This window comes from Kitasatospora sp. NPDC058492, assembly GCF_042720685.1.
Classification (GTDB): domain Bacteria; phylum Actinomycetota; class Actinomycetes; order Streptomycetales; family Streptomycetaceae; genus Kitasatospora.
The window spans coordinates 23,582-78,952 of the sequence record NZ_JBHXMU010000011.1 but is presented as its reverse complement, the minus strand read 5'-3'; the positions used below and the strand labels follow the sequence as shown (position 1 = coordinate 78,952).

Sequence of the window (55,371 nt, the reverse complement as noted above, 5' to 3'; positions counted from 1 at the left end):
CGGGGAAGGGCTCGTAGCCGCCCTCGCCCCCGCCTCCGTCCCCGCCGCTGTCGGCCTGGGGCCGGGCGCCGCCGTTCGGCTGGTCGTCGGCGGAGGCCTCCTGCCCGAAGTAGACCGCCCCCTGGCGGTCCCGCCACTGCGGGTCGGCGAGGATGACGCCGTCGGCGAAGTCCGGGACGCCGTACCCGTACACCCAACTCGACTTGCGGTCACGGGTCTTGAGGTAGACGCCGTCGCCCTCGGAGCTGCCGTCGTCGTTGGTGTTGCCCTCGACGGTGGTGATGGTGGAGCTGGTGTAGGCGACGCAGATGCCGGTGTGGCTGCCGCCGCCGGGGCCGTAGAACACCTGGCCGCCGATCACCGGGTAGTCGGTGAAGCGGTCGCGGTCCCTGAACCAGGCGACGCCCTCGGCGCAGGAGGCCGTCACCGGGAACAGCCCGGCGTTGCCGGACTGCCGGGCGCACCAGGCGACGAAGGTCGCGCACCAGGCCTCGCCCTGGGACCACTCCAGGCCGGGGACGGCCGGCGAGTACTTCTGGATGTTGTTCCAGTGCGAGCCGCTGCGGCCCTCCTGGTATCCGACCTCGTCTCGGGCGACGCGGATCAGGTCCGCCGCGTTCGAGGACATGAGGGTGGCTCCTTGCTTGCTGTGGCTGCTGTGGCTGCTGGGGGGACGGGGAGGTCAGGCCTGGGCGAAGGTCTGGACGTAGCGGCCCCAGTTGCCGCGCTGGCGGGGGGTGTAGCCGATGCCGATGGAGGTGAAGTCGCGGCCCAGGATGTTGTCGCGGTGGTGCGGGCTGTTCATCCACATCTGCATGGCCTCCGCCACGCTGTTGCCCGGGGTGACGTTCTCGGCGGCCGAGCGGAACTGGAAGCCGGCGGCGTGGATGCGGTCCCACGGGTTGCTGCCGTCGGTGCCGTCGTGCTGGGTGAGGTCGTGGGACGCCATGTCGTTGGCGTGCCGCTGGGCGGCGGCGCTCAGACGGTCGTCGAGCCGCAGCGGCTGGAGGCCGGCCCGGCCGCGCTCCGTGTTGACGGAGGCCAGCATCTCGGTGCGGAAGTCGCCGCCGGGCTGGGGCTGCGGCTGGGGCTGCGGCTGCTGCTGGCCGCCGGCGCCGCCGTTCTGGCCGCCGGCCGGGATGAGCTGCCAGCGCTGCGCCGGGTTGTTGTCGTCCTGCTTGGTGAGGGTGAGCGGGGCGCCGGGGGCGGCCGCGGTGAGGAACAGCTGGCCCTCGTCGCCGCGGGCGGTCCGGACCCGGAACCAGTCGTTGTCGATGACGTCCAGCACCCAGCGCTGGTTGGGCTGCCCGTGCTCGTTGAACAGCCAGGTCTGGCCGGTGGAGTAGTTGTAGTCGATGACGACGGCCTGGCCGGGGGCGTGCTTGCCGTTGGTGAGCTGGGTCTCCAGGAGCCAGCTGCCGCCGTCCTTGGCCCAGAAGACCCAGCCCTGGGCGGTGGTGCCGTTGGGGCCCCAGGACTGGACGGGGGTGCCCGGGCTGCTCTGGCTGGAGCGCACGTCGGCGACCGTTCCGTTCGCGGACTTGAGGGTCCAGGTCTGGCCGTTCTGCGGGAGCGTGGGCATGCGTGGCGCCTATCTTCGGTGGGAGTGGCCCCGGCTCCGCACTGGTGCGGTCCGCGACCTGACGAGAGAGAAGATCGCGGACCGCGGTAGACAAGTGATCAACAAGGGGTGGAGGTCCGTCGGGGACACGCTCAGGGCTGCGGCAGGCCGTCCAGTAGGGCCCTGGTCTGCTCGGCGTCCTTGGCGAGCCCGAGCCGCTCGTACACCTCCAGCGCGTCCGCCAGGCAGGCGCGGGCCTGGCGGGGGCGGCCGAGGCCGGTGAGCGCGGTGCCCAGGGTGCGCAGCAGCGCGGCCTCCAGGGCGGCGCTGGTGCGGCGGGCGAGCGGCAGCGCCGCCTCGGCGGCGTCGGCGGCGAGCAGCCAGCGTTCGGCCTCGGCGTGGATCCGGGCGGCGAGGTCGCCCGCCGCCGCTGCGAACACCGTCACTTGGAGGGCGGCGAACTCGTCGCGGGCGCCGACCGCGTGGGCGAGTGCCGCCTCCGGGTCGCCGCACAGCCGCAGGACCCGGGCCAGGTAGTAGCGGCCGGTGGCGGCGGACACCGGGCCGGAGCCGCTCATCAGGCGGGCGCCGCGCTCGGCGGCGTCCCGGGCCTCGGCCAGCCGGCCGGTCTGGGCGCAGCTGAACGCGAACTCGCCGAGGGCGCTGCCCTCGGAGCGTTCGGCGCCGAGGCGGCGGAACAGGTCGGCGGCGCGGCCGGCGTGTCGGGCGGCGTCGGCGTAGCGGCCGTGGACGCGGGCGTTGCCGCCGAGGGTGAGCAGGGCCTTGGCGAGGACGCGGACCTTCGGGCCGTCGCCGCTGCCCCCGTTGCCGCCGTCGTCGTCCTGGCAGAGTGCGACGGCCTGGTGGATGTCCTGTTCGGACTCGGCGTAGCGGTTGATGTGCCAGAGCATGCCGCCGCGCACGTAGCGGGCGAGGGCGAGCGGGCCGTGGTCGCCGCGGGCGGCGGCCTCGCGGGCGATGCGGTCGGAGAGGTCGGCGATGTCGCGGGTCTGGGTGCGTTCGGCGAGTACGGAGCCCATCCGGTCGGCGAGTTCGGCCGCCCGGTCGAGCGGCAGCGCCGGGTCGGCGCAGCTCAGGGCGATGGCGGCGGCGTGCACGCCGGCCTGTTCGCGCATCCAGCGGACGGCGGCGGGCCCGTCCGTGATCGTCTTCCCGGGGGAGCGGACGGGCGCGTCGAGCAGGCTGAGTTCGACCGGGTCGGCCTTGCGGGCGGCGCGGTCGGCGTTGCGGGCGGTGGCCAGGCAGTAGTCGACCAGCCGGTCGGCGGCGGCGGTGCGTTCGGTGGCGGGTTCCTCGGCGGCGAGCCGGCCGCGGGCGTAGTCGCGGACCAGGTCGTGGAAGCCGTAGCGGCCGAAGCGGGGGGAGTGCAGCAGGTTGAGGTCGACGAGTGCTTCGAGGAGTTCGTCGGTCTCGGTTTCGGTGCGGCCGAGCAGCGCGGCCGCGCAGGGCAGCGGGACGTCGGGGGCGTCGGGCAGGGACAGCAGGCGGAAGGCGCGGGCGAGTTCGACGTCGAGGCGGTGGTAGGAGAGGGCGAAGGTGGCTTCCACCGTCCGTTCGCCGTCGCTGAGTTCGGCCAGCCGGTGTTCCCGGCGCAGTCCGTCGGCGAGCGCGGCCAGGGTGAGCGCGGGGTCGGCGGCGAGTCGGGAGGCGACGATGCGCACGGCGAGCGGCAGCAGTCCGCAGGCCCGCACGATCTCGTCGGCGGCCCCGGGTTCGGCGTCGACGCGGTCGGCGCCGATGATCCGGGTCAGCAGTTCCAGTGCCTCGGCGGGCGGCAGGGTGTCCAGGCGCATCTGGTGCGCCCCGGCGAGGCCGGCCAGTCGGACGCGGCTGGTGACGAGGACGGCGCAGCCGGACGAGCCGGGCAGCAGTGGTTCGACCTGGCCGAGGGTGGCGGCGTTGTCGAGGACGACGAGGACCCGCCGCCCGGCCAGTGCCGAGCGGTAGAGGGCGGAGCGCTCGCCGGTGTCGAGCGGGATCTCGGCGGCGGCCACGCCGAGGGCGCGCAGGAAGCCGGCGAGCACCGCGCCCGGGTCCAGCGGGGTGTGGTCGGCGCCGCGCAGGTCGGCGAAGAGCCGCCCGTCGGGGAAGCGCCCGTGGGCCTGTCGGGCGACGTGCACGGCGAGCGTGGTCTTGCCGACCCCGCCCATGCCGTCGAGGGCGGAGACCACGACGGCTCGCCCGCCGGCCCCGGCGAGGCGGTCCACCAGGGTCTCGACCTCTGCCGTGCGGCCGGTGAAGTCGGCCAGGCCGTCGGGTAGTTGGTCGGGCGGCTGCCAGGCGGGGGCGGGTTCGGCGCGGGCGGAGGCGGAGGCGGCGGGGGCGGGCAGCAGGGCCGGGTCCTCGCGCAGGATCCGCAGGTGCAGTGCGGCGGGGCCGTCCTCGGCCGTCGGCGCGGCGGTTGTCGGCGGGCGGCGGCGGGCGTCCTCGTGCCGGGTGGGCCCGTCCCCGCCGGACGGCAGCCGGCGGCGGGCGTCCTCGTACACGGCGAGTGCCTCGGCCTTGCGGCCCGCCTGGTAGAGGGCGCGCATCAGGACGGCGGTCAGCCGGGGCCGTTCGGGGTGTTCCAGGGCGAGTGCGGCGGCCTCGGCCGTCAGGCCGGTGTGGTCGCCGATCTCCGCGTCCAGCTCCAGCCGCGTCTCCTTGGCGTGAAGTCGCTGTTCGGCGAGGCGGGAGCGGACGGCCTCGGCGTGCGGCCCGGGCAGTCCGGCGAGCGGTTCGCCGACCCACAGCCGTTGCGCGGCCAGCAGGACCTCCCGGACCTCCTGCGGCGGGGCCTGCTCGTCGCGCAGCCGTCCGGCCGTGGCCAGCAGTTCCTCCCAGCGGGCCGCGTCCACCTCCGCGTCGGGCACCCGCAGCGCGTAGCCGTCGCCGACGCGCACCAGCGGCATCCGCTGCGGATCCGGCCCGGTGTACGGCTTGAACGCCGACCGCAGCCGGGAGACGGCCAGCTGGACGGCCTTGCGGGGGTCGGCGGGCGCGGCCCCGCCCCACACCCCCTCCACCAGCACCGGCGTCGCGACCGTCCGTCCGGCGGCGCTCAGCAGCACCGCCAGGACGGCCCGCTGCTGCGGCCGGCCCAGTTCGATCTCCCGCTCCCCGTGCCAGGCGCGCAGTGGCCCCAGCAGCCCGAACCGCAGCCCGGACGCCCCGATGTCAACCATGTCCCGTCCCCGAATGTCGTCCGGTGCCCGGATCACGCCACTTCCGTACGGACGGCGGCGCCCCCTGATCCGGTCACCTATGCTCTGTCACGGATTGTGTACTTGAAACTCATGGCTTCGAGGGGTGGGGGCATGGGGCTCGAATTCCGTGTGCTGGGGCCGCTGCGGGCCCGGTGCGACGGCCACGAGATCGACCTCGGTCGGCCGCAGCAGCGGGCCGTGCTGGCCGCCCTGCTGCTGGCCCCGGGCCAGCTCGTGCCCACTGAACGGCTGGTCGAGGGCTTGTGGGGCGAGGATGACGCCCGTTGGCCCAAGGCTCCGGCCGGCCAGATCGGCACCCACGCGCACCGGCTTCGCCGCGCCCTCGCGGCCCCCGGCCTGCTGGTCGCCACGGCCGGTGGCTACCGGCTGGAGGTGGATCGGGCCGCCGTCGACCTGTTCCGCTACGAGGACGGAGTGAGCCAGGCCGTCACGCTGCGCTACGACGACCCCCTGCGGGCCCGGGAGTTGCTCGCCGGCGCGCTCGCGCTGTGGGAGGGGCGCGCGCTGGACGGCGTGCCCGGCGGTTTCGCCGAACGCGCCCGCGAACGGCTCGCCGCCGGCCACCACGCCGCCGTCAAGGTGCTGCACGACCTGGACCTGGCGCTCGGCCGGCACACCGAGGCGCTGCCCGCGCTGGACGCGCTCGCCGCCGCACACCCGCGCGACGAGGAGGTGCAGCGCCTCCACCTGCTGGCCCTGCACCGCTGCGGGCGGACGGCCGAGGCGCTGGCCGCCTTCGAGGCGCTGCGCGAACGGCTGGACCGCGAGCTGGGGCTCGAACCGGCACCGGCGGTCGCGGACCTGCACGCCCGCATCCGCGGAGGGGGCGCCGAGCTCGCGGCGCCGTCCGCCCCCGTACCGCCGCGCCGGCCCGCCCGGCCCTGCCAACTGCCGCCGGACATCCCCGACCTGGTCGGGCGGGCGGCCCAGGTGCGGGAGGCCGAGCGGATCCTGCGGTCCGGTGTCGGTGATGTCGACGGTGGTGGTGGCGGTGCCGGTGTCGGGGCCTCGCCGGTGCTCGGCCTGTCCGGGCCGGCCGGCAGCGGCACCTCCGCGCTCGCGGTGCACCTGGCGCACACCGTCCAGGACGCCTTCCCGGACGGGCAGCTGTACGCGGCCGGCGAGATGGCGGAGCCGGGCACGGTGCTGGCCGCCTTCCTGCGGGCCCTGGGGGAGCGGCCCGTCGAGGACGCCGGCGTCGGCGAACTGGGCGCGCGCTACCGGGCCGCGCTCGCCGGGCGGCGGGTGCTCGTCGTGCTCGACGGCGTCACCGACCCGGCGCCGCTGCTGCCCGCGGTGGCGGGCTGCGCGGCCGTCGTGGCCGGCGCCGAACCGGGCGCCCTGCCCGCCGACGCGGCCCGGCTGGCCGTGGGCCCGCTGGAGCCGCAGGACGCGTACGAGCTGCTGGCCCGGGTCGTCGGCGCCGAGCGGATCCGCCGGGAGCCGGGCCCGGCCGCCGAGGTCGCCGAGCTCTGCGGCTACCTGCCCGTACTCCTGCGGTCGGTGGCGGCGCGCCTCGCGGCCCGCCCGCAGTGGTCCGTCGCCGACCTGGTCCGCTGGCTCGCCGAACGGGGCGCCTGAGCGGCGCTCCGGCCCGGTGCGGGGGTCAGTAGAGGTCCGAGGACATCGCCCAGATGCGGACGTCGCTGGTGGGCGTGGTGACGAAGGGGAGCTCGCCGTCACCCCAGTAGATGGCGACGCCGCCGAGGTCCTTCACCACCAGCCGGGCGCCCGGGTGCCCGTACGTGCCGGAGGACCAGCAGACGCCCCCGGAGGCGGAGTAGACGACCAGGTTGCCGTCGGACTGCATGACCGCCTTGTACCCGCAGTGGTTCACGTTGGTGCGGGAGTCCCAGACGGCCACCGGGTTCGGGGTGTTGTAGTTGCGGTAGACGACCAGGTTGCCGTCGGGCTGCATGATCAGCCGGGACCGCGCGGAGTCGACGTGCCAGCCCGGGTAGAGCGGCTCGTCGTTCCAGAGCGTGTGGGTCGACGGGTCGTACGCCGCCTGCGCGGTGCCGGCCCCCAGCATCGTCCCCGTCAGCGCCAGCGCCGCGGCCGCCACCCCGACGGCCATGCGTCGCACAGCCTTCACTGCCTTCACTGCCTTCATCCCCGGGTACCTCTTTCGTCCATATCGCGCCCGTGAAAGTACGGGGCGCCCCGTGGAAACGACCATGGGGCAAGGCGGTAGACAAACGATGAACGATCCCGTTGATGGACGGGGGCGAGACGGCTCAGCCGCCGTGTTCCTCGTCCTCGTGGGCGGCGGTGTGGTCGGCGGCGTGGGCGGTTCGGCGGTCTGCGGCCGGGCCGGACAGCACCCGCCGGGCGTTGGCCTCGGCCTCGCGCTCGAAGCGGTCGGACGGGTCGCTGACGCTCAGCCCGGAGCCGTTGTCGGAGCCCGCCACGGGGCCCTGCCGCTGCTGGAGGACGTGGGTCAGCTCGTGGGCGAGGGTGTGCCGGTCGCCGCCGCCGTCGCCGATGACGACGTGGTTGCCGGAGGTGTAGGCGCGGGCGCCGATCTCGGCGGCGGAGCTCCGGGCGGCGCTGTCGTCGTGGATCCGGACGTCCGAGAAGTCGGCGCCCAGACGGGACTCCATGTCGGCGCGGGTGGCGCCGTCGAGCGAGCGGCCGCCGCTGCGCAGCACGTCGTGGACGGCGGCGCCGGAGCGCTGCACCTGGCCGGCCCGCTGGAGTCGCTGGACGACGGCGGCGTTGCCGACGGACGCCTGGAGGCCGAGCAGTGCGGGTGCTGGTGTCCGGGCGGAGGCGGGAGAGCTGGTCGAGGGGGCGTGCGCCTTGTCGTCACTGTCGCGGGTCCTCATCGGCGTCCCTTCGGGTCGATGGCCGGTGAGTCCTGGATACCCCGCCCACGCCCGGAGCGGTAGGGATGGCGGGGGCAGCAACGCTGCCCCCGGGGGCAGCAATGTGCTTACGAGGCAAGGGTTTTGCGTACTGCCGTCAGCCTCGGACCGGCACCGGGTTGCTCGGGCTGTCCAGCCACACCGTGTGGCGGCCGGCCGTGACCGTCAGGCCGAAGCGGTCGAAGCCGGGGCGGCCGTGGCCGTCCCACCACCGGTAGGCGGCCTCCACCTCGTCCCAGAGTCTGCGCGGGCCGGACTGGTACACCTCGTACGCGGTGCGGTCCCGCTCGTAGTCGGCGGAGGCCCAGGAGAGGGTGTCGCGGCTGTAGAGCCAGAGTGTGTACGCGCCGTTGTCGTAGCGCTCCGTCCGCCAGAACGCGGCGGGTACGCCGGACCCGATGACGAACTGCTCGAACCAGCCGCCCGTTTCCCGGGGGGACAGGCCGGTGGTGCTCCGCACCCCGTCGGCGGGCCACTCCCGGCCGTGCAGGTAGTCCTCGAAGGGCGGCCGGCCCGTGCGCTGCTGGCGCAGCCGCATGAACGCGGAGCCTCCGGTGAACCTGCCGCTCGCGCTCGTCCCGTCCTCGCTCATGGTCAGCCTGACGATCTGCTCGCCGCCGTACTCGGTGCCGAAGGGCGCCACGATGATTCCGCCGGGGGCGGTCTGTTCCCGCCACGCGGGAGGGATCTCCAGCAGGGAGCAGGTGGCGATGATCCGGTCGTAGGGTGCGCCGTCCGACCAGCCCTGTCGTCCGTCGCCCTCGACCACGGTGGGCGCGAGCCCGGCCCGGTGCAGGTTCTCCCGGGCGCCGCGAGCGACGTCCGGGTCGTACTCGACGGTCACCACGTTGTGGTTGCCCAGGCGGTGGGCGAGGAGGCCCGCGTTCCACCCGGTGCCGGCTCCGACCTCCAGGGCCCTGTTCCCTGGGCGCACGTCGAGGTCCTGGAGCATCGAGAACACCATGGTGGGCATGGAGCTGGACGAACTCGGCGTCGTGCCGAGCCCGTCGCCCCGGTGGTCTCCGTCGTCCCACTGCGTGGTCAGCGGGATGTCCGAGTAGACGGCCCTCCGCCATGCTTCGGGCTCCTGCGACCGGTACACGACGGGGTTCTGCCGGGTGCCGTCCGAGATCCCCGGCCAGATGCGGTCCGGAACGAACAGCTCGCGGGGCACCGCGTTGAAGGAGGGCAACCAGTCCGAGGAGAGCGCCCCGCCGGCCACCAGCGCGGAGGCGAGCCCCTGGGGGCCCGCCTCCTGGTGCGTTTCGCTGGTCACTTGCCGCCGCCGCCCGCCGGGCGCTGGCCGTCCGAGGTGTTGCCGCCCTCGTCGGACCCGCCGCCGCCGTGCCCGGCACCCTTGTTGGAGTCGTCCTGCTGCCCGCCGCCCTTGCCGTCGCCCGAGCCGCCACCGCGCTTGCCCATGGCTTTCCCCTTTCCGTCGGTCGGGTCGGTCGCTCCCTCGGAGCTGCTGGACCCGATGGCAACACGCTAGGAAAACAGGCTGGTTGGGCTCTACGACGTTGCACGACCTTGCACAGATTCACCCGAGAGAGTTGATCGCCGAGGTGATCAGCGTCCGGGCGTCCGGGCCGTAGACCGCCATGTCAGCCAGTTCGGCGAACGTGTCGGCATACGTCGCGACCTCGCTGGGCTGCGTGATCGTGAGATAGCCCGAGACCAGCTCGACATTGACCTGTGCAACGTCGAAGATCCAGAACCCCTCCACCGGCATCCGTGTCCGACCCGGCTGATCAGGCACGATGCCCAGGCTCACGCTTGGCAGCGAGCCGACCGTGAGCAGGTGACCGAGCTGCTCGATCAGCACGTCAGCGCCGCCGAGTCCGTTGCGCAACACCGACTCCTCCACGAGGAAGGCGAACCGTCGGCCCCCCTCGTGCAGGACGGCTTGACGCTCCATGCGGGCCGTCACCGCTTCGGCCACGTCGTCCACCTCGACCCTGCGGCGTTGCACAGCGCGCAACACCGACTCGGTGTAGCCGCGAGTTTGGATCAATCCGGGCACAAGCCATGACGAGTACGAGCGGAAGCGTCGCGTGCGCTGGTACAGCGGCAAGCGCGCTTCCTGCGCCCGCTTGAGCCCGGAGCGCTCCATGCGCCGCCAGCCGATCCACATGTCCTCGACGGTCCGCAGCGAGGCAATCAGGTCTTCGGCTTGATCTTCTGCCCCGCATGCCTGGCACCACGCCCGGATATCGTCGGCGGACGGGGGAGTCCGGGCGTTGATGATCCGGGACGACTTCGACGGATGCCAGCCGCAGAGGTGGGCGATGCCAAGCCCGGTGAGCCCAGCATCCCGGCACAGTTCGGCAAGCCGATTCGCCAGAACGTGACGGGCCTGCTGGGCACTTGAAGAGGGCGAGGCGGTCATGGTGGATCAGTGAAGCCGGTACTCCTCGTGCGGGACCGCCCGTTCCCAGACGGCCTCGAACGTGGAGTGGGAGAGCTTCACGGTTTGCGGGTCGGTGCTGATCTCGTCGTCGACGAAGTCGCCCTCGCCGCTGAAGTGGTGGACGACGAGCAGCCGACCGTCGATGAGCCAGAAGTCATTGCCGGGGAGCGCGAGGTCGGTCGTCTGCCGACGCGGAAGCCAGCGGACCTGCTCGCCGGAGGCGATGTTCCGGAACGTGATCTCGTGTTCGAACCGGATGTACTCGCTGACCGGTTCTGAGACCACGCGGGCACGCCGGACCTCGATGCCTCGGGCGGTGGTCTCGTGGATCAGCTGCAGCCATGGGTTCCACCACGACGAGTGGTCGGCCGGGTCGTCCCGGTGCCCGTCGAGCCAGCGGAGGAACAGTGGGTCGTCCCGCATGTAGCCGTCGCGCATCTCAAGGTGAAGCGCGGAGTGGGTGCAGGATCGCAGCAGGTCCTCAAGTGGGGGATCTGCGGGCATCGTTCACCTCCGGGAAGAACTGCGTCGTTCGCTTGGGAGATTCGACCACGACCGCGCGCCTCCGGGAGCCGATCTTCGCGGGACGGCCGGGGGTTCGTGTGCAGCGGAGATGCTTGGGGGGAGGTCACCGGCGTGGTCGTGCCGGAAGGCTGGAACTGGCCAACGGCGCTTCATGGCGGACTCTTTGAGGCCTGGGGGCCTGCCGAGGAACGAGATCGCCCGCTCGTCGGGATCGACGAGCGGGCGAGGGTGTGTAGCTGTGGAGTGGGCCTGCCTCAAGCGCCGAAGAGGCGGCGGCGGGGAGGGCGCGCGACGACCGAGGCGTGTTTGAGGGTGCCGGTGAGCTCGATCCGGAGCTGGGGCCTGGTGGCGTCGCCGCCGCTGTCGGAGCGCTGCTTGACCTTGGAGAAGACCAGGGTGAGACCGTCGGTGTCGAGGGTGACGAGGCCCGGCGGGCTGATGATGAGCAGCTTGCCGTGCCGCAGGGATACGTCGATCAGAAGGGTGTCGGCCGTGATGACCGCCTCGGTGAAGTCGAGGACGACCGTGCAGTGTTTCGGCCGCAACTCGATGTGCCGGGGGACCACCCAGCGCCCCGCCCGGGTGTACTTGCCGCCGCGCTGGTCGATGACCAGCACGTCCTTCGGCACGGCCACGGCCGACGCGAAGCTCGGCAGGTCGGTGGTCAGCTCGGCCAGCTCGGCCAGCGTCCGGGCCGAGAGCGCGGCTTCCAGCCGGGTTTCGAGTTCTTCGGGGGTGAGCCGGCCGTCTGCGGCGGCGACCTGCAGCGTTTCTACGATGCGGTCCCGGTCCTGATGGGATGCCCGTAGCGCGGGCAGGTCTCTCGACATGGGTCCACGCTAACCCAGTGCGGGCGGCCCGGAACAGGGAGCTGGGCGGAGGCGGTCAGCACCAAGTGTGCTGACCGCCGGGCGTGCGGCAGGGGTTCAGGCTCAGACGAGGTGGTCGAACTCGCCGGCCTTGGCGCCGAGGATGAGGGCGCGGAGTTTGGGGACGGTGGTGGTGACGATGGTGGAGGGGTCGTCGGACTCGCGGAGGTGACGGATAGCTTCGTTGCCAGCGGCAAGTTCCAGGCATGCGTTGCCGGCATCTCCACCACTGAACGACGATTTCTTCCAGGAGAGTTCGGGCATTTGTGACGCCTCTCATGCTTGTAGCGGGTAAAGGAGATACTGAAGAAGCCCCCATGAGTTACGTGAGCTGTGGCCGCGTGCCGCTGTTGCGTCGATGGCCGGCAGCGCAATCTCGCTCAACTGCTGGAACTTCCACAGGTACCCCGCAATGCTCTCAGGGTCACCGCTGTGCTCCGCGCCGCCGGGTACATCTAGAACGATCGTCGAGAGGTCGACGCAGCCGGGATCGCACAAGAGAAAGGGGCCAGACTGGGAGGGCTTCCTGGGCGCTGCGAACGGAAGGATTTGGATGGTCACATTGGGACGCTCTGCCACATCCAGTAGGTGGACCAGCTGAGCCCTCATAACGTCCGGACCAGGGAATAGCATTCGCAGAGCCGCTTCATGGATGACGAACCGGAACTCTCGTTGGCTATCGATAACGCACCGGCGGTCCATGCGGAACTGGACCGCGGCTGCCAGATCCCATGGACCGTTGCGATAGCCATCCTTGTAGAGAGCCTCGGCGTATTCGGGAAGCTGGAGTAGCCCGGGAATGTAGAGCGTTTCGTAGTTGTCGAAACGGGTCGTACGGTCTTCGAGCTCTGCCAGGTCGAGTGAGAGGTCGGGAACCTTGCCTTCGAAGCTGCTCCACCAGCCTTTGCCGGTGCTTCGGCCCATCTCGGCCAGGATCTTGCGATAGGCCGGATCGTTGCACCCGTAGGCGTCGAGCCAGATCTCAAGGCGCTCGGGGTTGAGGGTGATCCGGCCAGCCTCGGTGTGGCTCACCGCCGGACCCTTCATGCCCACCAGCGCGCCAGCTTCCGGTGCAGACAGCCCGGCGGCCGTACGCAGAAGCTGCAACTCCTCGCCGAATCGGCGCTGTCGCTGGCTGATTGGTCCCTTGTATCCCACGATCATCCTTCCCTGTCGGCGCAGTCTCGCGCACAACCCATCCGGGATGCCACCAACGAGTGACGGCCTTGCAATGTTGCCATAGATCCCCCTACTCTCAGTGTTGCACCGGTCACATGACGGATCGTCAGTGACTCCCCCCTCTCCCTCCCGGGGTCTCTCATGCGTGCTTCCAACCCTCCCGACTGGACCGCCGCCCGCACCGAACTGTGCGACCTCCTCACCACCGCCGGCTGGCCGCCCCCCACCATCTGCGACGCCGAACTCGCCCTCCACGAACTCTTCTTCAACGCGTGGAAGCACGCCGGGAGCCTCGCGCCCCTCGTCGTGCTGTCCCTCCTCAACCGCAGGCTCCGCGTCTCGGTCTGTGACGACAGCCAGACCCTCCCGCCCGAGCCGTGCGCCCCCGCCGACCCCTACGCGCTCTCCGGCCGAGGCCTGCACCTCGTCCGTTCCCTCGCCCACCGCTTCGGCGCCGACCTGCGCAAGCAGGGCAAATCCGTCTGGTTCGAGCTGCAGTTGGACGCCGCCTGATGCCCCTTCCCCGTCGCCGCCCGATGCTCCCGACCGACCCCCGGATCCGGTACTACACCGACGACCACATCCGCACGCTCCTCGCCGAAGTCGACGAGCGCGGCCGCAGGTTCGGCCTCATCTTCCCCTCCGCCACCATCGACCGCACCATCGACGGCCGCGTCCTCGTCCGCTTCAACACCGCCCCGGCCTCCACGCTCCTCAACCTCCTCTCCCTCCTCCTCGCCGCCGACCGAGACCGCGAAGACCCGTGCGCTTTCTGATCGCCGCTGCTTTCGCCGTCCTCCTCGCCCTGGCGATCGCCACCGTCGTCCTGGGCGTCATCACCGCACTCAACGTTGCAAAGCCCGACGAGGAGGACCCCTGACATGCCCGACCCGGACCCGGACCCCGACTTCGGCCCCAATCCCCTGGCCAACCTCCTGGCCAACGCCCTCGCCGCGACCCACTACGCCGTCGCCGCCGCCTTCAACACCCTCGCCCCCGGCGTCGCCCAGCCCGTCCCCGACGACTTCGACTGGCGCGAACTCGAAGCCTTCATCTTCCACTTGGGCTTCGCCGCCGACGACTCCGACGCCGCCCTCAACCTCTACCGCCTGGTCACCGCCGTCCAACGCATCGCCTACCGCGAGGCCGCCGGTCGCAACGCCGCCGGGCACCCCGCCCGCCTCAACCCCCACCTCAACCCCGGCCCCAGCCCTGCCCCCAACCCCCGCCCGTCCTCCGCCGGATTCACCCGTGGGGGTGGTGCCGGGTGAATGCCACCGACCGTGCCCCGCGCGGCCCCTAGCGTGGGCAGGGCCAAGCGCCAGCCGCCCCAGGGGAGGGGACCCGACGTGTCCGATGTGCCCGACGTCGCCGAATACCTGCTGCTCTACGTCGAGGGCGACGCAGTCGTGGCGCACGACGCCGACCTGCACCCGCACACGTTCCCCCTCCCGCCCGGCGAGCTGGGCGCCACCATCACCCGGGCCGATGCCGCCGGGGGCGCCCAACTCCTGCTGGCCGTCAGCTCGTCCGGCATCGTTTCCTGCCGCGAGGTCTGACGGACCGTCAATTCATGGGCGTGTTCCGCGCCGGCCACCGTCCGTGTCTGGTTGGCTACCTGGATGCGAGGCGACAGGCGCCTCCAAGTCAAAGGAACACCGGCATGACGACAGAGCGCACCAACCCGGCGGCCCGGCTCGGGTTCCAGCCCGGGCAGGTCGTCCAGGAGATCGGTTACGACGAGGACGTCGACCAGGACCTCCGCGAGGGCATCGAGTCGATCACCGGCCAGGACCTCGTCGACGAGGACTACGACGACGTGGCCGACACCGTCCTGCTCTGGTTCCGCGAGGACGACGGCGACCTCACCGACGCCCTGGTCGACGCCATCGGCCTCCTCGAAGAGGGCGGCACGACCTGGCTGCTCACCCCGAAGTCGGGCCGGGGCGGCTACATCGAGCCCAGCGACGTCAACGAGGCCGCCCAGACCGCCGGCCTCGCCTCGACCAAGGCCATCGGCGCCGCCCCGGACTGGGCCGGCACCCGCCTCGTCGCCCCCAAGCGCTGACCTGCCCGGAGCAGGAAGGCGGCGGTGCAGGAAGTCGGCCCCGCCGACTTCCTGCTCCGCGCCCCTCACCTCACCGCTGCGGCAGCTCGCACCCGTCCGGCCCGCACGCCTCGCCGCCACCGTCGCCGCCGCCGACCAGCAGGGGCACCGCCACCCGGCTCTCCCAGGCCTGCTCCAGCGCTGCCGTGAACGTCTCGGCCGGCTGGGCGCCCGAGACCCCGAGCCGCCGGTCGAACACGAAGAACGGCACCCCGGTGGCGCCCATCGCGCCCGCCGTCGCCTCGTCCTCGCGCACCGCCTCCGCGTAGGCGTCCGGATCGGCCAGCGCCGCCGCCGCGGCCTCGCCGTCCAGCCCCGCCTCGACGGCCAGTTCCACCAGCCGTCCTTCCGCGAACGCGGACCGCGCGTCGGCGAAGTTGGCCCGGTACAGCGCGTCCAGCAGCTGCCCCTGCCGCCCGTGGTCCTTGGCGAAGTGCAGCAGGCGGTGCATGTCGAAGGAGTTCGCCGCGTCGCGCCCCTCGCGGAGGTACGCCAGCCCCTCCCCGTGCGCGTTGTCCGCGATCCGCGCCTCCGCCGCCTCGGCCTGCTCCAGGCTGAGCCCGTACTTGGCGGCGATCAGCGGGACGACCGGCCGCGCCTCGGCCGGCGAGTGGGGGTCGAGCTCGAAGGAGCGGTGGACGACCTCCACGTCCCCACGGTGGGGGAACCGCTCCAGGGCCTGCTCGAACCGGGCCTTGCCGATGTAGCACCACGGGCAGTTGATGTCGGTCCAGATCTCCACGCGCACGGCGTCGCTCCCGTCTCCAGCCGTGCGGGGCCTTCCCGCACCCGGCTCCGTGGCCAACGCCGCAGACCACCTGAATATTTCTCGTGATGAAATATTCAGGTGCGCGGGGGGACCGGCCTCACCGCCGCGAGGTGGATCCTGAACCCGTACGGAAGGTGCCCGTCCGCCGGGCCCGACGCCGCCCGGGCCTCCGTGAGGAACGCCTCGTGCAGGGCGGCGCGGGCCTCCTCGTCGAGCGGGCCCACGTCGTAGACGCCGGACACGGCCTCCCACACCCGTTCCGCCGGGCCGCCGAGGTCGATGAGGACCGTCTCCCACCCCACCGGCCCGAACCCGGCCGGCCCGAGCAGCCCGGCGAGGCCGTCGCGGCTCCGCGCCCGCCGGTCGCCCAGCGCCGGGATGCGGCGGTCCGCGGGGAGCGCGGCGAGGGCGGCGGACAGCCGCTCGCCGAACCGCTCATGGACCTCGCCGCCGACCATTCCGCCGCCGAGTACGCACGCGAGCAGCCCCCCAGGGGCGAGCACCCGGGCGATCTCGGCGGTGACCAGTTCCAGGTCGCCCATCAGCATCAGCGCGAGGTGGGAGACGCAGGCGTCGAACGCGCCGTCCGCGAAAGGGAGTTCCTGTGCCCGTCCGACGGCCAGCCGGGCGCCCGCCAGGGCCGGTCGGCGGCGGGCCAGCGCGAGCGCCTCGGGGGACAGGTCGATCCCGGCCAACTCGCGACCGCTGGTCCCGGCGAGCAGTTCGAGCAACAGCCCGTCGCCGCAACCGAGGTCGAGCACCCGGCGGCTCCCGGCGGCGCGGTCACGCAGGACCTGGTAGCTGGTCCTGCCGTCCGAAGCCCTGGCGCGGCCGAGCACGTCCGAGGTCAGCGCCGGGCGCTCGGCGTGGAAGGCCTTCAGGAACGCTTCCTGCGATGCGGTCGTCGTCATGTCCCCGAACGTAGGTACTCGGCGCCCCGCCCGCCGGTCGTTCGGCGGATCGGCGATGACGAAGGGGAATACGCCATCGCCGCCCCGCCGCACGGCAGTTACCGTGTCGGTGACAGCCCGAACGGAAGGCGGACAAGGATGGGAACCTCCGCGCACGTCATGGCGCCGCCACTCGTCGCGGTCGCGGTGCTCCTGCTCGCCGTCAAGTGGGTCAGGCGGCGGCGGGACGGCAGGCCCGTGCCCCTGCTGCCGCGATCAGGTCCGGCCTGGGCGGGCGCGTTGGCCGCCGTCGCGTTCGTGCTGGTCACGGGCGGTCTGGCCGGCCGTGCCGGGGACGCGGTCGTGCCGGCCGTCGCGCTCGGGGGACTGGTCGGGGCCTTCGTGGACCTTCGCTTCGACGCCCGGCGATGACGCCCGGCGATGACGTCCGGCGCTGACGCCGTCCCCGGCCGCGCCCGCCAACCGACCCGTGCGCGGGAAGTCGGACTGGCCGACTTCCCGCGCAAGCCGCCGCCCGTCAGCAGGAGATGTTGCCGCCGCCGACGTCGGTGCCGAGGACGCCGACGAACTTCTTGTAGAGGTTGATGCGGTCGTTGCGCTCGTCCGGGTTCTTGCCGTTGCACTCCAGGTCGCCGTTGATGCTGCGGATGGTCTCGCCGAAGCCCTTGCCGTTGACGATGGCGTCGTGCGCGGTCATCGTCCCGGCGCCCTTCTGGGAGTTCCAGAACCAGAGGCCGGTCTTCCAGGAGACGGCCGGGTCCTTCTCGGCCAGGTAGGGGTTGTTCAGCAGGTCGATGTGCAGGGCGTCGCCCGCCGCCTTGTAGTTGAAGTTCCAGCTGATCTGGAGCGGGCCGCGCCCGTAGTAGGCGCTCTTGCCGGCGGGACAGCCGTAGGGCTGCGAAGTGTCGCAGTAGTGCGGGTAGTTGGCGGTGTTCTGCTCGACGACGTACTTCAGGCCGCCGGTCTCGTGGCTGACGTTGGCGAGGAACGCCGCGGCCTCGCGCTTGCGGGTGGCGTCGTTGCCCGTGGTGGTGAACCCGGGGTAGGCGCTGAGGGCGTCGGTCAGGCCGCGGTAGGTGTAGAAGGAGTTCCGGCTCGGGAACATCTGGTTGAACTGGGCCTCGCTGACCACGAACGAGGCGGCGGCCGCCGGTGTGGCGTGCCCGGTGAGCGCGGTGGTGCCCAGGGCGACGGTGCTCAGGACGGCGGCCGAGGCGGCCATGGACAGGGTGCGGGAGAGCTTCATCGTCACTTCTCGCTTGTCGTCGGGGTGGGGGCGCTTCGGGGGTGCTTCGGTGGCGCTTCGGGATGCTCCGAGGGGTGCTCCGGCGGGTGCTTCGGGAGCGAAGCGCCGGGGAACATCGTGGTGCGCCGATTCCGGGAAAAGGCGTCGACCAGCACCCAAACCACTCGTTCGGGGTGTATCCGGCCCAGAAGGTGAGCGCGATTCAGGCCAATTCCAGCTCGTCCGACACACCGACAGATTGATCATCCGGTCATCAGATACGCGGGATAGCCTCGTCCGCGCACATGGCAGACACCGCGAGCGGGGGGACGACCACATGGGGCACGCCGACGACGAGGGCGACGAGCGGTTGGCGGCGGAGGGCGAGGTGGCGGTGGCCCGGTTGGCGATCGACTCCGGAGACCTCCCGCACGCCGCCGACCACCTGGCCGACGCGATCCTCGCCGACCCCCAGCTGCCCGAACTGCACGAGGCGCTGGCCGAGTTGTGCGCCGCCGCCGGAGGCCCGGCCGCCGCCCGCGACCTGTTCCCGCTGGACGGCCAGGTCTACCTGGGCACCGTCGCCTGCCGGGCCCACGTCGAGGCCGCCGCCGGGGACTGGGACACCGCCGTCGGCCTGCTCGCCTCCGCGATCCAGTACGAGCCCGCGAGACCCTGGGCGCACGCCGCCTGGCTCGCCCGCGAGGACCTGCCCGCCCTCGTCGACCCGGACGCCGTCGCCCAGGCGGTGGCCCGGGCCAGCGGCGGACTGCCCGACCCGCTGCCCCCCGAACTCGCCGAAGCCGTCCAGCCGTTCGAGGACTTCGTCCAGTCCGTGGTGGCCCGCCACGGCGACCACGCGCTGCTGCTCGCGATGGCCTCCGGCCTCACCCGCCGCCTCGGCGCCACCGACCGCGCCGTCGAACTCGCCGAACTGGCCCACCTGCTGGCCCCCGGCTACCTGCCGTCCGTGATGCTCGGCAACGCCCTGCGCGCGCACGGCCGGCCGGAACGGGCGCTCGCCGTCTGGGAGGCCGAACTGGCCCGGGTCGAACCGGAGCGGGACAACTCCAGCAGCTACCTCGCCGTCGACGTCGCCGAGTTGTACGGCGCCCTCGGCCGCCCCGCCGACGGCCTGCCCTGGCTGGACCGCGTGCTCGCCACCGAACCCGACCACCCCAAGGCGGCCCCCGCCCGGTACGGCCTGCGGCACGCCGCCGACGGCGACCCCGCCCACCTGCTCGCCCTGGCCGACCACCACCGCGCCCACCCCGACCACGAGTACGCCCAGGACCTGCTGGAACGCCTCAGCCACCGGGAACCCTGGCTCGGCATGGTCTCCGGCGCCACCGAGGCGACCGTCAACGTGCTGCACCAGGTGCTCGCCGCCCCCGGCACCACCCGCGACAGCGAGATCGAGTGCAGCGCCTCCGCCGTGGAACCGCCCAGCTCCCTGCTGGCCGTCCGCCTCGCCCTGCCGCGCTCCACCGTCGCCTACCAGTCCGTCGCCGAGCCCGACCCCCGGCTGCCGCTGGCCGAACCGGCCACCCGGATCTGGGCCTGGGACGGCACCGACCCGCGCCCGGCCGTCGCCCCGCCCGCGCGGGACAGCGCCGAACTCGTCCGGGCCACCGCCGAGATCGTCTGGGCGACCGTCCCCGCCGCCTACGACCACGCCGTCCGGCTGGCCGGGCTGCCCCTCGACGACCTGCTCGGCGCGCTCGTCCACCCGCCGATGCCCCGGGAGGACGACCTCGGCCGGGCCCTGCTCGCCCACCAGCCCGAACTGTGGGTGCGGGCCGTCCAGGTCTTCGCCTGCCTCGGCATCGCCCACCACCGCACCGACCAGCCGTGGGAGGACTCCGAGCGCCGCCGCGTACTGGTCGACCTGCTGCTCGGGCCCGAGGACTGGGTGGTCGAGGCGGCCGGCTTCGCCCTCGTCGCGATCGGCTGGACGCACCCCGAGACCCGCGCCGACATCGCCGACCGGCTCCGGCAGCGGCTGCACTACAGCGCCCGGGCCCGCCGCACCCGCGTGGTGACCGTCCTGCGCTCGCTCGCCGCGCTGGCGCTCACCGCGCCCTGGCTGCCCCGGGCCGACCTCGACCTGGCCCGGCGGATGATCGAGCGGGCCGAGGCCCAGGAAGCCAGGGAAGCCGGGGCCGCGCGAGAAGCCCAGGAAGCCAAGCAGATCGAGGAGCAGCCGGAACCCCGCCCCGGCCTCCTGCGCCGCCTCTTCCGGCGCGCCTGACGGGCGCTACACCAGAGGCCGGCGAGCGACGCCCGTCACCCGGTGCCTGTCACCCGATGCCCGGCAGCGGATCCTGGTCGACGTCGAAGCGCGCGACCCGCTCCGCCGGATCGCGGCACTCCGGGCCGAGCCGCAGGATCCGCGACTCCGGATCGTGCAGCGGGCGGTGGCAGCGGCGGCAGGTGACGCGGGGGCGGATGGCCTCGGGGGTGTCGGTGCCCGGGATCGGGTCCGGGCCGCCACCGCTCGGGCCGCCACCGCTCGGGCCGCCACCGCTCGGGCCGTTGCTGGTCGGGCCGTTGCTGGTCGGGACGCTGGTCATGGGGAGACGGTAGCCCGGCATCGGGGAACATCGGTACAGCGGTCGGCGCCGAGATCGATCATGGTCGGCCGGCGCACCGGCTGGGGGCTCCGCCGGGGTTCGCGGAAAGATCGCCGGGCGGGTCCTCAGGCCGGCTGCGCCGCAACCGGGACCGCAACCGGGACCGCGGCCTGTTCCGCTTCCGGCACCGGCCGTCCCGGACCCGCCGCCCTCGGTGCCGCGCTCGACGGGCTCTTCAGCAGCAGGGCGCAGGCCAGCGCGGCCAGCAGGGCGAGGCCGGCGGAGACCAGCAGGCACAGCCGCATGCCGTCCAGGAAGGAGTTGCTCAGCGCGGTCAGGGCCTGTCCCGTGGCGGGGCCGAGGTCGAGTCCGGCGACGGCGCCCAGGCCGTGTTCGCGGGCGGCGTCCAGGACGCGCGCGCCGGTCTGGGCCGGGACGCCGGCGTTCGCGAGCTGTTCGGGCAGGGCGTTCAGGGCACGGGTGGTGAGCAGCGCCCCGAGGGCGGCGGGGCCGAGCGCGGCGCCGACCTGGCGGATCGCGTTGTTGCCGGCCGCGGCCATCCCGGCCAGGTGGAAGGGAACGGCGGAGACCGCGGAGGCGGTCATCGGGGTGAGCACCGCGCCCATGCCGAGTCCGAGCAGTACCAGCCGCCAGGTCAGCGCCGCGTAGGAGGTGTGGGCGTCGACGCCGGTCATGGCGAACATCGCGGCGGCGATCAGCACCAGCCCGGAGGTGATCAGCACCCTCGGCGGGATCCGGTGCATCAGCCGTCCGACAGGGAGGCCGGCCACCAGCGAGGTGCCGGACACCAGCACCATCCGCAGTGCCGCCTGCATGGTGCTCAGGTGCTGGACCAGGCCGAAGTACAGGCTGAGCACGAAGAAGAAGCCGATCAGGCCGAGGAAGCTGACCACGGCCACCAGCGCGGTGGCGGTGAACGCGGGGCTGCGGAACAGCGCCAGGTCCAGCATCGGGCCGGCACTGCGGAGTTCCACCAGGACGAAGGCTCCGGCGGCGACCGCGCCGAGCGTCAGCGCGGTGATCACAGCGGGTTCGTCGAAGCCGTCCGCGCCGCCCTCGATGACGCCGTAGACCAGTGCGGTGACGGCGACGGCGGCGGTGATCTGGCCGGGCCAGTCGAGCCGGCGGCCGTGCGGGGCGCGCGAGTCGGGCAGCCGGAACGCGGCGACGGCCAGCAGGGCCACGGAGAGCGGTATCGGCAGCAGGAAGATCCAGCGCCAGGTGGTGTGCTCCAGCAGGGCGCCGCCGATCAGCGGGCCGACGGCGAGCGGGGCCGTCAGGCTCATCGCCCAGAAGCCGATGAACTTGCCCCGCTCACGGTGGTCGGGCACGGCATGGCTGATCAGCGTGAGTGTGGTGGGCAGCAGAGCGGCGGCGCCGATGCCGGAGACCGCCTGCCCGACCCACAGTGCCTGCACCGAGCTGGACAGCAGCGAGATCGCGGCGCCCAGCGCACAGAAGACCATGCCGGTCTGGAAGACCTTCTTGCGGCCGTGGACATCGCCCCAGACGCCGGTGGTCAGGATCAGCGCGGCCATCGGCAGCACGAACGCGTCCGACACCCAGGACAGTTCGGAGGTCGACGCGCCCAGCGCGCGCTGGATCGCCGGCAGGCTCACCGACACGGTGGTGACGGGCAGGTAGGCGACGAAGACACCCAGGCAGGCCATGACGAGCGTGGCGGCCCGTCCGGCCCTGAGGTCCGGCGTCGTTGTGGAGTTCACGGGGTCGTTCCTTCGGCTGCTGCGGGGGAGGCCCCGCATTCTCGGAGCGCCGCCGGGAGCGTGCGCCCGCTCCCGGGGGCGACGGCCGACGGCAGCCGCCCGTGGAGCCGCCGATCAGCTTCTCCCCGAAGCGCCCGAAACCCGCAGTCGATCCCACCAAGCGTCCCGGAACCTCCATCTGGGGTTCTGGCGATGGGATTATTCCTCCATGGCTGATGATCTGGACCGCAAAATCATCCACGGTTTGCAGTGCGCGCCCCGGGTCTCGTTCCGGCGGCTCGGGGAGGTCATCGGCGTGTCCGAACAGACTGTGGCGCGCCGCTACGCCGCCCTGCGGCGGGACGGCCTGCTGCGCGTCGTCGGACTGGGCAACCTGAACGCCGACGGCCAGGCGGAGTGGATCGTCCGGCTGCGCTGCCGACCTGATGCGGTGGCACCGCTGGCCCAGTCACTGGCCCGCCGGTCCGAGGTGGCGTACGTCGGCATCGCCTCCGGCGGCTCGGAGATCATCTGCATCATCCGGTCCCCCGCCGGAACCGACCATGACGACCTGCTGCTGCGCCAGCTGCCGCGAGCGGGCGCCGTCCTGGACGTGAACGTCGACCTGGTCGTGCGTATCTACGGCGGTCCCGGAACCGCGCCCTGGACCGACCCCGACGCCTCGCTCACCCCCGAACAGGTGCGGCGGCTGACCTCCGGCCACCCCACCCCGGCAGTGGCCTCGTCGACGCCCCTGGGCGAACAGGACCTGCCGCTGCTGCGCGCGCTCGCCGAGGACGGCCGGGCCACCCATACCCACCTGGCCGAGGTCACCGGCTGGTCCAAGCCCCGGGTCGCCCGTCGCCTGGAGGCACTGGAGGCAGCCGGCTCGCTCACGTACGACGTCGACACCCTGGCCGAGCGCCTCGGCTACCGGCTCAACGCCACCCTGTGGCTGCAGGTCGACCTACCGCGGCTGCACCAGGTCGGCGAGGAGGTCGGCGGCCACCACGAGTGCGCGTTCGTCGCCGCGATCAGCGGACGCCACAACCTGATGGCCGTGGTCGCCTGCCGGGACACCCCCGACTTCTACCGTTACCTCACCGGCCGCCTGGCCCACGTCGAGGGCATCCGCGGCTACGAGATCAGCGTCCGGGTGAGCCGGCTCAAGCAGTCCGCCTCGCTCGTCCACCACGGGCGGCTGATCCACCCGGCGCTCGTATGACGCCGGCACCGGGCCGCCGGACCGCTGAGCGACCGGCCGCCGGACCGCCGAGCGACCGGCCGTCGGGCCGTCGAGCTGTCGGCGGGGCCGTGAAAAGATCCCCCCATGGCCACGGACCGCAGCAGCGCAGGAGATCCGGCGCGCACCCTCGCCCTGCTCTGGGGGCTGACCGCCGAGGAGAAGCCCGGCCGGCGCGGTCCGCGGCAGGCCCGGTCGACCGGCGAGATCGCCGCCGTGGCCATCGCCCTGGCCGACGCCGAGGGCGTGGACGCCGTCACCATGCGCCGGGTGGCGCAGGAGCTGGGGCTGTCCCCGATGGCGCTGTACACCTACGTCCCCGGCAAGGCCGAACTGCTCGACCTGATGCTGGACACCGTCTACGCGACGACGCCGCGCAGCGCCCCCGCCGACGACGGCTGGCGGGCCAGGGTCACCGCCGTCGCCGACGACAACCGGGCGCTGCACCGCGCCCACCCGTGGGTCTCGGCGGTCCCCACCAGCCGCCCGCCGCTCGGCCCGGGCCTGATGGCCAAGTACGAGTACGAGCTGCGCGCCTTCGAGGGCACCGGCCTGCCCGACGTCGAACTGGACGCGGCGCTCACCCACCTGCTGGGCTTCGTCCAGACCTGCGCCCGGATGGCCGCCGACGAGCGCGCCGCCCGGCAGGACAGCGCGATGACCGACGCGCAGTGGTGGGCCGCCAACGCCGAGCTGCTCGCCAAGGTCTTCGACGCCGAGCGCTACCCGGTCGCGGCCCGGGTGGGCGCCGCCGCCGGCGAGGCGCACGGCGGCGCGTACGACCCGGACCACGCGTACGCCTTCGGCCTGGCCCGCGTCCTGGACGGGCTGGCGGCCCTGATCAGCGAACGCTAGGCCGGGCGTCGTACTCCGCGCGGGCGGCCTCGACGGCGGGGACCCGCTGCTCGGACCAGTGCGCGAGGGCGGCGACCAGTTCGGCGGCCTCCCGGCCGAGCGGGGTGAGGCTGTAGTCGACCCGGGGCGGGATCACCGGGTGGGCCTCGCGGTGCACGAAGCCGTCGCGTTCCAGCGTCTGCAGGGTCTGCGCGAGCATCTTCTCGCTGACGCCGGAGACCCGGCGGCGCAGTTCGCTGAAGCGGTAGCCGCGCTCGTGCAGCGCGCCGAGCACGAGGACGCCCCAGCGGCTGGTGACGTGCTCCAGCACGCCCCGGGACGGGCACATGCGGTCGAACACGTCGGCCGGCGGCAGCTCGCGCACCGGGACGGCCGGGCGGCCTTCCTCCAGGGTCTTCATGACTGTCCTGCCATTACCTTCATGTCAGTACCGTACTTTGAAGTGCGTACTTTCGAAAGGTTAGTGCAGTCCCTAGGGTGAGTTTCGAGGCAGGAACCCCATCGAGGACAAACCCACCCGAGGAGCATCCCCATGTACGTCGTCACCGGTGCCACCGGCCAGCTCGGCCGTCTCGTCGTCGAGGGCCTGCTGGCCGCCGTCCCCGCGAGCGAGGTGGCGGTCGCCGTCCGCTCCGCCGAGAAGGCGGCCGACCTGGCCGCGCGCGGGGTGGCCGTCCGCGTGGTCGACTACGACGACCCGGCGTCCCTGGCCGGCGCCTTCGCGGCCGGCGACCGGGTGCTGCTGATCTCGGGCAGCGAGGTCGGCCGCCGGATCCCGCAGCACCGCGCGGTGGTCGACGCGGCCCGTGCGGCCGACGTCGCGCTGTTCGCCTACACCAGCGCGCCGGGCGCGGCGACCTTCCGGCTGGCCGACGAGCACAAGGCGACGGAGGAGCTGATCCGCGAGTCCGGCCTGCCGTCCGTCCTGCTGCGCAACGGCTGGTACACCGAGAACTACCTGGGCGACGCGGCCGGCACGGTCGCGCGCGGCGTGGTGCTCGGCAGCGCCGGGGACGGCCGGGTGGCCACCGCCCCGCGCAAGGACTACGCGGACGCGGCCGTCGCCGTCCTCCTCGGCGAGGGCCACGAGGGCCGGGTGTACGAGCTGAGCGGCGACGCCGCGTGGAGCCTGGCGGAGCTGGCGGCCGAGTTGGCGCTGGTCTCCGGGCAGCCGGTCGCGCACCAGGACGTGGCGCCGGCGGAGCACCTCGCGGCGCTGGTCGGCGCGGGCCTGCCGGAGGGCTTCGCCGAGGTGCTGGTGGACGTGGACGCGGGCATCGCCCGTGGCGAGCTGGCCGGCACCCCGGGCGACCTGGCCCGGCTGATCGGCCGCCCGACCGTCCCGCTGGCCGAGTCGGTGCGCGCCGCGCTCCAGGCCTGAGGCGCTCCGGGCCGGCGATGAGCCCTGCGTTTCCCGAGGTCAGAGATGTCATGACCAAAATGCGGAAACGGAGATGACAGCCTGCCCCTCCGCCAGCTACCGTCACCTCGACACACGCGCGCGGAGGGCAGGCGGCCATGCCACAGACAACCCAGCAGGACAGCGGCCGAGGCCTCTGGTACGGCGTCGCGGCCTACGGCATCTGGGGGCTCTTCCCCCTGTTCTGGCCACTGCTGGAGCCCGGCGCCGCCGACGACATCCTGGCCAACCGGATGGTCTGGTCCCTGGTCGCCGTGGTGCTGCTGCTGATCGCCCAGCGGCACTGGAGCTGGATACGCCCGCTGCTGCGCCAGCCCCGCCGGCTCGCCATGCTGGCCGGCGCGGCCACGGTGATCTCGATCAACTGGGGCGTCTACATCTGGGGCGTCAACGCCGGGCACGTCGTCGAGACCAGCCTCGGCTACTTCATCAACCCGCTGGTCACCATCGGCTTCGGCGTCCTGGTGCTCAAGGAGCGGCTGCGGACGGCGCAGTGGGCGGCGGTCGGCGTCGGCGCGGCCGCCGTCGCGGTGCTCAGCGTCGCGTACGGGCGGCTGCCGTGGATCGCGCTCACCCTGGCGCTCTCCTTCGCCACGTACGGGCTGCTGAAGAAGAAGGTCGGGCTGAGCGGGCTGGAGAGCCTGGCGGCGGAGAGCGCCTTCATGTTCCCGTTCGCGCTCGGCTACCTGGTCTACCTGGAGGTCAGCGGGCGCGGCACCTTCGGCCACACGGTGGCCGGCTCGTACGGCTGGGGGCACTCCGGGCTGCTGCTGCTCAGCGGGGTGATCACCGCGATCCCGCTGCTGTTCTTCGGCGCGGCGGCCGTGCGGGTGCCGCTGACCGTGCTCGGGCTGCTGCAGTACCTGGCGCCGGTGTTCCAGTTCCTGATCGGCGTGGCGGTGTTCCACGAGTCGATGCCGCCCGCCCGCTGGGCCGGCTTCGGCCTGGTCTGGCTGGCGCTCGCGGCGCTCACCTGGGACGCGCTGCGCCAGGTGCGGGCCGACCGCGCGGGGCGGGCCGCGGCCGTGCCGCAGCCCGCCCCCGCGAAGGCGGCCGTCAGGCGCTGATCCGCCCCCGCCGATCCGCCCCTTCTGATCCGCCCCCGCCGACGCGGCGGTCAGACGCTGATGTCCCGGCTGGTGAAGCGGGACCAGGCCGCCGCGCCGAACACGGCGACGTAGGCGGCCTGGAGGCCGAGGTCCTTCCACACGCCGTCCCAGTACATCGGCTGGCGCAGGAGGTCCGCGAAGCTGAGCCAGTAATGGGTGAACAGGAACGGCCTCACGGCGTCCAACTGCGGGAAGGCGTCCAGGATCTGCACGGTGACCACCAGCCCGACGGTCGCGGCCATCGCCGCGATACCGCTGCCGGTGAGCGTGGAGACGAACAGCCCGATCGCCACCAGCCCCGCCAGCGAGGCCGCCACCACCCCGGCCACGAGCACCGCCCGCAGCAGCGCGTCGCCGAAGCCGATGGTGTCGCCGGAGATCAGCGTCACCTCGCCGAGCGGGAACAGCGCGGCGCCGGTGGCCAGCGCCGCCGCCGCGACCGCCACGGTCGCGGCCAGGCAGAACACCAGCCCGGCGGTGAACTTGGCGGCCAGCAGCCGGGTGCGCCCGGCCGGGGCGACCAGCAGGTAGCGCAGCGTCCCGGTGGCCGCCTCGCCGGCGACCGAGTCCCCGGCGACCACGCCGACCGTCATCGGCAGGAACACCGGCAGCGCGACCGCGAGGGCGGTGAAGACCAGGAACAGGCCGTTCTGGGTGGTCTGCGCGATGAAGTTCACCCCGCCGCCGCCCTCGTGCGGGCTGCCCGTGTTGAGCTTGACGACCACGCCGATCAGGATCGGCAGCACCGCCAGGATCCCCAGCAGCACCTTGGTGCGCATCCGGCGGAAGGTCAGGTGCAGTTCGTTGCGGAACAGCGCCAGGAACCCGGCCGCCGTCTGCGGCCTCCGCCCGGCCCGGACCGGCAGCGCCCCGGCCTGTGACAGCTCAGCCCGCGACAGCTCAGCCTGCGACATCGAAGCCCTCCCCGGTCAGCGCCACGAAGGCGTCCTCCAACGTGCCCCGCTCCAGCCCGAACCCGTGCACCCGCACCCCGGCCTCGACCAGCGCCGCGCACAGCTTCGGCAGCGCCTCCTCGACCGGGGAGCCGAGCGCGCCGAACGCGGCGAGATCGCCGTCCACCCGCCCGTCGCCGGGCAGCAGGGAGCCGACCCGGTGGGCCGCCAGCACCTCCACGGCGTGCGCCACGTCCGGTGTGCGGACCACCAGCCGGCCCTGCGCGCGGGCGGCCAGTTCGGCGACGGTGCCCTGCACCACCAGCCGGCCCCGGGACATCACCGCCGCGTGCGTGCAGACCTGCTCGATCTCGTCCAGCAGGTGCGAGGAGAGGAACACCGTGGTCCCCTCCGCCGCGACCTCCCGCACCAGCGCCCGGATCTCGCGCATGCCCTGCGGGTCCAGCCCGTTGGTGGGCTCGTCCAGTACCAGCAGCTCGCGCGGCTGGAGCAGCGCCGACGCCAGGCCGAGCCGCTGCTTCATGCCCAGCGAGTACGCGCGGGCCTTCTTGGCCGCCGCGGTGCTCAGCCCGACCCGTTCCAACGCCGTCTCGACGCGCAGGCGCCGGGTCCGCGGGTCGGCGGTCGGGTCGGCGGCGTCGAACCGCACCAGGTTGTCCCGCCCGGAGAGGAAGCCGTACAGCGCCGGGCCCTCGATCAGCGCGCCCACCCGGGGCAGCACGGAGGCGACGGACTGCGGCATCGGCTCGCCGAGGACGGTGGCCACGCCGGAGGTGGGGGCGATCAGGCCCATCAGCATCCGGATGGTGGTGGTCTTGCCGGAGCCGTTCGGGCCGAGGAAGCCGAAGACGGAGCCGCGCGGCACGCTCAGGTCCAGGCCGTCCACGGCGAGCTGGCCGCCCCGGAAGCGCTTGGTCAGGCCGCGGGTCCTGATCACGTCGTCGGGCCGGGAGGAGCCGGAACCGGAGGAACCGGGGGAACCGGGGGAGGAGGAGGGGGAGGAGGAGGTGGAAGGCGCGGGGCCCGGGCGCTGCTCGGCGCCCGGACCCTCGGCCGACTCCGTAACGTCCCCCGTTACGGGAGTCTTCGTCATCCGTCAGTTCACCCCGGCGGCGTGCTGGAGCACCGGCAGGGTCACCGCGCCGGCGAACACCCGGCCGTCGTCGGTGACCAGGACGTTCACCACCTTGGTGCTGATCAGCGTGCCGCCGCCGACCGGCTTGCCGAGCGACTTCACCAGCGCCTGCGGGTTCAGGGCCGCGCCCCGGCCGCCGTGCTTGCCGCCCTTGCCGCCGTCCTGCGGCACGTCGACGGCGCCGCCGGGCAGCTGCGCCGAGACCACGGTCGTCCAGCCCTCGCCGATCACGTTCACGCCGCCGTGGTCCTGGCCCGAGGCGTCCCGACCGGCCTTGCCCCCGGGCGCGGAACCCTGCGGCACCTCACCCTTGGCGCCCTCGTCGGCCTTGTGCTCCGTCACCTTGGCGCCCTTGGGCACGGTGAAGTCGAAGGTCTTGGCGGCCGGCTTGGCGAAGGACACGTCGGTGAAGTGGACGTCCAGCACGGTGGAACCGTCGACGCCCTTGACCACCACCGAGAGCGGCACCCCGTTGTCGGCGGCGACCGCGATCCGGACCTCGGCGACGGTCGAACCGGACTGCGCGGGCTTGACGCTCAGCTGGTACGCCTTCTGCCCGGCCACGTTGGCGGTGCCGGCCACGGTGACCGACGTGGTGTCCGCGCTCGCGGTCAGGAACTGCCGGGCGGCCTCCTGCGGGGTCGTCGGCACCCCGGTCAGCGGCGCCCCGGCGTGCTTGCCGGCCGTGTCGGAGTGCTGGGCGGCCGCCTGGCCGGTCAGGCGTACGGCGGTGTTGGTCGAACTGTCCCAGGCCCAGGCCTGGTCGCCGTTGTGGACGACGGTGTAGCCGGCCATGTCCTCCAGCAGGTCGACCCGCTGGCGGTCCGGGCCGTCCACCGCGACCCGCAGCGTCTGGTCGCCGCCGAGCAGGCCGAGCAGCTTGGCCTGCGGGTCGGCCGAGGAGGATCCCTGGCCGCCGCCGCGCCCGGCCGCCGCGCCGAGCCCGCCGGCCGCGGCGCCCAGCAGCTGGCTGGGCAGGCCGAGGTCGGTGGAGACGGACACCGTGCCGGAGAGGGCCTGCGCGTCGGAGCCGAGCACCTTGGCCACCAGCTGCTCCGGCGTCAGCGAGGGAAGGTCGGGCGGGGCGTCGGCCGCCAGCGCGGGCACCAGCCCGACCCCGGCGGCGATCACCGCGGCCACCGTCAGCGGTACCCCGGCCCGCACCAGCATGCGCCGCCGTGAGCGGTACGGCACGCCGCCGTCCACGTTGTCCCCCGCCGCCGTGTCATTGGTCATGGCGTCCTCAACTCCTCTACGAACACGAGCGATTGGCTGTGCCCTTCCATTAGAGGCCCGCACCCCGCCCCCGTCATCGCCCTGCGGGTCCAGTTCGGGGTAAACCTCACGGGTACATCGACCCTGAGACGCCCTCAGGGTTGGCTACTCCGAACGTACGAGACCTGGCGTAGGGTCGCGCCATGGACGGAACCGCCATGGACGCAAGCAACCCCCCGACCGCTAACGCGATGCGGCGCGCCCTGCGCCGCGCCCGGGACGGCGTCGCCCTGGACGTCACCGAGACCGCGGTGCTGCTCCAGGCCAGAGGTGAGGACCTGAACGACCTGTGTGCGAGCGCCGCCCGGGTCCGCGACGCGGGGCTGGCGGCGGCCGGGCGGCCCGGCGTCATCACCTACTCCAAGAGCGTCTTCATCCCGCTCACCCGGCTCTGCCGCGACAAGTGCCACTACTGCACCTTCGTCACCGTCCCCGGCAAGCTGCGCCGGGCCGGCCACGGGATGTTCATGTCCCCCGACGAGGTGCTGGACATCGCCCGGCGCGGCGCCGAACTCGGCTGCAAGGAAGCCCTGATCACCCTCGGCGACAAGCCCGAGGACCGCTGGCCCGAGGCCCGCGAGTGGCTCGACGCGCACGGGTACGACGACACCATCGCCTACGTGCGGGCGATGTCGATCCGCATCCTGGAGGAGACCGGCCTGCTCCCGCACCTCAACCCCGGGGTGCTCGGCTGGACGGACTTCCAGCGGCTCAAGCCCGTCTCCGCCTCCATGGGCATGATGCTGGAGACCACCGCCACCCGGCTGTGGAGCGAGCCCGGCGGCCCGCACTTCGGCTCGCCGGACAAGGAACCGGCCGTCCGGCTGCGAGTGCTGGAGGACGCCGGGCGCAGCTCCGTCCCCTTCACCAGCGGCCTGCTGATCGGCATCGGCGAGACGTACCAGGAGCGCGCGGAGTCGCTGTTCGCGCTGCGCAAGGTCTCCCGGGCCTACCACGGCGTCCAGGAGCTGATCCTGCAGAACTTCCGCGCCAAGCCGGACACGGCGATGCGCGGCATGCCCGACGCCGAACTGGACGAGCTGGTCGCCACCGTGGCGGTGGCCCGGCACGTGATGGGCCCGGCGGCCTGCCTGCAAGCGCCGCCGAACCTGGTGGACGGCGAGTACGGGCGGCTGATCGCGGCCGGCGTCGACGACTGGGGCGGCGTCTCCCCGCTCACCCCCGACCACGTCAACCCCGAACGCCCGTGGCCGCAGATCGAGCGGCTCGCCGAGCGCTCCGCGGCCGCCGGCTTCGAACTGCGCGAACGCCTCGCCGTCTACCCCGAGTACGTGCGGCGCGGCGAGCCCTGGCTGGACCCGCGGGTGCTGCCGCACGTGCGCGCCCTCGCCGACCCGGAGACCGGGCTGGCGAACCCGGACGCGGTGGTCCGCGGCCTGCCCTGGCAGGAGCCCGAGGACCTGCCCGTCTCGTACGGGCGGACCGACCTGCACGCCACCATCGACACCGACGGCCGCACCGGCGACCGCCGGGCCGACTTCGAGGACGTCTACGGCGACTGGGAGGTGCTGCGCGAGCAGGTGCTCGCCGAGGGCGCGCCCGAGCGGCTGGTCGGCGACCTGCGCGAGGCGCTGGCGGTGGCCGCCGACGACCCGACGCGGCTCACCGACGACCAGGCGCTGGCGCTGTTCCACGCGGACGGCCCGGCCCTGGACGCGCTCTGCCGGATCGCCGACGACGTCCGCCGGGACACCGTGGGGGAGGACGTCACCTACTGCGTCACCCGGAACATCAACTTCACCAACGTCTGCTACACCGGCTGCCGCTTCTGCGCGTTCGCCCAGCGCCGCACCGACGCCGACGCCTACACCCTGTCGCTGGAGCAGGTCGCCGACCGGGCCGCGCAGGCCTGGGAGGTCGGCGCCACCGAGGTCTGCATGCAGGGCGGCATCCACCCGGACCTGCCCGGCACCGCCTACTTCGACATCGCCCGCGCGGTGAAGGAGCGGGTGCCCGGCATCCACGTGCACGCCTTCTCGCCGATGGAGGTGGTCAACGGTGCGACCCGCACCGGGCTGTCCATCCGCGACTGGCTCCAGCGGGCCAAGGAGAACGGCCTGGACAGCATCCCGGGCACGGCGGCCGAGATCCTGGACGACGAGGTCCGCTGGGTGCTCACCAAGGGCAAGCTGCCGGCCGCAACCTGGGTCGAAGTGGTCACCACCGCGCACGAACTGGGCATCCGCTCCTCGTCCACCATGATGTACGGGCACGTGGACACCCCGAAGCACTGGCTCGGGCACCTGCGGCTGCTCGCCGAGATCCAGCAGCGCTCCCTGGAGGCCAACGGCACCGGCGGCTTCACCGAGTTCGTGACCCTGCCGTTCATCCACACCAACGCGCCGGTCTACCTGGCCGGCATCGCCCGGCCCGGCCCGACCGCCCGGGACAACCGCGCGGTGATCGCGATGGCCCGGCTGCTGCTGCACCCGCACATCCCCAACATCCAGACCAGCTGGGTCAAGCTGGGCGCGGAGGGCGCCGCCGAGATGCTCCGCTCGGGCGCCAACGACCTGGGCGGCACGCTGATGGAGGAGACCATCTCGCGGATGGCCGGCTCGGCGTACGGGAGTTACAAGTCGGTGCGCGACCTCCAGGCGATCGCCGAGGCGGCTGGCCGCCCGCACCGCCAGCGCACCACCACCTACGGCGAGGTGTCGGCCGAGCGCCGGGCCGCGGCGCTGGCCTCGGACGGGCACCTGCCGGAGCTGCTGCCGGTCCTGGACTGATCCCGCCACCGGCCTGCCGGTTCCCCCGGCCTCCCGGTTCCCAGGCCTCGGCCTGCCGGTTCCCCCGGCCCCGCTGCCGCCCGTACGGCGGCCGGGGCCGGGAAACCGGAGCACGAGGGACGCCCTTGATTCGCTCGGGTCTTCGAATACAGTGCCAGGGCGCGCGCCGCGGCCGTGCGTCGCGCAGCCCCCTGCCCCGAGGAAAGGCGCCCCGTCGTGATGCCACTGTGGTCACGCGCCCAGCAGCAGGACTTCCGCAGCCGGGTGCGGGGCTGTCTGCTCGGCGGTGCCATCGGCGACGGGCTCGGCGCCGGCGTCGAGTTCGAGCAGCTGGAGAAGATCCGGGCCCAGCACGGCCCGCAGGGCGTCACCGGCTACGTCCCCGCGTACGGGCGCACCGGCGCCGTCACCGACGACACCCAGCTCACCCTGTTCACCGTCGACGGCCTGATCCGCGCCCACATCCGGCGCGACACCGGCAGCTGGCACCCGCCCACCGACCTGCACCTCGCCTACCTGCGCTGGGCCGCCACCCAGCGCGACTGGGGCCCCGACGAGCGCCGCCCCGACCTCGGCTGGCTCGGCCGCGAGGAGTGGCTGTACGCCCAGCGCGCCCCCGGCCAAGGCTGCCTGTCCGCCCTGACCGGGGCCGACGCCGAGCACCTCGGCACCGTGGAGCGGCCCAAGAACCCGCACTCCAAGGCCTGCGGCACGGTCGTGCGGGCGGCGCCGTTCGGCCTGCTCACCAGCTGGGAGCCGGGCCTGGTCTTCCAGCTCGCGGTGGAGTGCGCGGTGCTCACCCACGGCCACCCCACCGGCTACCTCGCGGCGGGCGCGCTCGCGGTGATCGTCCAGAGCGTGGCCCGCGGCGGCACCCTGGAGGAGGGCGTCCACCTCGCCCTGGCGCTGCTCTCCGAGCGGCAGGCGCACGAGGAGACCACCGCCGCGCTGCGGGCCGCGCTGGACGCGGTCCGGGCCGGTGAGCCGTCCGCCGACCGGGTGGAGGCGCTGGGGGAGGGCTGGGTCGCCGAGGAGGCGCTGGCGATCGGGGTCTACTGCGCGCTGGTCGCGCACGACGTGCGCTCGGGCCTGCTGCTCGCCGTCAACCACTCCGGGGACAGCGACTCCACCGGCGCGGTCTGCGGGAGCCTGCTCGGGGTGCTGCACGGTGACACCGCGCTGCCGTCGGGGCTGGTGGCCGGGCTGGAGGGGCGGGGCGCCATCCTCGAACTCGCCGACGACTTCGTGCTGGAGCTGATGCACGGCACCGAACTGCACGATCCGCGCACCCCGGAGGGGCTGACCTGGTCCGAGCGGTACCCGGTGGTGCGCTGAACGGTCCGGGCGGGAAGCGAAGTTCGGGCGGCAAGGCGGTTCGGGAGGAAAGGCTCGGCGGGAAGCGAAGTTCGGGCGGGAACGACAGTTGCCCGTAGCGTCGGCCGCCGGCGAGGGCGAAGGCCACTGCTACGGGCAACTGGTCCGAGCTCGGATTCGCACCGGGGGCGCGGGGCCGGGTCGGCGGCCGCCGCAAGGTCAGTGGCGGCCGAACACCCCGGTGGCCGCAGCACTCGCGAACGCGGTCCAGGCCTCGGCGGAGAAGCGCAGCTGAGGCCCCTGAGGGTCCTTGGAGTCCCGTACCGCCACCGCCCCCGTGGCCGGCGTGGTGATCTCCACGCAGGCTCCGTTGCCGCCGCTGTGGCTGCTCTTCCGCCAGCGGGTTCCGTGCTCGGAGGTGGTGCTCATCAGTGGTATCCCTCTTCAATCTCAGCTATCAGTGTCCGGCTCTCCGCCACGCCGAGTGCCGCCGCACGCAGGTAGTCGTACAGACCGGTATAGCGGCGCACGTCCGCCTCCTTCTCCAGGTAGAGATCGCTCGTCACCCCTTCGAAGTAGACAACCGTGGAATCGGCTGACTCGGGGAACTCCAGCAGGGAGAATGTCCCGGTCATACCGGGGTGGGCGCCGGCCGAGAACGGGATCACCTGGATGGTGATGTTCGGGTGCTGGCTCAGCTCCATCATGTGCTTGAGCTGCTCGGCCATCACCTCGCGACTGCCGACCTCGCGGCGCAGCACCGCCTCGTCTATGACGGTCCACAGGCTGCCGAGCTGGTTCTCGCCCCGGATGCGGTCCTGGCGCTTCATCCGGACCTGCACCCGGCGCTGCACGGCGAGCGCGTCGGTGTCCGGCTGGGTGCCCTCCACGACGGCCTGCGCGTACTGCTCGGTCTGCAACAGGCCCGGGACGAAGGAGGATTCGTACGCGCGGATCGAGGAGGCCTCGGCCTCCAGCCCGATGTAGACGCTGTACGGGGTCGGCATGTCGTTGAAGTCGTGCCACCAGCCGCGCTGGCGCGACTCCTTGGCCATCTCCATGAGGCTGGCGCGCATCTGCTCGTCGTTCACGAGATAGACGTCGCAGAGGTCGCGCACGTCGCGCTGGCTGATGCTGCGGCGGCCGTTCTCCAGTCGGCTGATCTTCGACTGGGAGACCATCAGCCGGCCCGCCACCTCCTCCGCCGTCATCCCGAGGCCCTCGCGGAGTTTTCGCAGCTCCGAGCCCAGGCGCCGACGGCGCACGGTGGGATTGATGCTCGTCGACACATCGACCTCCGGCCGGACCTCTGGTGATCGTTGGATCGGCAGCCCTCGGAACACTTCGGACATTGGGACCAACCCCCCTGACTTGGAGCAGCATGTCACCTTGGGCCACGTCGGCGTCAGGGAATCACAGCAGCGCAGTAGAACAGATCGTCGGAAAAGCACTTCTGTGAGACGGCGAGGGCCTTCGAGTGGTAATGCGGCTCAGCGGCTCGAACCGGTACGGGCTAAGGATGTGCTCCCCGGCGGCGCAGGTGCCAGTGGCACGTGCGAAGGCAGGACCGCCGGGCTCCCCGGACGGGCCTCGGAGGGCCTTCGGGGACGGCAGAGGGGCGGTCGCCGGGCGACTTCCGTCGCGGGGCGACCGCCCCTCCGTGCTCCTGGTGGTGCGGGTGCTGCTTCGGTGGTGCGTCGGGTCCTTCAGCGCCGTTGCTCAGCGCCGTCGGGCGGCGTGAACGGGGCGGCGCGCGCCGTCGGGGGTGCCGCCGGGCCCGTCGTGCCCCGTCGTGCCGTCGTGCCCCGTCGTGCCCGCTGTCACGGGCCGTACGGGTCGTGCGGGCCGCACGCGCCGCACGCGCCGCGCAGGCCGTACGGCGATCGGTGCGGTGTCCCGCGCGCCCGGGCGGTCCCGGTCAGCGGACGCCGACCCGTGAGGCGGCGACCCGACCGGAGCCCCGGCCGGCCGCGCGGGCCCCGGAACGCCCGGCGCCGGTCCCGGCCCCGGAACCCTGGGAAGAACGGTTCTGCTGCGCCGGCAGGCCGTTCTGCACGTCCATCACGGCGTGCGCGACCATCCCGCCCAGCGGGTCGTACCGGATCAGGTCGCGCAGCCGCGACCGCGAGGACCGGCCCTCGTTGCCCGGATACAGGTGCTTGCCCAGGCCCACGGAATGGGCCAGGGCCGCCAGCGCCGCCGTCCGCGGGTCCGGCGGCACGCCGGTGCGGATGGCGGTGTCCAGCCGCTGTTTGATCGCGGCGTTGGTGCAGTCGTCCGACGCCTGATAGCGGGTCGTCGGCAGCACCCCGCACACCTGGCCCGGCACGGCCGTGACCATGCCGCAGCGCTCCAGGTGCGCCAGGTAGGTCTGCCGCAGCCCCAGCCGGGGCCCGCCGATCCAGTGCGCCGCGCGGACCGGACTGCCGCGTCGGCGCAGCAGTTCCAGTGCGTGGTCCAAGGTCGGGTCGCCGGTCGGCCGTGCGAGCACGACAGCGATCCGGTCTCCCTCCGGTACGATCCGTCCGGCCAGGGACAGCTCGACGAGCTGGGCCCCGGCGAGTCCGAGGTCGAGGGTCTGCGGCTGCGCCGTGGTACCCGTGGTCGGGTCCAAAGCGAGCAGCAAGAGTTCCTCGGGAACAGTTCTGCGGCTCTTGCCCATCCAAGCCTCCCCGCGTGGATGAGAGACAGGGTGACGCCTCTCACACGGGCTTGTCGAGTACGCCTCCGAATCGTGACCTTGCGGTGGAGGCGGGGAACCAGGGGCGGCGGGCCCGGCGTCTGACCGGTGAACAGACCGCAGTACGCCCGTGCGACGGCAATAAGCGCCGGTCGGGCGGGGTGTGCGCAGCCGGATCGGCCGGCGGTGGCGGAGACTGTACAGGTACACGGGGCGGGGCGTCGGCTTCCCGAAATCGGGTCTGCCGGTGCCCCGCCGGGCGTTGAGGAGGCTGGGATACGTGGGCGAGTCCCCCGACAGGGTGCTGAGGGACGGCGAGCGGGCGCAGGAGCGCGAACGCGAGCGGACCGGGACGGCCGCCGGCGCGGGCCCGGACCCGGACGGTGCTCCGGACGGCAACCCGAACGGCACCCGGGAGGCCGGGACCGGCCCCGGCGACGCGCCGGCGGCGGGGGCCAAGCGCGGCTCGACCGTACAGCTCCGTGTCCGGGATGTGGACAGCAAGACCACGATGCTGCGGCTGCCGGTGGACAGTGCGACCACCGCGCTGCGGCTGCCCGAGGAGCTGACCAAGCCCGCCGATGGCGGAAGTTCCGAGGGTGAGGCCGAGGAGGCGGAGGCCACGACGGCCGCCGACGGCGAGGAGAAGGCGGCCGGGCGGCCGACCGGAACCGACCCGCGTCTCACGATGCGGACGGTTGCGGCGGGTGCGGGAGCCGTGGCGGGGAGTGCGGAGAAGGACGCGGAGAAGAGGGCGGGGGAGGCTGGCGAGAAGGCCGCCTCCGAGGGCGACACGCCCGGGGCCGCCGCGCCCGCCGAGGCCGCCGTGCCCGCCGCGCCCGAGAGCGACGAACCGGACGAGGCGGCAGCCGAGCCGGCCAAGCCCGAGGCGCCGGAGGACCCCAGGCTTCCGCGCGCCGCCGCGGTCCCCTCCGCCTCCGCGTCCGGCACCGTGCCGGAGCCCCCGGCACCGACCCCGGTGCCCGAGCCCTCCCCGCTCCCGGAGCCGGTGCCCGAGCCGCACCCGGCGCCCAAGCCCCTCCCCGAACCCGAGCCGCAGCCCGGTCCGGAGCCGCTGCCTAAGCCGGCCCCCGCCCCCGTGCCCGGCCCCGCCCCGGCCCCCGAGCCGCTGCCCACCCCCGACCCGCGGCCGGTGCCGCCCGTCCCGCCGCTGCCGAAGCCCGAGCCGCTGCCCCTCCCGGAGCCGCCGACCGCGCCGGAGAACACCGCCGAGGCGATGGAGGTCCTGGCGACCCTCAACGCGCGCCCGGTCTCGCCGCTGCGCCGCGCGCTCAAGCGGATCACCATCTGGACGGCCTTCCTCGCCGTGGTGCTCGGCGCGGCGGTGGTGGCCCAGCTGCTGCGCCCGCTGCCGGACGCCAAGGTGCGGATGTCCGCCGCGGGCAGCTTCAGCTTCGCCGGCGACCCGCTCGACCTCGCCTGGCCGGCCAAGGGCCAGTCCGCCGCCGAGGTGGTCGGCGTCGGCAGCCTCGGCAGCTCCGGGCAGGAGACGCCGTCCGCGATCGCCAGCGTCACCAAGGTGATGAACGCCTACCTGATCCTGCAGAAGTTCCCGCTGAAGAAGGGGGAGAGCGGCCCGAAGATCACCGTGGACAAGCAGGCCGCGCAGGAGTCCGGCAACGTCGACGAGTCCCGGGTCACCCTCACCGAGGGCCAGGTGCTCACCGAGTACCAGGCGCTGGAACTGCTGATGCTGCCCTCGGCCAACAACGTGGCCCGGTTGCTCGCCCGCTTCCACTCCGGCTCCGAGGAAGCGTTCGTCAAGCTGATGAACGAGACGTCGGCCAAGTTCGGCATGACCAACACCACCTACGCCGACCCGGCGGGCTTCCTCGCGGACACCAAGTCCACCGCCAAGGACCAGCTGAAGCTGGCCGAGCAGGTCATGCAGGACGAGATCTTCCGGCAGATCGTCTCCACTCCGGAGACCAGCCTCAACAACGTGAAGATCTCCAACACCAACAACCTGATCAACCCGAAGACCGGGGTCATCGGGGTCAAGACCGGCTCCAGCACCCCGGCCGGCGGCTGCCTGATGTGGGCCGCCTACAAGGAGATCGGCGGTGTGAAGCGGCTGATCATCGGCGTCACCCTGGGCCAGCAGGCCACCTCGCCCAACCCCGGCGACGGCATCCTGCCGACCGTGCTCAAGGTCAGCGGCAAGCAGATCCAGGCCGCGCAGGGCGGCCTGACCGGCCAGACCGTGGTGAAGAAGGGCGACGTCGTCGGCACCGTGGACGACGGCCTCGGCGGCAAGGTCCAGGTCGTCGCGACCAAGGACCTCGTGGTGGCCGGCTTCCCGGGCATCACCGGCACGGTCACCCTGGACGCGGCCAAGCTCGGCCACACCGCGAAGGCCGGCCAGGAGGTCGGCCTGCTGCGGGTGGGCGCGGGCGACGACAAGACGGAGGTCCCGGTGGCCCTCCAGTCAGACCTGAACCCGCCGTCCATCCAGTCCCGGCTGATGCGCACGCTCTGAGACCGCGACGACGGAGGGGGAGCCGGTTCGCCCGGCTCCCCCTCCGTCGTGTTCCCGCGTGCTCCGGGCAGTGCTCGTCAGTTCCCGCGTGCTCCGGGTCCGTCCCGTCAGTCGCCGCGTGCTCCGGGTCCCGCTCGTCAGTTGTCGCGGTCGAGCAGCGCGACCGTGAACCCGCCGAGCGGCGTCACCTGGTCCGGCGTCCCGTACTGCGTGCGGAGAGCCTGCGCCTGGTCCTCCGGCATGGTGGTCAGCGGGTCCTCGGTGTCCCCGAGGACCAGCAGCCAGATCCGCGCCGCCTGCCCCAGGCAGGCCTCCGGCTGCGGGCACGGCGTCGGCGACAGCTCCTCCGCGTCGTCGGCGCTCTGCGCGACGAACACCGGGTACGGGTGGACGTCCGACGGCAGGTAGTAGCTGACGCCCGGCCACACCATCGCCCAGGCCTGGTTGCCCAGCGGGGCCGCCATCCCGTCCCCGGACCGGTAGCCCGCGGCGATCACCCCGGCCGCCGCCCGGAACGGCTCCTCCGACCCGTTGTGCGAGCCCACGTAGCGCACTGCGGGCTGCTTCGGCAGGGCGGCCACGGCCGGGACGGCGAGCAGTCCCAGCGCCAGCAGTCCCACCGCCGCCCTGGCCGGTCCCGGAGCACGGAAACGTTTCGCCCAGGCCGCCGCGACGCCGTACACCGCGCCGACCCCGCCCCCGGCCAGCACCGCCCACGCGGGCACCGTGAACAGCAGGTACCGCTCGATGAAGTACGAGGTGCCGCCCTGCGACACCACCCACACGCCCACCACCGGCAGCCCCGCGAGCAGCAGCGCCTGCCCGGCCTGCACCCGCCGGCCCGGCAGCAGCAGCACCGGCAGCGCCAGCAGCACGAAGGCGTAGAACACCGTGTGCGAGCCGAACAGGTGCTGGCCGAAGTGCACCAGGCCCCCGAGGTTCGGCTTCTCGATCCAGCCCAGCTGCCGGTCCGACTGCCGGCTGCCCAGCAGCACCACCGGCAGCACCGGCACCGCCGCCACCCCCACCGCCACCGGGTACTGCCACAGCAGCCGCCGCTCTGCCGCCCCGCGCGTGCGCCACAGGTGCAGCAGCACCAGCGCGGCCTGCCCGGCCACCGTGCTGAACGAGATCAGGTGCCCGGCGCCGGCCACCGCCATCGCCGCGCAGTACGGCGCCCACCGCCGCCACGTCGGCCGCTCCAGCGCCCGCACCAGGAACCAGGTGGCCGCCGCGATCGCGAAGGTCACCAGCGCGTACGCGCGCGCCTCCTGCGCGTACCGCGACACCTCCGGCGGCACCGCGAACAGCAGCCCCGCACCGACCGCCGCCACCCGGTTGCCGAACAGCCGCTCGGCGGTCAGCGCCACGAACGCGGCCGCCCCCGCCATCGCCAGCACGGAGGGTATTCGCAGCGCCACCACGGAGTCGCCGAACACCGCCGTCCAGCCGTGCATCAGCAGGTAGTACGCCCCGTTGCTGGCGTCCACGTGCTGGAGCAGCCGGAGCAGGTCGCCCAACGACCGGGTGGCCACCGTCCAGGTCGCCATCTCGTCCCGCCACAGCTCCGGCGTCCCCAGCCGGTACCCGCCCACCGCCAGCATCACCACCGCGGGCCACACCCACACCTGCCCCAGCAGTCGCACCACCGGGTGCCCAGCAGGTCTCATCGGGTCCTTCGTCTCCTTCGCACGGCGTGGCAAGGCGGTCGAACACTTTTCCGGCAGGCTACTTGACCCGCCCTGACCCCTCGTCGGCACCCGCACCCCCAACCGCCACACCCACCCCACCCCCGATCCGGTAGGCTGTGGACGGCCTTGTCGCAGACGGGCCCCGCCTCAGTAGCTCAGGGGATAGAGCACGGCTCTCCTAAAGCCGGTGTCGCAGGTTCGAATCCTGCCTGGGGCACCAGAGACGCGTGTGTCGCCGTAGGCCCCCCGCCCACCAGGGCGGGGGGCCTACGGCGTTTCCGGGGCCGGGCCGGGTCGGGGGCGGCGTACCTCTCGGGGAGGAGGGGGCGCGGTCGGCCGTCCGTCCTCGGAGTGATCATCGAGGAGACCTCGTGCTGACGGGCCGGGGCGGGTGCGGACCCTAGGCTCGGTGAGGCCCCTGCCAGTGCGTCGTGCCTGGTCAGGGCGGACGAGCCGGGGAGCGATGACGACGTACCGATACACCGTGGCCGAGCTGCGCGGGCAACTGCGGCAGCTGCTCCTGAGCGGGGCCGCGATCGCGCTGGGGGTGGCCTTCCTGATCGCCTCGGTCAGCGGCAGCGGGGCGCTGGTGGACTCCTTCAGCCAGACCGCGGCCGCCGAGGTCGGGCCCGGCGACGTGCAGGTGACCAGGACCGCCGCCGGCGGTGGGCTGGACGCCGCCGCCGAGCGGGCCCGGCGGACGGCCGGGGTGGCCGGGGTGGCGCCGCGACTGGTCGGCAAGGGATCGGTGCTGACGGCCGACGGGCGCCCGCTCGACCAGACCGCCGCGGTCAGCGCGGTCGCCGACGACCCGGCGCTGCGCTGGCAGTTGCTCACCGGCGGCCACTGGCCGGCCGGGCCCGGCGAGGTGCTGCTCGACGCCGACACCGCGCACCGGCTCGACGCCGCCCCCGGGGCCGAGGTGCGGCTGGCCCGGGCCGACGGCTCCGCCGCCACCGCCCGGCTGGCGGGCGTCCTGGACGGCCGGGGCGCGCCCAGCCTCGCCGGGCGCCCGATCGTCGGCGTCCCGGCCGGTGCGGTCGCCCAGTACGCGACCGGCGTCACCACCGCCCAGCTGGACGTCCGGGTCCGGCCGGACGCCTCGCGGGCCCGGACCGTCGAGGCGCTGCGCGCCGTCCTCGGCGACGGCGTCGAGGTGCGCACCCGAGACGCCTCCGTCACCGAGGCGACCCGGCAGAGCCGGACCCTCTACGGGGTGGTGCTGATCGCCGCGCTCTCCTTCGTGCTGATCGCGCTCGCGGTGGCGCGGATGGTGGTCGGCAACACCTTCACGGTGGTGCTGGCCCAGCGGACCCGCCAACTCGCCCTGCTGCGCTGCGTGGGCGCCGACCGGCGGCAGCTGCGCCAGCTGATCCGCCGTCAGGGGCTGCTGCTCGGGACGGGAGCCTCGGCGGCGGGCGTGCTGCTGGGGGTCGGCCTGTGCGCGGCGGGGACGGTGGTCGTCGGCACGCTCGACCTCGGCCCGGTGCACCTCTCGCTGGCGCCGGCCCCGCTGACCTGCGCGCTGGCCGGGCTGTTCGGCGTGCTGCTCACCCTGCTGGCCGTCCGCGGCCCGGCGAAGGCCGCGGCGGCGGTGCCGCCGGTGGCCGCGCTCGGCGGCACGCACGGGCCGGTCGGCGGGGCGGCCAAGGCCCGGGCGGCGGTGTGGACGGCGGTGCTGCTGTGCGCGGGGACGGCGCTGCTGGTGGCCGGCGCGGTGGCCCCGCCGCCGCTGTCGCTGCTCGCGGTCACCGTCGGCGCGATCGTCAGCTTCTTCGGCGTGCTGCGGCTCGCCGACCGGCTGCTGCCCGCCGTCGTCGGCGTGCTGGGCGGCCCGGCCCGGCGGCTCGGTGGGACGGCCGGGCGGCTCGCCACCCAGCAGCTGCGGCTCAACCCGGGCCGCACCGGGGCGACCGGCTCGGCGCTGCTGCTCGGCGTGACCGTGATGGTCGGCGCGGTCACCGCGCTGGAGATCACCTCCAACTCCCTGGTGCCGGCGGTGTCCGCGCGCCAGCCCGGGGTCTTCTCGGCGGTCGTCACCGGGGGCGGCGCGCTGCCCGCCGGGGCGGTCACCGCGCTCGGTGCGCAGCGCGGGCTCGCCGTCACGCCGGTCCGCTCGGCCACCGTCGAACTCGACGGCCGGCCCACCCTGGTCGCGGCCGCCGACCTGGCCCGGCTCAACCCCTCGGCGGACGGCGTCGACCAGGCCGGGGCGCTCGCCGACGGCGCCGCGCTGAGCGGTCTCGGCGGCGGCGGGGTGCGCCGGGTCGGGGGCCCGGCGGGCGGGCCCGGCACCGACCTGCGGGTCGAACCCGGACGCAGCAGCCTGCCGCTCACCCTGCAGACCGGTGCGACGCTGCTGGTGACCCCCGCGACCCTGGACCGGCTCGCCCCCGGCGCGGCCGTCACCACGGTCTGGATCAGCCCGGGCGCGGGCGAGGACCGGTCGACCGCCCGCCGGGCGCTGGACCGGGCGCTCGCCGATCACCCGGAGGTGGCCGTCACCGACACCGGCGCGCAGGCGGAGACGCTGCGGTTGCTGCTGGACCGGATGACGACCGTCAGCATGGCCCTGCTGTCCTTCTCGGTCGCCATCGCCGGGCTCGGCGTCGCGGCCACCCTGATGCTCAGCGTCAGCGAACGCGCCCGCGAGATCGGCATGCTGCGCGCCATCGGGATGTCCCGGCGGCAGCTGCGCCGGATGCTCACCCTGGAGGCGGTGCTGCTGTCGCTGGCCGGGGCGTTGGCCGGCACCGGACTGGGCGTCGGCTACGGCTGGGCGGCCGCGCGTTCGCTCACCTCCACGGTGGGGACGGTCGGCGGCCCGCCGGTGGTGCTGGTGCTGGCCGCACTCGGGCTGACCGTCCTGACCGGGCTCGCCGCCGCCGTCCTGCCAGCCCGTCGGGTCGGCCGGATGACCGTGGTGGACGCGATGCGGACCGCCTGACCGGCCAGCGCACCCGGCTCGGAGCGGCCGGGCCACCCGGCCTGCCCGGAGCGGCCGGGCACGGAGGTCGACCGGCTCAGGCCAGGGCGAAGAGCGCGCGCGGGGCAGTCGGGCGGGCGCTGGCGGCGGCCAGGTCGGCGAGCATGGTCTCGCTCTCCCGGGCGGCGCGCAGGACGGCCGGGTCGAGGTCGACGACGACGAGTTCGCGCCGGTCCTCGCCCGCCTCGGCGAGCAGCCGGCCGTCCGGGGCCCACACCGCGCTGCCACCGCAGGTGTGCCAACCGCCGGTGTGGCCGATGTGGTTGGCGAGCACCGTGTAGAGGGTGTTGTCGAGCGCGCGGGCGGGGAACCAGGTGCGGGACTCGTGGTGGCCGTGGCCGACGCTGAACAGCGCGCCGACCAGGTAGGCGTGGCAGCCGTCGAGCGCGGCGGCGCGGGCGTGCTCGGGGAAGCCCGAGTCGTAGCAGACGCCGAGGCCGAGCCGCCAGCCGTCCAGCTCCAGGGTGCAACCGGCCGCCCCGGGGCGGTAGTAGTCGCGTTCGGTCTTGAACAGGTGCTGCTTGTCGTAGCGGGTGACGAGGCCGCCGTCCGGGCCGAGGACGAAGGCGGAGACCCGCAGCTCGTCGCCCACCTGCGCGGCGGCGCCGACGATCGCGGCGGTGCCGGTCTCGCGGCAGGCCTCGGCGATCGGCGCGAGGCGCGGATCGCCGGGCTGGACGGCGCACTTGAGCGGGTCGGTGCGGATCAGCTCGGGCTCGTAGCCGGAGAGGAACTTCTCGGCGAACAGCACCAGGCGGGCGCCGGCCGCGGCGGCCTCGCGGACCAACTCGGCGGCCTGGGCGGCGTTGGCGGGTATGTCGCCGGCCACGGCCTGGGCCTGGACGGTGGCGATCCGCAGTGGGCGCTCGGGGTGACGGACGGCGGCGGCGGGGACCGGGTCGGGAGACATGGCCGTCACGCTAGCGGACGGCTTCGGGCAGCCCCGGACGGCCCTGGACCGGCCCTGGGCGGCCCCGGACGACCGCACGCGGATGCCGGTGGTCTCAGTGGACGGCCCCGTCCGGGTGGTCGGTGGCGGCGTCGCCCAGCGGATCGGTGCCACGCGGCGACCGGACCGACGGCACGGTGATCCGCTGGACTCTCGGCCGGGTACGCCAGTTGACCCGCCGTACGTCGCGGGCCAGCGCGCCCGGTCGCCAGAGTTCGACGACGGCGGTCACGGCGCCCAGCACGAACCCGGCGGCCAGCCAGCCGGCGACCACGTCGCTCGGCCAGTGGACCCCGAGGGCGATCCTGGTCCAGCCGATGGTCAGCACCGTCGCCGCCGCCACCGCGCAGGCGGCGATCCGTCCGCGTCGACGGACCCGGTACCAGACCAGGCCGACCAGCACCGCGCAGGTGATCGCCGAGGCCATGGCGTGCCCGGAGGGGAAGGCCGGGCCGCCGGCGTGCGAGACCGGGTCGGCGAAGGAGGGGCGTTGGCGGCCGACGGCCAGCTTCAGCGCCCACTGGCCGCCCCAGCCGACCAGGGTCTGGGCGGCCACCCAGCCGGCCAGGACCCGGGCGCCGATCAGCCACAGCCAGACGGCCGCGATGCCGAGCAGGGTGCGCATCGTGACCGTGCCGCCGATGTCGGAGAGCGTCTGCACCGAGGCGGTCCAGATCCGGTGCTGCCGGGCGAAGGTGTGCAGTTCGCCGATCCAGCTCTGGTCGAGCTGTTCCAGCGGATGCCAGTGCCGGGTCACCAGGGCGGCCAGGAGGCCGAACAGCGCGGCACAGACCACCGCGAGCGCCGAATCCCGCAGGAGGCGGCGGTGACGCGCAGTGACGGTGGTCGAGCTGTTGGTCAGGTGCATGGCTGACACCTTCCCAGTGTCCCGGGCCGATCAGGACCACGGGTGATAGCGATTCGGCATCGTTTGTGGGGAGAACCTGCGTGCGCCGGGGGCGGGCGCCGGCGGAAGGCGCCGGCGGAAGGCGGGGGCGCGCGGGAACGCGCGTGCCCGTTCGCGGGTTTCACCCTGTACGGCGGCCGGCGGGGCGGCGGGCGCGTGTGCGGGGCGTGACGGAAGCGCTCGGAAGCAGTTGCGGAAACGGCACCTAAGGTGCTCGACCGGTCACCCGGTGTCCATAACCGGGGTGAAAACCGGCAGGATACTGCATCGCGGGGAAGAATCTGAGTAACTTGGGAATGTTGTCCGGATTCTGTTCGTTGGATCGTTACGTGTGAGCCCCGCGGGGCCCCCATTTCTTGCCCTCTCGGGGGGCAGGCAGGCAGACCTCGGCAATTCCAGCAAAGGGAGCAAGCATGGCCACCCGTGCCGTCGTTCGCGACAGGGCCGACCGGACTCGCGCGGCCCGCCCGACCAACCTTGAGGCCGACCGCGACCTGGTCGGCATGTACCTCGACGAGATCGCCAGGACACCCCTGCTCGATGCCGCCGAGGAGGTCGAGCTCTCACTGCGGATCGAGGCCGGCGTGTACGCCCAGCACTTGCTGGCGGAGGGCGTGTTCCCCGACGGCGTGAAGCGCGAGGAGCTGGAGGCGATAGCCGAGGACGCCGAGCGCGCCAAGGACGTCTTCATCCGCTCGAACCTCCGGCTCGTGGTGGCGGTCGCCCGCCGGTACCCGCGCAGCGGCCTTCCGCTGCTGGACCTCATCCAGGAGGGCAACGCCGGCCTGGTGCGCGCCGTCGAGAAGTTCGACTACGCCAAGGGTTTCAAGTTCTCCACCTATGCCACCTGGTGGATCCGGCAGGCGATCACCCGGTCGATCGCCGACCAGTCCCGCACCATCCGGCTGCCCGTGCACCTGGTCGAAGAGCTGGGGCGGATCCGACGGGTGCAGCGGGAGAAGTCCAAGGAGCTGGGCCGGGAGGCCGAGCCGGCCGAGATCGCGGCCGAGCTGGACACCACCGAGGCCCGGATCAAGGACGTGCTGGATTGGGCCCGCGACCCGGTCAGCCTCAACATGGCGGTCGACGACGAGGGCGAGACCCAGTTCGGCGACCTGGTCGAGGACACCGGGGCGACGTCCCCCGAGGACGCCGTGATGGTCATGCTCCGCCGCGAGGAGCTGGACGGCCTGATCGGGCGGCTGGACGACCGCACGGCCTCGATCATCCGCTCCCGCTACGGGATGGAGGACGGCCGCGAGCGCACCCTCACCGAGGTGGGCAAGCAGCACGGCCTCACCCGCGAGCGGATCCGCCAGATCGAGAAGCACGCGCTGGCCGAGCTGAAGAAGATCGCCGACCACGCGGGCTTCGAGGCCGCCTGAGAACCCGAGCAACTGCCTGCGGCTCCATCCCCGCCCCGGGCCCTGGTGCGGAGCACTCCGCACCAGGGCCCGGGGTGTGTCACGGGGCTCTTAGGCTGGAGGGACAGGACGATCCGGACGGCAGTCGACGGGAAGCGGAAGTGAGCAGGGTGAGCGAGCAGGGGCAGGCGCGGGAGCAGGAGCAGGGACAGGGGGAGCAGCAGGGACGGGAGCAGCGGCCGGCGGCGCCGAAGGCCCGGCTGGTCTTCCGGGACCCTCTGGACCAGCAGTCCCGGGACGACACCGACACCGGCTGGGGTGAGCGCCCCGGGGCGGGGGAGAGCGGTGGGCGGGGGCTGGACTGGTACCTGAGCCAGCGCCCGCCGCACCACGGGGACTGAGGCGCGGCGCTCAGCGCTGCGGGGCGACCAGCGCGTCGCGGATCTCGGTGAGCAGTTGGACCTCCTTGGCCTCGGCCTCCGCCAGCGTCTCGGCGGTGCTCTTCCGCCTGGCGGCCAGCCTGTTCATGGGCACGATCAGGACGAAGTAGACGACGGCCGCCGTGATCAGGAACTGCAGCAGGGCGCTGAGCACCGATCCCCACAGGATGAGGATCCCGGACGTGACCTCGCCGGTGGCGTTCAGCTCGCAGGGCCCCTTGAGGCAGGAACTGTAGGACGCCAGGTCCTTCGTTCCGAAGACGCCGACGATCGGATTGATGACGCCCTTGACGAAGGCGTTGACGATGTTGGTGAAGGCCGCGCCGATGACGACGGCGACGGCGAATTCGACGACGTTTCCACGCAGCAGGAATTGCTTGAAGCCTTTCATGCCGCCGTGAACGACGAAGTCGTTGCCCGGTTACGGGTGATCTTCCGTCGGACCGGATTGACAACCCGTCCGGCTCACCGGGCCGCCCGGCGGCGACGGCAGCCCGGCCCGTGCGGGCCCGACCGCGAGCGCCGCGGCCACCGCGAGCAGCACCAGCGCGGGCACCCCGGCCCGGCGCCGTACGGCGTGCCGCCAGCGGTGCCACCCGCCGGCCCCGCGCCGGATCGGCGGGAAGCGCGGCACCTCCCGCCGGGGCGGTACGGCGGGTGCGGGCAGCGGTACGGAGAGGCTCATCGTCGTCATGGTCACCACCGAGGTCGTGGGGGGCCGCCCCTGTGCGGGCCGGTCGTTCTCCGGCGACCCCTACGATGTGCGCCGCGCCCCGCCCCGGAAAGCCGTTATCCGCAGCCTGTGGACAACTCGGGCCCTGTGGATGAATTCGTACACCCGCACGAGTGCATCCGGCCCGCCGGGGCTGACGAACCGGGGCGGCGAGTGGTGACAGCGAGCAGGGACGACGAAGGCCCGCCGCCCCGCAGAGAACGCGGGGCGGCGGGCCTTGTCGATGCGCTGTGTGCGTCCGGCGCCGAGGTCAGCTCGCGGCCGGAGCCGGGCTGGAGGAGCTGGAAGAGCTCGAAGAACCGGAGGACGAGGACGTCGACGACGTCGAGGGCGACGCCGGGGTCGAGCCGGACGACGCCGCCGAGGAGCTACCGGAGGAGCCTGCGCCCACCGTGCTGCTGGAGGACGAGCGGCTGTCGGTGCGGTAGAAGCCCGAGCCCTTGAACACGACGCCCACGGCCGAGAAGACCTTGCGGAGCCGTCCCTGGCAGTCGGGGCACGTGGTCAGCGCCTCGTCGGTGAACTTCTGCACCGCCTCCAGGCCGTTGCCGCACTCGGTGCACTGGTACTGGTACGTGGGCACTTGTCTTCCTCCTGGCACTCTCGCCTGATGAGTGCTAACGATGGTCAATGATGCGGCATTCCGCTGAATCAGTCCAGCGACTCCGATGTGAGATGAGCCGTGGCCGAGCCGCGCACACTTCTCCACCGCGGCTCCGCGCGGCTTCCACCGCGCGCCGCCCACGGCTTCGCGCGGTGCGCCACCGCGTGCCCGCTCAGCCCTTGGCCGCGCCCACCAGCTGCGCCGCGGTGCCGCGCTCCGGTGCGGCCGCGACGACCTGACCAGGCCCGCCCGGCGCGGTCAGCAGGTGCCGCAGCGACACCAGCGCGATCAGGCCCAGGCCGGCGCCGGCCACCGGCACCAGGAACCCGCTGGACGGCCCGTGGCCGTCGATCAGCTGCCCGGCGATCATCTGGCCGACCGCCAGGCCGAGGCCGATGGCGCCGGTCAGCCAGGTGAACGCCTCGGTCTTGGCGCCGTCCGCGACGAGCGTCTCGACCAGGGTGTAGCCGCTGATCAGGGTCGGCGCGATGGCCAGGCCGCAGACCAGTCCGGCGACGGCGAGCGCGACCAGGTTGGGCATCGCCCACAGCGTCGAGCAGCCCAGCACCAGCAGGGCGTAGCTCATGACCATCCGCTGCTGCACGGACCGCCGCCAGGCGATCACGCCGTACAGCACGCCGGCCACCATCGAGCCGCCGGCGAAGATCCCGTACACGGTGCCGGCGGCGCCGTGCTGCCCGACCGAGTCGGCGAAGGCGTTCACCGAGACCTGCATGCCGCCGAACACGGCGCCCACCCCGAGGAAGGCCCCGGCCAGCAGCCGGACGCCGGGGGAGGCGAGCGCGGAGGCGCGTCGCACGCCGGGCTGGGGCAGTGCCCGGGCGGGCGCGGTGCGCCGCTGGGCGGCGAAGGCCAGGCCGCCGACGAGGGTCAGCGTGGCCTCGGCGATCAGCCCGGCCGAGGGGCTGACCGTGGTGGCGACGGCGGTGGCCAGGATCGGGCCGATCACGAAGGTGAACTCGTCCGTCACGGACTCGAAGGCGAACGCGGTGCCCACCTTGGCCGCGGACGAGGCGGACGCGCCGTCCGCGGTGAACTCGGCGATCCAGCGGGCCCGGACCATGGCGCCGATCTGCGGAACGCTCGCGCCGGCCGGGACGGCGGCCAGGAACAGGCTCCAGGCCGGTGCGTGGCCGAGCGCCAGCGCGATCAGCGCGCCGACCGAGGCGGCGTGCACCACGACGGTCGGGACGAGGACGGCGGTCTGGCCGTACCGGTCGGCGAGCCGGCCGGTCTGCGGGCCGATCAGGGCCTGGGCGACGGCGGCGACGGCCGCGACGGTGCTCGCGGTGCCGTACGAGCCGTGGGTGTCCTTGACGAGCAGCAGGATGCCCATGCTGAGCATCGCGTACGGCAGCCGCGCGAGGAATGCCGGTGCCAGGAACGTCCAGGCGCCGGGAGTGCGCAGCAGTGCGCCGTACCCGACCCGCACGGGGGCGGGGGCGTCGACGGCATCGGCGGTGCCGTCGGCGGGGGTGGCGTTGGCGGTGTCACGCGGGGTCGCGGTGTCCGCGGGGTCGTCGACCGTTCGGCGGGCCGTCACGGTCGGTCCTTCCTGCTGCCTGGTAGCGCGGCAGGGCATGGGGTGGCCCCGACGGCGCCGAGAGTCGTCCTCTCGCGCGTCGACCGGGGTAGATACCGGGCCGGCCCGGCGTGGTGGCCGAGGTCCGGACCGCGGCCGCCGAACGGTCGCGCCAACTCTGCTTCAGGCAGATGCTGGGTGTGATCTGACCATCATACATATACGCGCGTAGATGTCGCGCGCATCCCCAGACTACAAGGCACGTCCAAAACTGTCCTGCCCATCGAAGGTGAACAGCGGGTGAGGCCTTCCGGTCTTCCGGTCACCACCCGCCGCCCACCCGCCGGGCTCACCGCCCGTGCAGCCACCCCGCGAGCTTGCCGCCCTTGTCCACGGCCCGCAGCCGCCGCTCGGCCGCCTCGCCGACCTCGTCGGTGGTGACCACCAGCAGCTCGTCCCCGCCGCGCAGCACCGTCGCCTTGTCCGGCACGAAGGAGCTGCCCTCCCGCACCACCAGGGTGACGGCGGCCCCCTTGGGCAGCCGCAGCTCGCTGACCTCCACGCCGGACATCCGGGAGCCGGGGGAGAGCGCGACCGACAGCAGGTGCCCGTGCAGCTTCTCCAGCGGGGCTGACTCGATGTCCAGGTCCTGGCCCATCGAGCCCTCGCCGATCCGCAGCTGCTTGGCCACCCAGGGCAGGGTCGGGCCCTGGAGCAGGGTGAAGACGACGACCAGGATGAAGACGATGTTGAAGACGTCCTGGGCCTTCGGCGCGCCCGACACCAGCGGGATGGTCGCCAGCACGATGGGCACCGCCCCGCGCAGTCCGGCCCAGCTGAGCAGCGCCTGCTCCCGGCCCGGCACCTTGAACGGGGTCAGCGTCACCACCACGGACAGCGGCCGGGCCAGGAAGACCAGCACGCCGCCGATCACCAGCGCGGGGACCACCGCGGAGCCCATGGTCTCGGGCGTGCAGAGCAGGCCGAGCAGCACGAACATGCCGATCTGCCCGATCCAGGCCAGGCCGTCGGCGAAGCCCCGGACGGCCGGGCCGTGCGGCAGCTTGGCGTTGCCGAGGATCACCGCGCAGATGTAGACGGCGAGGAAGCCGGAGCCGTGCAGCAGCGCGCCGCCCGCGTAGGCGAGCACGGTCAGCGCCATCACGGCGATCGGGTACAGGCCGGAGGAGGGCAGCGCGACGTGCTTGATCCCGTACGCGCCGAGCTTGCCGGTCGCGAAGCCGACCGCCGCGCCGATCGCCAGCTCGGCGATGATCGTGCCGACCAGGACGTACCAGGAGTCCAGCTCGCCGGTGGTGGCGAAGGCGACGACCAGGATGACCACGGGCGCGTCGTTGAAGCCGGACTCGGCCTCCAGCAGGCCGGTGAGCCGGTGCGGCAGCGGGACCATGCGCAGGACGGAGAAGACGGCGGCGGCGTCGGTGGAGGAGACGATCGCGCCGAGCAGCATCGAGGTCCGCCAGTCCAGGCCGACCAGCCAGTGCGCGCCGGCCGCGGTGACGAACACGCTGACCCCGACGCCGACGGTGGCGAGCACGGTGGCGGCCGGCATCACGGGTCTGACCTCGCGCCAGCTGGTCTTGAGGCCGCCCTCGGCGAGGATCACCACGAGCGCCGCGTAGCCGAGCACCTGGGTCAGCTCGGCGTTGTTGAAGGAGACGCCGATGCCGTTCTGGCCCAGGGCGACGCCGATCCCGAGGTAGATCAGCAGGCTCGGTAGCCCTGAGCGGGTGGATATCCGCACGGCGACCACCGCGACCAGCAGGATCACGGAGAACTCGAGGAGGAGCTGGTTCAGGTGGTCGATGTTCACGCAGTGGCACCTCGTGCAGGCAGGGGCGGGCGGGGTGTCTGGTGGTGCTGGAGGGTGCGACCCGTTAAGAAGGCGTCAATGCTCCTGTTGCGGATCGTTACTCAGTCTAACATTTTGCCATATCTTTAGTTTCTTTTCCTCCCCGGGCCCCCGACCACCGCCTCCAGGCCTCCTCGTTGACCTCCTCCGATCCCACGGTGAGCGTCCCCCGTGCACGCCGCTCGGCCGACTCGGCCTAATGTGGTGCCCTGTCACGGCCCCCGGCCCTGGACACGCCCGCCCGCCCCGAAGTCAGGACCGCAAGGACCCAGATGCCCCGCTCGAAGAAGTTCCGGCGCGCCCGTCTGATCGTGATCGTGCTGGTCGTGCTGCTGGTGGCCGGCGTCGGCTACGGCGGCTACCGCGGGGTCACCGCGGTCCGCGCGTCCTTCCCGGAGGTCGACGGCACCGTCAAGGTGGCGGGCATGAGCGCGCCGGTCGACGTCAAGCGGGACGCCAACGGCATCCCGCAGCTCTACGCCGACACCAACGAGGACCTCTTCCGCGCCCAGGGCTACGTCCAGGCGCAGGACCGCTTCTGGGAGATGGACGTCCGGCGGCACATCACCGCCGGTCGGCTGTCCGAGATGTTCGGCGACGGCCAGGTCGACACCGACGCCTTCATCCGCACCATGGGCTGGCGGCAGGTGGCGCAGAAGGAGTTCGACACCAAGCTGTCGGCCGACACCAAGAAGAACCTCCAGGCCTACGCGGACGGCGTGAACGCCTGGCTCGGCGAGCACCCCGGCGGCGAGAAGGCCTCGCTGGAATACGCCCTGCTCGGCGCCGTCAACGGCGACTACCAGCCCGAGCAGTGGAGCCCGGTCGACTCGGTGGCCTGGCTCAAGGCGATGGCCTGGAACCTCTCCGGGAACCTCCAGGAGGAGATCGACCGCTCGCTGCTGGCCCAGGACTTCGGTCCGGACAAGATCGCCGAGCTGTACCCCGACTACCCGTACACCCGCAACGGCACGATCGTGAAGACCGGCACGGTGGCCGGCGACAACTACCGCCCCGCCGACGGCTCGCCCCCGTCCGGCGGCGGCACCGCCACCACCCAGGGCGCGGCCACCACCAAGGCGCTGCTCCAGGGCCTCACCGACCGGATCGACGGCATGCCGCAGCTGCTCGGCAGCCCCGGCCAGGGCATCGGCTCCAACTCCTGGGTCGTCGCCGGCACCCACACCACCACCGGCAAGCCGCTGCTGGCCAACGACCCGCACCTCGGCCCCGGCCTGCCCTCGGTCTGGTACCAGATGGGCCTGCACTGCCGCGCCAGCTCGCCGGCCTGCCAGTACGACGTCTCCGGCTTCAGCTTCGCCGGCATGCCCGGCGTGATAATCGGCCACAACAAGGACGTCGCCTGGGGCTTCACCAACCTCGGCGCCGACGTGACCGACCTCTACCTGGAGAAGGTCACCGGCCCGGACACCTACCAGGTCGACGGCAAGGACGTGAAGTTCGACCTCCGCAAGGAGACCATCAAGGTCGCCGGCGGCGAGGACCGCACGATCACCGTCCGCACCACCCAGACCGGCGCCCCGCTCATCTCCGACCAGAGCACCGAGCAGCAGAACGTCGGCAAGTACGCCCCCAACGGCAGCGCCGCCCCCGACCGCGGCACCGGCGGCTACGGCGTCGCCCTGCAGTGGACGGCGCTGAACCCCGGCAAGACCATGGACGCGGTGTTCGAGCTGGACCGGGCCCGCAACTGGGACGAGTTCCGGGCCGCCGCCAAGGACTTCGCCGTCCCCGCGCAGAACCTGGTCTACGCCGACGCCAAGCACATCGGCTACCAGGCCCCCGGCGACATCCCGGTCCGCGGCAAGGGCGACGGCAGCTACCCGGCCCCGGGCTGGGACTCCACGTACCAGTGGAAGGGCTCGATCCCCTTCACCGCCCTGCCGTACAGCCTGGACCCGTCCGCGGGCTACATCGTCACCGCCAACCAGGCCGTGGTGGACCCGAGCTACAAGTACTCGCTCACCAAGGACTGGGAGTACGGCACCCGGGCCAAGGAGATCACCGACCAGATCGAGGGCCTGCTCAAGAACAACGGCAAGATCTCGCCGGACGACATGCAGACCATGCAGCTGGACAACACCAGCATCATGGCCAAGACGCTCGTCCCGCTGCTGCTCAAGCAGCAGATCGACGACCCGTACGTGCGCGAGGCCCAGGACCTGCTGAAGGACTGGAACTACCACCAGGACGCCGACTCGGCCGCCGCCGCCTACTACAACGGCGTCTGGCGCCAGCTGCTCAGCCTCGCCTTCGGCCAGAAGTTCCCGGCCGACCTGCGGGCCAAGGGCAACTGCCTGCTGGTCCGCCAGCAGGACGACCCGACCAGGCCGGACAGCTCCAGCAAGATCGTCACCGAGTGCGGCACCCGCGACCCGGGCAAGGCCCAGCCGGACGGCGGCGACCGCTGGACCGAGGTGGTCCGGCAGCAGCTGGACAAGCCGGACAGCTCCTGGTGGACGTACATCGACTCCCAGCACAAGGAGCAGAAGGGCCTGGACAACCTGCTCAAGGAGGCGATGAAGGACGCCCGGCAGGACCTCACCTCGCTGCTCAGCAAGGACATCTCCACCTGGAGCTGGGGCCGCCTGCACAAGCTGACCCTGCGCGAGCAGACCCTCGGCACCGACGACTCCTCGATCGCCTCCGGCGTGGTCCACCGGCTGCTCAACCGCGGCCCGTACCGGCTCTCCGGCGGCTCCGCGGCCGTCGACGCGGCCGGCTGGAACGCGGCGGCCGGCTACCAGGTGGACTGGATCCCGTCGATGCGGATGGTGATCGACCTGAGCGACCTCGACTCCTCGCGCTGGATCAACGTCGGCGGCGCCTCCGGCCACGCCTTCCACGACAACTACAACGACCAGACCGACCTCTGGCTCAAGGGCAAGCTGCTGACCTGGGCCTACACGCCGGACGCGGTCGAGAAGGCCACCAAGCACAAGCTGGTGCTCACCAACGGCTGACCCCGCACGACCCGCACGACCCCGGCGGGGCCCCGCCCCCCCCCGGGCGGGGGGGTGCCGCGCTGGCGTTCCAAAAAACCGGCCTAAACGCGGGTGGTTTCAAAACTTGGGGGGGGGGGGGGCGGGCCCGAGGCCCCGCATGCACTTCCCGGAAG

50 protein-coding genes, 1 tRNA gene and 1 pseudogene (1 of these 52 running past the window's edge) are annotated in these 55,371 nt (G+C 73.2%); 20 read left to right on the top strand and 32 right to left on the bottom strand.

Features of this window, described 5'->3' with window-relative positions; genetic code table 11:
* The 3 genes from ACFWPI_RS10415 to ACFWPI_RS10405 form a co-directional block, all read right to left on the bottom strand.
* Positions 1 to 628 carry the 5' portion of a peptidoglycan-binding protein gene (locus tag ACFWPI_RS10415; protein ID WP_380372675.1) on the bottom strand. Its footprint begins 230 nt before the window's first position, so 628 of the gene's 858 nt are visible here — the first part of the coding sequence; the start codon lies at positions 626 to 628; the stop codon falls past the left edge of the window.
* Between the two features lie 54 nt (positions 629 to 682).
* Positions 683 to 1,582 carry a CAP domain-containing protein gene (locus ACFWPI_RS10410; RefSeq protein WP_079135680.1) on the bottom strand — a complete coding sequence of 300 codons (900 nt, stop codon included), beginning with the start codon at positions 1,580 to 1,582 and terminating at the stop codon, positions 683 to 685.
* A 131-nt stretch (positions 1,583 to 1,713) separates the two neighbouring features.
* A complete protein-coding gene (locus ACFWPI_RS10405; protein ID WP_380372678.1) occupies positions 1,714 to 4,746 on the bottom strand; it encodes a BTAD domain-containing putative transcriptional regulator in 3,033 nt (1,010 codons plus the stop codon).
* A gap of 132 nt (positions 4,747 to 4,878) precedes the next feature.
* On the opposite strand from ACFWPI_RS10405, the gene ACFWPI_RS10400 reads away from it, so the two are divergent.
* Positions 4,879 to 6,369, top strand: a complete 1,491-nt coding sequence (locus tag ACFWPI_RS10400; RefSeq protein WP_380372681.1) for a BTAD domain-containing putative transcriptional regulator — start codon at positions 4,879 to 4,881, stop codon at positions 6,367 to 6,369.
* 25 nt (positions 6,370 to 6,394) lie between these two features.
* On the opposite strand, the gene ACFWPI_RS10395 is transcribed toward ACFWPI_RS10400, so the two are convergent.
* The 9 genes and pseudogenes from ACFWPI_RS10395 to ACFWPI_RS10355 form a co-directional block, all read right to left on the bottom strand.
* Positions 6,395 to 6,865 carry a hypothetical protein gene (locus tag ACFWPI_RS10395; RefSeq protein WP_380372684.1) on the bottom strand — a complete coding sequence of 157 codons (471 nt, stop codon included), beginning with the start codon at positions 6,863 to 6,865 and terminating at the stop codon, positions 6,395 to 6,397.
* A gap of 187 nt (positions 6,866 to 7,052) precedes the next feature.
* Positions 7,053 to 7,616: pseudogene (locus ACFWPI_RS10390) on the bottom strand (DUF4157 domain-containing protein); the annotation flags it as partial.
* Between the two features lie 136 nt (positions 7,617 to 7,752).
* Positions 7,753 to 8,931 (bottom strand): methyltransferase domain-containing protein, encoded by a 1,179-nt coding sequence (locus ACFWPI_RS10385; protein ID WP_380372687.1) that lies wholly within the window; start codon positions 8,929 to 8,931, stop codon positions 7,753 to 7,755.
* On the bottom strand, positions 8,928 to 9,077 hold the full coding sequence (locus ACFWPI_RS10380; protein ID WP_363371661.1) for a hypothetical protein: 150 nt from the start codon (positions 9,075 to 9,077) through the stop codon (positions 8,928 to 8,930). Before ACFWPI_RS10380 ends, ACFWPI_RS10385 begins: the two co-directional genes overlap by 4 nt.
* Before the next feature lie 118 nt (positions 9,078 to 9,195).
* Positions 9,196 to 10,044 carry a helix-turn-helix domain-containing protein gene (locus tag ACFWPI_RS10375; protein WP_380372689.1) on the bottom strand — a complete coding sequence of 283 codons (849 nt, stop codon included), beginning with the start codon at positions 10,042 to 10,044 and terminating at the stop codon, positions 9,196 to 9,198.
* A gap of 6 nt (positions 10,045 to 10,050) precedes the next feature.
* On the bottom strand, positions 10,051 to 10,569 hold the full coding sequence (locus ACFWPI_RS10370) for a DUF6879 family protein (protein WP_380372692.1): 519 nt from the start codon (positions 10,567 to 10,569) through the stop codon (positions 10,051 to 10,053).
* 275 nt (positions 10,570 to 10,844) lie between these two features.
* On the bottom strand, positions 10,845 to 11,420 hold the full coding sequence (locus ACFWPI_RS10365; protein WP_380372695.1) for a DUF1707 domain-containing protein: 576 nt from the start codon (positions 11,418 to 11,420) through the stop codon (positions 10,845 to 10,847).
* Positions 11,421 to 11,522: 102 nt separating this feature from the next.
* Entirely contained in the window at positions 11,523 to 11,723 is a 201-nt protein-coding gene (locus ACFWPI_RS10360) for a DUF397 domain-containing protein (protein WP_380372698.1), read from the bottom strand.
* Positions 11,724 to 11,735: 12 nt separating this feature from the next.
* Positions 11,736 to 12,617, bottom strand: a complete 882-nt coding sequence (locus ACFWPI_RS10355; RefSeq protein WP_380372701.1) for a helix-turn-helix domain-containing protein — start codon at positions 12,615 to 12,617, stop codon at positions 11,736 to 11,738.
* Between the two features lie 162 nt (positions 12,618 to 12,779).
* Between ACFWPI_RS10355 and ACFWPI_RS10350 the strand changes: the two genes are divergently transcribed.
* The 5 genes from ACFWPI_RS10350 to ACFWPI_RS10330 all read left to right on the top strand — a co-directional run bounded on the left by ACFWPI_RS10350 (position 12,780) and on the right by ACFWPI_RS10330 (position 14,706).
* Positions 12,780 to 13,151 (top strand): ATP-binding protein, encoded by a 372-nt coding sequence (locus tag ACFWPI_RS10350; RefSeq protein WP_380372704.1) that lies wholly within the window; start codon positions 12,780 to 12,782, stop codon positions 13,149 to 13,151.
* A complete protein-coding gene (locus ACFWPI_RS10345; protein ID WP_063348115.1) occupies positions 13,151 to 13,414 on the top strand; it encodes a hypothetical protein in 264 nt (87 codons plus the stop codon). Before ACFWPI_RS10350 ends, ACFWPI_RS10345 begins: the two co-directional genes overlap by 1 nt.
* Positions 13,415 to 13,519: 105 nt before the next feature.
* Positions 13,520 to 13,909, top strand: coding sequence for a hypothetical protein (locus ACFWPI_RS10340; RefSeq protein ID WP_380372707.1), 390 nt, complete (start codon positions 13,520 to 13,522; stop codon positions 13,907 to 13,909).
* Between the two features lie 78 nt (positions 13,910 to 13,987).
* Complete coding sequence (locus tag ACFWPI_RS10335; protein WP_380372710.1) at positions 13,988 to 14,197, top strand: hypothetical protein; 210 nt, start codon at positions 13,988 to 13,990, stop codon at positions 14,195 to 14,197.
* Positions 14,198 to 14,301: 104 nt separating this feature from the next.
* Positions 14,302 to 14,706 (top strand): DUF3052 domain-containing protein, encoded by a 405-nt coding sequence (locus ACFWPI_RS10330; protein WP_380372713.1) that lies wholly within the window; start codon positions 14,302 to 14,304, stop codon positions 14,704 to 14,706.
* A gap of 70 nt (positions 14,707 to 14,776) precedes the next feature.
* Here the strand turns inward: ACFWPI_RS10330 and ACFWPI_RS10325 are convergent, their stop codons facing one another.
* Together ACFWPI_RS10325 and ACFWPI_RS10320 are read right to left on the bottom strand one after the other, a co-directional pair.
* Positions 14,777 to 15,493, bottom strand: coding sequence for a DsbA family oxidoreductase (locus ACFWPI_RS10325; protein WP_380372716.1), 717 nt, complete (start codon positions 15,491 to 15,493; stop codon positions 14,777 to 14,779).
* A gap of 95 nt (positions 15,494 to 15,588) precedes the next feature.
* Positions 15,589 to 16,425: a class I SAM-dependent methyltransferase gene (locus ACFWPI_RS10320; protein ID WP_380372719.1), complete on the bottom strand. Its 837-nt coding sequence runs from the start codon at positions 16,423 to 16,425 to the stop codon at positions 15,589 to 15,591.
* A 138-nt stretch (positions 16,426 to 16,563) separates the two neighbouring features.
* Between ACFWPI_RS10320 and ACFWPI_RS10315 the strand changes: the two genes are divergently transcribed.
* A complete protein-coding gene (locus tag ACFWPI_RS10315) occupies positions 16,564 to 16,836 on the top strand; it encodes a hypothetical protein (protein WP_380342918.1) in 273 nt (90 codons plus the stop codon).
* A gap of 106 nt (positions 16,837 to 16,942) precedes the next feature.
* Here the strand turns inward: ACFWPI_RS10315 and ACFWPI_RS10310 are convergent, their stop codons facing one another.
* Positions 16,943 to 17,677, bottom strand: a complete 735-nt coding sequence (locus tag ACFWPI_RS10310; protein ID WP_380342915.1) for a chitinase — start codon at positions 17,675 to 17,677, stop codon at positions 16,943 to 16,945.
* A gap of 310 nt (positions 17,678 to 17,987) precedes the next feature.
* Between ACFWPI_RS10310 and ACFWPI_RS10305 the strand changes: the two genes are divergently transcribed.
* Positions 17,988 to 19,901, top strand: coding sequence for a hypothetical protein (locus ACFWPI_RS10305; protein ID WP_380372722.1), 1,914 nt, complete (start codon positions 17,988 to 17,990; stop codon positions 19,899 to 19,901).
* 49 nt (positions 19,902 to 19,950) lie between these two features.
* On the opposite strand, the gene ACFWPI_RS10300 is transcribed toward ACFWPI_RS10305, so the two are convergent.
* Both ACFWPI_RS10300 and ACFWPI_RS10295 read right to left on the bottom strand, forming a co-directional pair.
* Entirely contained in the window at positions 19,951 to 20,223 is a 273-nt protein-coding gene (locus ACFWPI_RS10300; RefSeq protein ID WP_380372725.1) for a DUF6011 domain-containing protein, read from the bottom strand.
* Positions 20,224 to 20,348: 125 nt separating this feature from the next.
* Positions 20,349 to 21,914 (bottom strand): MFS transporter, encoded by a 1,566-nt coding sequence (locus ACFWPI_RS10295; protein WP_380372810.1) that lies wholly within the window; start codon positions 21,912 to 21,914, stop codon positions 20,349 to 20,351.
* Between the two features lie 262 nt (positions 21,915 to 22,176).
* Here ACFWPI_RS10295 and ACFWPI_RS10290 point away from each other — a divergent pair, with 262 nt between their 5' ends.
* Together ACFWPI_RS10290 and ACFWPI_RS10285 are read left to right on the top strand one after the other, a co-directional pair.
* A complete protein-coding gene (locus tag ACFWPI_RS10290) occupies positions 22,177 to 23,172 on the top strand; it encodes an Lrp/AsnC family transcriptional regulator (protein ID WP_380342906.1) in 996 nt (331 codons plus the stop codon).
* A 105-nt stretch (positions 23,173 to 23,277) separates the two neighbouring features.
* Positions 23,278 to 24,045, top strand: coding sequence for a TetR/AcrR family transcriptional regulator (locus ACFWPI_RS10285; protein WP_363371620.1), 768 nt, complete (start codon positions 23,278 to 23,280; stop codon positions 24,043 to 24,045).
* Here ACFWPI_RS10285 and ACFWPI_RS10280 read toward each other — a convergent pair.
* Positions 24,032 to 24,373 carry a winged helix-turn-helix transcriptional regulator gene (locus tag ACFWPI_RS10280; protein ID WP_380372813.1) on the bottom strand — a complete coding sequence of 114 codons (342 nt, stop codon included), beginning with the start codon at positions 24,371 to 24,373 and terminating at the stop codon, positions 24,032 to 24,034. The two genes, ACFWPI_RS10285 and ACFWPI_RS10280, sit on opposite strands and share 14 nt — an antisense overlap.
* A gap of 204 nt (positions 24,374 to 24,577) precedes the next feature.
* Between ACFWPI_RS10280 and ACFWPI_RS10275 the strand changes: the two genes are divergently transcribed.
* Positions 24,578 to 25,426, top strand: coding sequence for an SDR family oxidoreductase (locus tag ACFWPI_RS10275; protein ID WP_380372729.1), 849 nt, complete (start codon positions 24,578 to 24,580; stop codon positions 25,424 to 25,426).
* A 137-nt stretch (positions 25,427 to 25,563) separates the two neighbouring features.
* Positions 25,564 to 26,532, top strand: a complete 969-nt coding sequence (gene rarD, locus ACFWPI_RS10270) for an EamA family transporter RarD (protein ID WP_380372732.1) — start codon at positions 25,564 to 25,566, stop codon at positions 26,530 to 26,532.
* A 50-nt stretch (positions 26,533 to 26,582) separates the two neighbouring features.
* Here rarD and ACFWPI_RS10265 read toward each other — a convergent pair whose 3' ends face one another.
* From ACFWPI_RS10265 to ACFWPI_RS10255, 3 genes are read right to left on the bottom strand one after another with little or no spacing between them, the layout of a single operon-like run.
* Positions 26,583 to 27,488: an ABC transporter permease gene (locus ACFWPI_RS10265; RefSeq protein WP_107452884.1), complete on the bottom strand. Its 906-nt coding sequence runs from the start codon at positions 27,486 to 27,488 to the stop codon at positions 26,583 to 26,585.
* Complete coding sequence (locus tag ACFWPI_RS10260) at positions 27,475 to 28,581, bottom strand: ABC transporter ATP-binding protein (protein WP_380372734.1); 1,107 nt, start codon at positions 28,579 to 28,581, stop codon at positions 27,475 to 27,477. The genes ACFWPI_RS10265 and ACFWPI_RS10260 overlap by 14 nt, the downstream gene beginning before the upstream one ends.
* 3 nt (positions 28,582 to 28,584) lie before the next feature.
* Positions 28,585 to 29,859 carry an outer membrane lipoprotein carrier protein LolA gene (locus ACFWPI_RS10255; RefSeq protein ID WP_380372737.1) on the bottom strand — a complete coding sequence of 425 codons (1,275 nt, stop codon included), beginning with the start codon at positions 29,857 to 29,859 and terminating at the stop codon, positions 28,585 to 28,587.
* A gap of 182 nt (positions 29,860 to 30,041) precedes the next feature.
* On the opposite strand from ACFWPI_RS10255, the gene ACFWPI_RS10250 reads away from it, so the two are divergent.
* Both ACFWPI_RS10250 and ACFWPI_RS10245 read left to right on the top strand, forming a co-directional pair.
* The gene (locus tag ACFWPI_RS10250; RefSeq protein ID WP_380342889.1) at positions 30,042 to 32,648 is read left to right on the top strand and encodes a bifunctional FO biosynthesis protein CofGH; all 2,607 of its coding nucleotides are present in this window, start codon (positions 30,042 to 30,044) and stop codon (positions 32,646 to 32,648) included.
* A gap of 219 nt (positions 32,649 to 32,867) precedes the next feature.
* A complete protein-coding gene (locus tag ACFWPI_RS10245) occupies positions 32,868 to 33,983 on the top strand; it encodes an ADP-ribosylglycohydrolase family protein (protein WP_380372741.1) in 1,116 nt (371 codons plus the stop codon).
* Positions 33,984 to 34,181: 198 nt separating this feature from the next.
* Here ACFWPI_RS10245 and ACFWPI_RS10240 read toward each other — a convergent pair whose 3' ends face one another.
* The 3 genes from ACFWPI_RS10240 to ACFWPI_RS10230 all read right to left on the bottom strand — a co-directional run bounded on the left by ACFWPI_RS10240 (position 34,182) and on the right by ACFWPI_RS10230 (position 36,624).
* Positions 34,182 to 34,391 carry a DUF397 domain-containing protein gene (locus tag ACFWPI_RS10240; RefSeq protein WP_380372743.1) on the bottom strand — a complete coding sequence of 70 codons (210 nt, stop codon included), beginning with the start codon at positions 34,389 to 34,391 and terminating at the stop codon, positions 34,182 to 34,184.
* Positions 34,391 to 35,251, bottom strand: coding sequence for a helix-turn-helix transcriptional regulator (locus tag ACFWPI_RS10235; protein ID WP_063348096.1), 861 nt, complete (start codon positions 35,249 to 35,251; stop codon positions 34,391 to 34,393). The genes ACFWPI_RS10240 and ACFWPI_RS10235 overlap by 1 nt, the downstream gene beginning before the upstream one ends.
* 629 nt (positions 35,252 to 35,880) lie before the next feature.
* Entirely contained in the window at positions 35,881 to 36,624 is a 744-nt protein-coding gene (locus tag ACFWPI_RS10230; RefSeq protein ID WP_063348095.1) for a GPP34 family phosphoprotein, read from the bottom strand.
* A gap of 298 nt (positions 36,625 to 36,922) precedes the next feature.
* On the opposite strand from ACFWPI_RS10230, the gene ACFWPI_RS10225 reads away from it, so the two are divergent.
* Positions 36,923 to 39,142: a hypothetical protein gene (locus ACFWPI_RS10225; RefSeq protein ID WP_380372746.1), complete on the top strand. Its 2,220-nt coding sequence runs from the start codon at positions 36,923 to 36,925 to the stop codon at positions 39,140 to 39,142.
* Between the two features lie 137 nt (positions 39,143 to 39,279).
* Here ACFWPI_RS10225 and ACFWPI_RS10220 read toward each other — a convergent pair whose 3' ends face one another.
* Positions 39,280 to 40,812, bottom strand: a complete 1,533-nt coding sequence (locus ACFWPI_RS10220; RefSeq protein WP_380372748.1) for a glycosyltransferase family 39 protein — start codon at positions 40,810 to 40,812, stop codon at positions 39,280 to 39,282.
* Between the two features lie 165 nt (positions 40,813 to 40,977).
* On the opposite strand from ACFWPI_RS10220, the gene ACFWPI_RS10215 reads away from it, so the two are divergent.
* Both ACFWPI_RS10215 and ACFWPI_RS10210 read left to right on the top strand, forming a co-directional pair.
* Positions 40,978 to 41,053, top strand: a tRNA-Arg gene (locus tag ACFWPI_RS10215).
* Between the two features lie 243 nt (positions 41,054 to 41,296).
* Positions 41,297 to 43,780: an ABC transporter permease gene (locus tag ACFWPI_RS10210; protein WP_380372750.1), complete on the top strand. Its 2,484-nt coding sequence runs from the start codon at positions 41,297 to 41,299 to the stop codon at positions 43,778 to 43,780.
* 76 nt (positions 43,781 to 43,856) lie between these two features.
* On the opposite strand, the gene ACFWPI_RS10205 is transcribed toward ACFWPI_RS10210, so the two are convergent.
* Together ACFWPI_RS10205 and ACFWPI_RS10200 are read right to left on the bottom strand one after the other, a co-directional pair.
* Complete coding sequence (locus ACFWPI_RS10205) at positions 43,857 to 44,729, bottom strand: carbon-nitrogen hydrolase family protein (protein WP_380372752.1); 873 nt, start codon at positions 44,727 to 44,729, stop codon at positions 43,857 to 43,859.
* 94 nt (positions 44,730 to 44,823) lie between these two features.
* Positions 44,824 to 45,636, bottom strand: coding sequence for a phosphatase PAP2 family protein (locus ACFWPI_RS10200; protein WP_380372754.1), 813 nt, complete (start codon positions 45,634 to 45,636; stop codon positions 44,824 to 44,826).
* 452 nt (positions 45,637 to 46,088) lie between these two features.
* Here ACFWPI_RS10200 and ACFWPI_RS10195 point away from each other — a divergent pair, with 452 nt between their 5' ends.
* A complete protein-coding gene (locus tag ACFWPI_RS10195; protein WP_380372757.1) occupies positions 46,089 to 47,060 on the top strand; it encodes a sigma-70 family RNA polymerase sigma factor in 972 nt (323 codons plus the stop codon).
* 140 nt (positions 47,061 to 47,200) lie between these two features.
* Complete coding sequence (locus ACFWPI_RS10190; RefSeq protein ID WP_380372760.1) at positions 47,201 to 47,440, top strand: hypothetical protein; 240 nt, start codon at positions 47,201 to 47,203, stop codon at positions 47,438 to 47,440.
* Between the two features lie 10 nt (positions 47,441 to 47,450).
* Here the strand turns inward: ACFWPI_RS10190 and mscL are convergent, their stop codons facing one another.
* The 5 genes from mscL to ACFWPI_RS10165 form a co-directional block, all read right to left on the bottom strand.
* Positions 47,451 to 47,870, bottom strand: a complete 420-nt coding sequence (gene mscL, locus ACFWPI_RS10185; protein ID WP_380372762.1) for a large conductance mechanosensitive channel protein MscL — start codon at positions 47,868 to 47,870, stop codon at positions 47,451 to 47,453.
* Positions 47,871 to 47,900: 30 nt separating this feature from the next.
* Positions 47,901 to 48,164, bottom strand: a complete 264-nt coding sequence (locus tag ACFWPI_RS10180) for a hypothetical protein (RefSeq protein ID WP_371517405.1) — start codon at positions 48,162 to 48,164, stop codon at positions 47,901 to 47,903.
* A 298-nt stretch (positions 48,165 to 48,462) separates the two neighbouring features.
* Positions 48,463 to 48,795 carry an FmdB family zinc ribbon protein gene (locus ACFWPI_RS10175; RefSeq protein WP_380372765.1) on the bottom strand — a complete coding sequence of 111 codons (333 nt, stop codon included), beginning with the start codon at positions 48,793 to 48,795 and terminating at the stop codon, positions 48,463 to 48,465.
* 193 nt (positions 48,796 to 48,988) lie between these two features.
* Entirely contained in the window at positions 48,989 to 50,380 is a 1,392-nt protein-coding gene (locus tag ACFWPI_RS10170; RefSeq protein ID WP_380372768.1) for an MFS transporter, read from the bottom strand.
* Between the two features lie 328 nt (positions 50,381 to 50,708).
* On the bottom strand, positions 50,709 to 52,193 hold the full coding sequence (locus ACFWPI_RS10165; RefSeq protein WP_380372770.1) for a potassium/proton antiporter: 1,485 nt from the start codon (positions 52,191 to 52,193) through the stop codon (positions 50,709 to 50,711).
* 311 nt (positions 52,194 to 52,504) lie between these two features.
* Between ACFWPI_RS10165 and ACFWPI_RS10160 the strand changes: the two genes are divergently transcribed.
* Positions 52,505 to 55,216 carry a penicillin acylase family protein gene (locus ACFWPI_RS10160; RefSeq protein ID WP_380372773.1) on the top strand — a complete coding sequence of 904 codons (2,712 nt, stop codon included), beginning with the start codon at positions 52,505 to 52,507 and terminating at the stop codon, positions 55,214 to 55,216.
* The last annotated feature ends 155 nt before the right edge of the window (positions 55,217 to 55,371 follow it).

Coding starts and splice junctions, on each gene's coding strand:
- ACFWPI_RS10400 (WP_380372681.1), top strand. CDS start 4,879: ATGGGGCTCGAATTCCGTGTGCTGGGGCCGCTGCGGGCCCGGTGCGAC.
- ACFWPI_RS10340 (WP_380372707.1), top strand. CDS start 13,520: ATGCCCGACCCGGACCCGGACCCCGACTTCGGCCCCAATCCCCTGGCC.
- ACFWPI_RS10300 (WP_380372725.1), bottom strand. CDS start 20,223: ATGACCAGCGTCCCGACCAGCAACGGCCCGACCAGCAACGGCCCGAGC.
- ACFWPI_RS10410 (WP_079135680.1), bottom strand. CDS start 1,582: ATGCCCACGCTCCCGCAGAACGGCCAGACCTGGACCCTCAAGTCCGCG.
- ACFWPI_RS10275 (WP_380372729.1), top strand. CDS start 24,578: ATGTACGTCGTCACCGGTGCCACCGGCCAGCTCGGCCGTCTCGTCGTC.
- ACFWPI_RS10380 (WP_363371661.1), bottom strand. CDS start 9,077: ATGGGCAAGCGCGGTGGCGGCTCGGGCGACGGCAAGGGCGGCGGGCAG.
- ACFWPI_RS10255 (WP_380372737.1), bottom strand. CDS start 29,859: ATGACCAATGACACGGCGGCGGGGGACAACGTGGACGGCGGCGTGCCG.
- ACFWPI_RS10285 (WP_363371620.1), top strand. CDS start 23,278: ATGGCCACGGACCGCAGCAGCGCAGGAGATCCGGCGCGCACCCTCGCC.
- ACFWPI_RS10205 (WP_380372752.1), bottom strand. CDS start 44,729: ATGTCTCCCGACCCGGTCCCCGCCGCCGCCGTCCGTCACCCCGAGCGC.
- ACFWPI_RS10295 (WP_380372810.1), bottom strand. CDS start 21,914: ATGGCCTGCCTGGGTGTCTTCGTCGCCTACCTGCCCGTCACCACCGTG.
- ACFWPI_RS10375 (WP_380372689.1), bottom strand. CDS start 10,044: ATGACCGCCTCGCCCTCTTCAAGTGCCCAGCAGGCCCGTCACGTTCTG.
- ACFWPI_RS10245 (WP_380372741.1), top strand. CDS start 32,868: ATGCCACTGTGGTCACGCGCCCAGCAGCAGGACTTCCGCAGCCGGGTG.
- ACFWPI_RS10220 (WP_380372748.1), bottom strand. CDS start 40,812: ATGAGACCTGCTGGGCACCCGGTGGTGCGACTGCTGGGGCAGGTGTGG.
- ACFWPI_RS10345 (WP_063348115.1), top strand. CDS start 13,151: ATGCCCCTTCCCCGTCGCCGCCCGATGCTCCCGACCGACCCCCGGATC.
- mscL (WP_380372762.1), bottom strand. CDS start 47,870: ATGAAAGGCTTCAAGCAATTCCTGCTGCGTGGAAACGTCGTCGAATTC.
- ACFWPI_RS10240 (WP_380372743.1), bottom strand. CDS start 34,391: ATGAGCACCACCTCCGAGCACGGAACCCGCTGGCGGAAGAGCAGCCAC.
- ACFWPI_RS10405 (WP_380372678.1), bottom strand. CDS start 4,746: ATGGTTGACATCGGGGCGTCCGGGCTGCGGTTCGGGCTGCTGGGGCCA.
- ACFWPI_RS10195 (WP_380372757.1), top strand. CDS start 46,089: ATGGCCACCCGTGCCGTCGTTCGCGACAGGGCCGACCGGACTCGCGCG.
- ACFWPI_RS10330 (WP_380372713.1), top strand. CDS start 14,302: ATGACGACAGAGCGCACCAACCCGGCGGCCCGGCTCGGGTTCCAGCCC.
- ACFWPI_RS10320 (WP_380372719.1), bottom strand. CDS start 16,425: ATGACGACGACCGCATCGCAGGAAGCGTTCCTGAAGGCCTTCCACGCC.
- ACFWPI_RS10290 (WP_380342906.1), top strand. CDS start 22,177: ATGGCTGATGATCTGGACCGCAAAATCATCCACGGTTTGCAGTGCGCG.
- ACFWPI_RS10160 (WP_380372773.1), top strand. CDS start 52,505: ATGCCCCGCTCGAAGAAGTTCCGGCGCGCCCGTCTGATCGTGATCGTG.
- ACFWPI_RS10180 (WP_371517405.1), bottom strand. CDS start 48,164: ATGAGCCTCTCCGTACCGCTGCCCGCACCCGCCGTACCGCCCCGGCGG.
- ACFWPI_RS10360 (WP_380372698.1), bottom strand. CDS start 11,723: ATGCCCGAACTCTCCTGGAAGAAATCGTCGTTCAGTGGTGGAGATGCC.
- ACFWPI_RS10395 (WP_380372684.1), bottom strand. CDS start 6,865: ATGGCCGTCGGGGTGGCGGCCGCGGCGCTGGCGCTGACGGGGACGATG.
- ACFWPI_RS10230 (WP_063348095.1), bottom strand. CDS start 36,624: ATGGGCAAGAGCCGCAGAACTGTTCCCGAGGAACTCTTGCTGCTCGCT.
- ACFWPI_RS10370 (WP_380372692.1), bottom strand. CDS start 10,569: ATGCCCGCAGATCCCCCACTTGAGGACCTGCTGCGATCCTGCACCCAC.
- ACFWPI_RS10200 (WP_380372754.1), bottom strand. CDS start 45,636: ATGCACCTGACCAACAGCTCGACCACCGTCACTGCGCGTCACCGCCGC.
- ACFWPI_RS10365 (WP_380372695.1), bottom strand. CDS start 11,420: ATGTCGAGAGACCTGCCCGCGCTACGGGCATCCCATCAGGACCGGGAC.
- rarD (WP_380372732.1), top strand. CDS start 25,564: ATGCCACAGACAACCCAGCAGGACAGCGGCCGAGGCCTCTGGTACGGC.
- ACFWPI_RS10305 (WP_380372722.1), top strand. CDS start 17,988: ATGGGGCACGCCGACGACGAGGGCGACGAGCGGTTGGCGGCGGAGGGC.
- ACFWPI_RS10265 (WP_107452884.1), bottom strand. CDS start 27,488: ATGTCGCAGGCTGAGCTGTCGCGGGCTGAGCTGTCACAGGCCGGGGCG.
- ACFWPI_RS10280 (WP_380372813.1), bottom strand. CDS start 24,373: ATGTGCCCGTCCCGGGGCGTGCTGGAGCACGTCACCAGCCGCTGGGGC.
- ACFWPI_RS10210 (WP_380372750.1), top strand. CDS start 41,297: ATGACGACGTACCGATACACCGTGGCCGAGCTGCGCGGGCAACTGCGG.
- ACFWPI_RS10260 (WP_380372734.1), bottom strand. CDS start 28,581: ATGACGAAGACTCCCGTAACGGGGGACGTTACGGAGTCGGCCGAGGGT.
- ACFWPI_RS10250 (WP_380342889.1), top strand. CDS start 30,042: ATGGACGGAACCGCCATGGACGCAAGCAACCCCCCGACCGCTAACGCG.
- ACFWPI_RS10350 (WP_380372704.1), top strand. CDS start 12,780: ATGCGTGCTTCCAACCCTCCCGACTGGACCGCCGCCCGCACCGAACTG.
- ACFWPI_RS10315 (WP_380342918.1), top strand. CDS start 16,564: ATGGGAACCTCCGCGCACGTCATGGCGCCGCCACTCGTCGCGGTCGCG.